Below are 53214 nucleotides of genomic sequence, written 5' to 3'. Positions count from 1 at the left end.
CCGCCGCAGCCCGCCGCGACAGGCCACTCTCAACCGCTGCGATCACTCGCGAACGCAAATCCCCCGATATGGCTCTAACCATGCCTGCTGGCCTCCATACCCAGCCGACATGATGAATCAGATATTCTCCCCGATGGGAATCCCTCGCGATTCCATCAGGTCAGATTATGCTCTAGGAAGCATGCTGCCCTACCGGGAGGCGGCGAAGTGTGGCGATTTCCTGCCCACTGGCGTTGACGGATAAAGTATCATGATAACTAGGCGCATATGATTCACCCCGTCTCTCCAGGAGCGCCGTGCTCCGGAAAGGAGGTGATGAGCATGAGCAGGAAGACGATTACGATGGCCGCAGTGCGGTTTCGGGTCGGTTCACGACTGTTACGACTGCCGTTCGCAAGCCGAACACGCATATCGTGACCCACATTAAGAAGTGATAAATGGGGCGCCCTTCCCAGGGCGCCCCTTTTATCGCGAGATTTTTTACCAGATCACAAATTTTTAGCGCTAGGGACTCTTTTAAAATACGCGCGATTGCGCATTCGAAAGCGCTTACGTTTCGTACAAGCGCCACGCGATCGAACGTATGGCCGAACGAAACATTATCATGGGTGACGTTTTGTACGTCCTCAAAAATGGCTTTGTGCATATGGAGCCCATGGAGAGTACGCGACCGGCGTACAAAAAATATGCGATGGAAGGTCTCTGTCCCAACGGCAATAGCCGCACTCTGGGTTCCCGGTCGCTTCGAAGCCGCAGACCACCGGCTTGGCCAAACGCCTGCCGAATCCGATCAGCCGGTCATGCTCTGCGCGGGTATGAGAACCGGCAGCCGGCGGCGGCGCTTATGGCCGGTGGCTTCAATCAAGACTTCATGGCGCACCTTTATCGATCGCCACCAACACCGTATCGGCGGGTATAACATTTTGGCTGGTCATGGTCGGTCTCTCCGGAATGGGTTGTGAACATTCACATTCTAGAGATCGTCGACTGGCCATGGCCACCTCGATGGTGCGCGCCTGCAGCCAAAAGCTGCTGGCCGCGCGGACCGAGGTAGCTGACAAGCTTCTGTGGCTCATCGAAGCGGGTCACGTCGCCAATCGCGGCCTTCATCGCCAACGCGACCCTCATGTGTGCACCGGGGATGGTCATCAGCCGCTTCACGCTGTCATACTCAAGATCTGAGCGGGCAAGATCGCGCTCGATTACCTAGAGATCCTCGCCCACCCGATCAAAGTCGCGCAAATGCCGATCGATAGCGAGGCGCTCGTCTTCCGGCACAACCTGTTCACTCAACCAGGTTCTACCCTTGGCCCCGCACAGGTCCGCATGCGGACAAGACGGACAGGTGGCTATGAAGGATCGACTGGATGATGTTCTTCAAACGCGATCTCTGCCGGATGACCTGATTGCGCCGAGTGACCTGCCGGCGCAGCGCCTGCGTCGGCTCGTCCGCAATCCAGACTCTGGCAAGAAGCCGCTGGCTGCGCATGAACGCCGGCTTCGATCGTGTCGTTTTGATCTTGGCATAGGCAATGATACCCACCTGTTTCGGGTTGGCGATCACCACCTTCTTCACATGCGGCGCAACCACAGCTGCAGCCGACGTCGCGTTGCCGATGGCGTCGATCACCACGACATCGTCCGACGACAGCTTTGCGGCGAAGGCGTCGAACAGATCGCGCCGCAAGCCAGCCGCCTTAGCCTGCCGTCTTCCCAAGCTACCGCCTCGGCGAAGGCGCGGTGAGTATCCAGTCCGATGATGCGCATCCCTATTCCCTTCTTCCTGGCTCGTCAAAGACGGGAGTTGGCGGGCAACACGACACCTACTGATCAGCGCTCGCAGCGCATCCGGGAAAGTTGCGAGGGGCGGCCATGTAACGGGCTCTCAGCCCCCGGTCTAAAGACGGCCTGCCCGCACTTCCGTCCTCCCGGTGCCCCACGTCCCGGGTGGGCTCACCAGGCTGGAAATGCTGCCATGATCCCGACAGAAAGCATGCCGCGCGGGCGCTTGTCCTTCGAACATGTAGCGCAGGGCGGCCAACACCTTCGCCCCTCCTGACTCCAGCGCCGCCTCGATTGCAAAAGGGCATGTAAATAAATATAAAGCACGGCTTTGTTATTTTGCAGCATTTCTTCACAAACAGCCGAAAAACTTATCGCTACGACGGTTGATTTATGAGGTACGAATACGACATAATGAGGTTTATTTATATGACAGAAACGCAATAATAGTGAGGCGAGTCAACACATAGATTATATCGATGGTAAACTGTCGTTCATTCGTGATGGAGTACTATGATGCGGATAATATCGTTGAAACCGGGCCATGATGGCGCCATTGCGGCGTTGGATACATCGGCGGCCGAGCTGATTTACTCTTACGAGGCTGAGAAGGATAGCTTTGCCAGATATTCGACTATTAACCCGACGACCATTCTAGAAGCCGCGGGGCGCCTGGATGCCATTCCGGATGTGTTTGCTGTCGGTGGGTGGCACATAGGATTCAACCACGACCCGGTAGGATACTACGGCATAGCTCAGGGATCGGATATTGCCAGCGAGAGGACCGTCTTCGGCCGCAAGGTGCATTTCTATTCCTCGACGCACGAGCGCTCCCATCTCTGGGGCTCCTACGGCATGTCGCCATTCCCCAGCGGGATGCCCTGTTACGCGCTGATCTGGGAAGGATGGTCCGGCGATTTCTATGAAATTGATGAGAACCTGCAGGTTGAACATCGGGGGAAAGCGATGGCGAATCCTGGCCACAAATATTCTTTCCTTTATGCGCTCGCCGATCCAAAATTCGCTTTGCCGAAAGGCCACCGTATTGAAGACGCCGGCAAGCTAATGGCGCTTTGCGCCTATGGGCAGATCGGATCGCCCGACCAGGACGAGCAGGCGCTGATCGATTTCGTGCTTCCAAGCGAAGTGTACCCCTTGGCCAAGGAGGATCTGCGGAATTCGCCCTACTACAACATTGGCGTAACCCATCAGAAGTTCACCAACCTCGCCAGGCGCGTTTCAGACGCCATCTTCGATTCGTTCCACACTTTCGCGAAGAAGAACCTGACAAAAGGGTACCCGCTGCTGATTTCCGGCGGATGCGGTTTGAATTGTGAGTGGAACCGCAGGTGGCTCGAAACAAACCTTTTTTCCGATGTTTTCATTCCTCCATGCGCAAACGATACTGGCTCGGCGATCGGCACCGCAGTCGACGCGATGCGGCATTTCACAGGCAATGCTAAGATCAAATGGAACGTCTATTCCGGCCAGCCTTTCGCACATGACCAGATTGACCTCACCGGCCTCGAGGTCCATCCACTCGACTACGGCCAAGTAGCCTCGGCGTTGCTCGATGACAAGGTGATCGGCTGGGTACAGGGGAATTGCGAAATAGGGCCACGGGCGCTCGGTAACCGCTCAATTCTCGCGGCGCCTTTTTCAAAGGCAACCCATGAGCGGCTAAACCGCATCAAGAACCGGGAGAGTTTCCGCCCGATCGCGCCGGTCTGTCTGGAAGACGATGTCGCGCTCCACTTCGATTTGGCACGCCCGTCGCCCTACATGCTTCTTTTCCAGAAGGTTCTCGATAGCAGGTTGGAGGCTGTCACGCATGCTGACGGCACAGCGCGGGCCCAGACAGTTTCACGGAACCATAACCGACGGCTCTTTCAATTGCTTACCTCGTTCAAGGCAAAAAGCGGAGTCGGCGTTCTCTGCAACACATCGCTGAACTTCAATGGCACCGGCTTCATCAATCGCGCAAGCGATTTGCTGACCTATGCCCGGGCCGCTGGTCTTGACGGATTCGTGATCAACGATGCCTTTTATCTCTTCAAGGCAGGCCCGTCACGGTGTCGAGCGGACAGAAAGTGACCGCATAAGGTGGGAGGAGCATTCCTCCAAGCTGTCGCGGAAAATGGGTGATGACGGTTTGAGAAGAGCAGCGTATTCGACCAGCGATGCACCGTGGATGAGACTATCAACATTGTTCGCCTTCGTCAGGCCGACGGAATCTCTGAGCTCAACGCAAGGGACGCTCAAAGTCGGGGCAGACGAGCACCCACCCGATCGCCTCTCACAAGCCAGTCTGATCTGCGCCTGCTAGCTTCGTGAGGGCGGTGTAAACCATTTAAGGAAAACACCATGAACAAAGTGGCAATTGTGACAGGATCGGCAACCGGCATGGGGGCGACTTGTGCCATCAACCTCGCTGCGCGGGGCTGGAACGTCACGATAAACTATACTCGAAGCAAGAAGGAAGCCGAGGAGACTTATGTCAAAGTCAAAGCGCAAGGTGTTGAAGCCATCGTTGTGCAGGCCGACGTGGGGCAAGATGCAGATTGCCGCAAACTGGCCGCCGAGACTCTGAGCGAATGGGGGCGTATCGACGGCCTTATTAATAACGCCGCAACCACAAAGTTCCAAAAAGCCGGCGACCTTGAAGACGTCACACCGGAGGATTTCGACCGCATATTTCGCGTGAACACAACCGGCGCTTTCATGATGAGCCGTGCTGTGTTTCCGGCCATGAAGAGACTATGGGAAGAAAGCAAAGAACGCAGCGCAATCGTAAATGTGTCCACTAATGCCACTTTTACCGGCAACGGCAGCTCACTACCCTATGTGCTGTCGAAGGGCGCCTTAAATACTCTTACTGCGATGCTTGCACGCTGGCTCAGCCCTGCCGTTCGGGTGAACACGATTTGCCCCGGCTTCATACAAACCCGTTGGATGTTAAACGGCATCGGCGAAATAGAATACAACAAAATGAAAGAAGACGAAGTACAACGTACGCCTCTCCGCCAGGCAGGCACACCGGAACAGATGTCCGAGGCTGCGCTGTTCTTCCTGACGGAAGCGTCAAACATTACTGGTCAGATCATTGTTGTTGATGCCGGCAGTCATCTTGGACTGCTACCGCGGTAGCACCGCCCTCAGCCAATAGGATGCCGATGCAGTCGGCACTGAATTGGATGCTCTGGCCAAGGACATCAGACGCGACATCTATGCAGACTTGTGCGCCGCAGGTGATTGGCTGACAACGCGCTGGGCTATGGTTCGAGACGCAGCTCTCCAAGGGTGCGATGACCGCGTCATGGTCGGCATGTACAACAAACGGAAGCAAATAGCGCATGAAGAGGGTCATCTTGCCATAGCGCCGGAATCAAAACGTTGCCACACATCCGTCAGTACTTCCCGAAAGGCACCAACCTGAGCATCCACAGCGCCGACGGGATCGCCGCCGGAGCGATGACGGATTTTGTAGTGGCGGGCTTGATCAAGCGGCGCTTTGCGGCTTCATTTCGATGACCTCGATCCCGTCCTTGAACCTGGCACCTGCGAGCAGCAACTGATTTTGTCGCTTCAATCGAAGCCGGGATTTGGCGGCGGCTATGAGGAGCTTCAAGACCATCAGCCTGGCAGTCTTCGACGACAGGGGAGCCCTTCGAGCGCACCGTGTATTTGTGAACGGTGGCAAAAGACGCTTTCGTACAGGGGCCGATGAGGGGAAGCGCGGAAAATCTATCGGGGCTCGCGGCGAAGACGTTGTCCAGCCGCATTAGGAAGCCGGATATACGGCAGCAGTTGTGACCAACGGTCCTGATCCAGCCGATCTGTTGCAATCCGGCGGGGTCCATATACGTCCACACATGAATCCCACGAACGCTTCCTGCACTTTGTCGGGTTTGTCGGTTTGTAAGGCCGCCGCACATGCTTCTATACGCAACTGTCCGAAGGCCGCGCCCGGCTGGCAAGACATCCCCGATGGACTTCCCGCTTCGTTCCAACATCATTGTTCGGCGGCTGTGAGGGCTTCTCCGCCAAGCTGACACGCGACGGAGACTGCAACGGCGTCTTCCACTTCGTCATCGACCTGCAGGCGGCAATCAACCGATTCACGATATAGTCAAACGCGTGCACCGAGCGTTGGAATTAATCCACTGAGTTGGCACGAATTTTGAGCGCTTTCTTTGCGAACGGCGAACTCGATTCAGATTTCGCCGTCAAATGTAGCGTAAGGGGAGTGAGCACGGAAGGTCCTGTCAGGTTTAGATGGTTTTGCACAAAGACGGCGGGGAACGATCTTTCAGCTCGATGCCCGTCGCCAGCGTAGCAGTAGAATTTCTGGGCGCCTCTGCAACGATGAAGGTACCTAACATAGCGAATCCATAATAATTAAATTCCGGTTGCCTAGTCATGGAAGGAAGTGATCGTGCAAAATCCGCGTGTAGAGAATGGCATCTCAATCCTGACTGACGATCTCGGCTGCGCAAGGCGAATCAATGCTCGCAACGTTACGGTCCGCGATACAGGTCACGATAGAGGGCGTGGGATTTTCGCTGCTCGTGGTTTCCTGCCCGGCGAGGTTGTGATGATCGGGCTTCTTAATCGCTTGGAAAAGGCTCGGACGACGCACTCGATTGAGATAGATTGGAATGTTCATGCTTTATTTGAGGAGCCGCCTGTCTTTGTAAACCATTCTTGTGATCCCAATCTAGCGATTGTGGCGAACCGGTTCCGAGCTTACGATTTTATTGCTGTCCGGGAAATCTCTCCTGACGTCGAGCTAACCTGGGACTATGCCACCTCGGAGTTCGAGAGCATAGCGGTACCAGTTTGTCTTTGTGCGGCAGCAAATTGCCGACAAGCAGCCGGAGGGTTTTCCACGCTGCCCCCCGATCATCCACTGCTCTTGGCCGGCTTCTATGCACCCTATCTCAAACGAAACAGTGGATAGTTCCGGGGGGCTGTTGCAGCGCTGAATGCGAGCGCCGAGAGCTTTGATATGAGACCACTCAGGCGGCAAGGATTTGGAACTGCTCGGCCAGGGACGGAGTCGAATTGAAGGCGAACCTCGCCTGTTGCTTAAGCACTCCCTGAGCATGGAGCGCCGCGATCGGTTCTAGTATTTCGACGTGATGCTCCAAGTTGTTCAAAGCGTCTCACTGTTCGAATGATCGGATGTGTCGCGCCATGCGACCAGTACCCTGTTTGCTGCCGTCAATGTTCTCGACGGCTCGGTGATCGGCCGCAACATGCAGCGACACGGCATCAGGACTTCATCCGTTTCCTGAACGTGATTGAGGCGCGCAGCTGCAAACTGTCAGTGACAAGGTGCCCTCTTCGGTTGTCAAGATATGGCACGAGCATGGTCTTGCACATGCAGTCCACTACATCGTGAGACCGACAGACCATCGCCCGTATGATGCTCGATCGCGTGGTCATTCGGGTGTTCGGACAGACCGAACGTGCCGAATAGAGTGCCACTGGGCAGGCGAGGTCGTGACGGGTGAGGAGCCGCATAGGCATCGACCTGGATCGTGCCGTTGAAGGCAAGTCCGACCTCGGCGAGGCCATGGCCTATATACTGAAAGGCCCGAGCCGGATTGCTCATGAAACTGGATGTTGAATCACACAGGCCCCTCGTCATATAGCAAACGATTTATCAATCTAAAGACGTGCTCTTGGTTCGCGGCACTATTACCCTGTCAAAAGTTTAAGCCCTTTGAGTAACCGTGCGTGAGTATGGGAATGCTTATTTCGAACATGCACAGCCGAATAAATCGGATGCGAGATTCTCGGGGCGTCGGCGACTGTTCCCGCCACGCCCTCTAGGCTTAGCGTCTTGGCCACCGCCTCGGTGACAAACGCTGTCCCGCCTTGGCTTTTCAGAAGGTAGACGACCGCGCCGCCGTGTCCCATAGAGACGGGACTATTTTCCAGCTCGGGGAGCATCTGCTTATGTGCCCGATCGAACAAAATAGAGTAATGGGCGCGGATGTAGTCTGTCGGCGTAATCCCTTTCAAGGTCACGCTGCGTGTCGAGACCATAACGAAGTGCTCCTCCGCGATCTGCTCGTAGTGCATGTCAGGGTAATGTTGGGGCGAGTACAGCACCGCGAGGTCAAGGCTTCCGGTCGTGAGGTCCTGTATCATCTGGTTCGAGTAGTCGACTTCGACATAGATCGCCAGTTTCGGCATTGTTACTCTCACCCATTCTAACCATCCTTGCAGAACACGCTGGTACACGTCGGGGTGGATGCCAATTCGGATGTGATTTTCGAACTTGCCGACACCCTGGATTTCACGTCGCGCGTCTAACCAACCGAGTCGTAGGGCTCGCGCATGTTCCACGAGTCGAAGGCCCGCCACAGTAGGCTCGGTTCCGCTTTTGCTCCGGATGAAAAGTTGTTTTCCTAGCAGACCTTCCAACGTTCGGATGCGGCTCGAAACAGTGGATTGACTGATGCCCAGCCGATCCGCAGTCCTGTTGAAATTTCGGGTCTCGATCAGGTCGAGGAATGTATCGAGCAATTCGATTTGCATGCGACCTCCGAATGGCCAGCCACCCTCACGGCCATTGCTTTCATGTTAGGTCATACAAGGCGTAATCTGATTCATCGATTAATCTTCTGCCAACGATTGCATTGCCGACAACATTTTCACGGCGCACGGTTGATGGGAAACAAAAACTCTCTCCGGCATGCATTCCATCGACGTCATGGTCGCTCGGGAGAGGGTGAGGGCCGGTAATGCAAGTATTTGCCCGAACGAGGCAAAGCGAGGAGCCTCCAGCCCTCGTCCAATGAGTGGGAACATCTACACGGCAAATCGAACTATCCAAGGGAGAAACCTACGTGTCCAACGAACTCGATTTCCTTAGCCACCGCGTTGCCGCAGGCAAACTGAGCCGCCGCGATTTTCTTGGCCGCGCTGCTGCCCTCGGTGTCACCGCTACAATTGCAAACTCGCTGCTTTCCAGCGCGCTACGTGCTGCTGGTCCGGTCAGGGGCGGCACGCTCAAGGCAGGCATTCAAGGTGGCGAGTCCACCAACAGCCTCGATCCGGCGATTAATCTCAGCCAGGTGCCGTTCGTGTTTTCCAAGTGCTGGGGTGAAACGCTTGTGGACCTCGCACCAGACGGAGGTATCGAATATCTGATCGCCGAGGAGATCGGGGGCTCCAAGGACGCCAAGACATGGACCATGAAGATCCGCAAAGGCATCCAGTTTCACGACGGCAAGGAGGTGACGCCGGACGACGTCGTTGCCACGTTGAAGCGCCACAGCGACGAAAAGTCGAAGTCCGGGGCCGTCGGCATTCTAAAAAGCATCGACACCATGAAGGTGGACGGCGGCAACGTCGTTGTGACACTGAAAGATCCTAACGCCGACTTGCCTTACCTTATGGCCGACTATCACCTTGTCATCCAGCCAAATGGCGGCATGGACAAGCCCGACGCCGGAATCGGCACTGGCCCGTATAAAGTTTCAGACAACGAGCCAGGTGTTCGCCATGGCGGCAAGCGCTTCGCGAATTACTGGCAGCCCGACAAATACGGCCATGCCGACCAGATCGAAATTATTGTAATCAATGACCCAACGGCGCGGATAGCGGCTTTGCAGGGCGGCCAGGTCAACATGATCAACCGCGTCGAACCGAAGATCGTGGATCTCGTCAAGCGACAGCCCGGCGTCACCATCCGTGCCGCCTCCGGTCGCGGTTTTTACCCGTTTAACATGTTCTGCGACACCGCGCCCTTCGACAACAATGACCTGCGCATGGCGCTGAAGCTCGCTATGGACCGCGAGGAGATGCTGCAGAAGGTTTTGCACGGCTACGGCTCGGTTGGCAACGACATGCCGGTCAACGCCGCTTATCCGCTGTTCCCCGAGGACATCGAGCAACGAAAGTTCGATCCGGAAAAGGCGGCGGCGGCTTACAAGAAGTCTGGCCACAGCGGCTCGATCTTGCTCCGCACCTCCGACGTCGCCTTCCCGGGCGCCGTGGACGCCGCCCAGCTCTATCAGCAGAGCTGCGCCAGGGCCGGCATCAAGATCGAGATCAAGCGCGAACCGGGCGATGGCTATTGGTCCGAAGTCTGGAACAAGCAACCATTCTCTCTCTCCTTCTGGGCCGGTCGTCCGACACAGGATCAGATGTACTCGACGGCCTATCTCTCTACTGCGGATTGGAACGACACCCGCTTTAAGCGCCCGGATTTCGACAAGATGGTCATTGCAGCGCGCGGCGAACTCGACCAGGCTAAACGCAAGAAGATCTATCGCGACATGGGCGAGCTCATGCGCGACGAAGGCGGCCTGATCGTACCGTTTTTCAATCAGTTCGTTGACGCGACCGGCAAGGGCGTCGAAGGCTGGGTCGTCAACCCGGCACAGGAACTGAGCAACGGCCGTGCGCTTGTAGAGTGTTGGCTGCAGTCCTAATGGAAAAGCGAAGGGCCGGTTAAACCCGGCCCTTCTTGCCCCACCCCTAGAGCGGAGTCCGCCGCGGCAGCGACTCGCTCTAATTGCCGCCGCCTGCGATGCGCCGGGAACCTACCCATCACATTCACATATCGGCTCACTATGAGTGAGCCTGCGAACAGATTTTTGGTTCAGAGGAAAATTGCTATGGATCTAGGGCTGAAGAACAAGCGTGTTCTGGTTACAGCTGGTGCTGCCGGTATCGGAAGGGCGGTAGCAGAGCGTTTTGCGGCCGAGGGAGCAAGAGTGCTCGTCTGCGATGTCGACGCAGAGGCTCTCCAGAGTGTTCTGCCAAGCTCAGGCATCGGTACGATCGCCACCGATGTTTCCAGATCCGAGCCGGTAGCCAAGCTCTTTGGAGAGATTGAGAGCCGTCTCGGCGGGCTTGATATCCTGGTGAACAATGCTGGTATTTCTGGACCTTCGAAACCGATTGAAACTGTGAGTGATGAAGATTGGAGGACCACTCTCGGCGTGAATCTGGATGGCGCGTTTTTTTGTGCGAGAGCGGCCGTACCCCTTATCAAAGCTGCCGGGGGAGGAACGGTGATTAACATGTCCTCGACGGCCGGCCTGCTGCCGTATTCATTGCGCTCTCCCTATTGCGCCGCCAAATATGCTGTGATCGGGCTTTCCGAGGTCATGGCTATGGAATTGGGGCCGCACAACATCAACGTCAATGCGATTTGCCCCGGCTCTGTCGACTCACGCAGAATGGACAGGGTCCAAGCCATGGCCGCGCAGTCGCGTGGTGTGTCTATTGAGGAAATCAAAGAGCGTGAGCTCAAGCTGTACTCGATGCGCAGGCTTGTGAACGTTGAGGAAATTGCGAGTATGATCCTTTATCTTTGCAGTCCTCAGGGCCGCATTATTTCTGGCCAGTCGATCGCCATCGACGGCCAAACCATTGCGACTGAATACTAAGCAGCTTTGCAATGGCTCCAGCGCCGATGATCCTGCCACCCATGTTCTCAGGACATTACATCGTTCTCAAGCAGCTAGCAATTATGTGCGAGCTGGCAGACTCCTGCTGGGCTTTCCACTCGCTAAGCCATGTTCTCTTTTAGGTCAGTAACTTGCGGGTGTGCTGTCCTCGTCAAACTCTGGATAAACTTGGAAGCGGTGGCCCGATGGCTGAGACCGATGCCTTTAAACGTCAAGTCAACCCAGGTCCGGAGCCCATGAAGCTGCTGGAATTGGAGGTTCCTGCTGATTGGATCGACTACAATGGCCACATGACTGAATATCGCTACACGCAGTGCTATTCCGACGCCTGCGACGTGTTCCTTCACCAGATCGGCGCCGGAGCCGAATATGTGAAGGCAGGCTACAGCTACTACACCGTCGAAAGCCATGTTCGGCTGCTAGCTGAGGCGAAACTCGGGGATGCGATTTACGTGACGGCGCAAGTGTTGCCGTCTGACGGCAAAAAGCTCCATAACTTTATGCGGCTGTATCGGGCTTCCGACGACACCTTGCTGGCGACCTACGAAAGCATAATGCTCCATGTTTCGACGAAGAAAAATCGGTCTGTTTCTCCGCTGCCTGAGGTGATGGATAAACTCAAGCCTATAGTGGATGCCCATGCTGTCTTCCCAGTACCCGAGGCGTCGGGACGATCGATTGGGCAGAGGAAGTGATGACACCCTTTGCGCCGTGGTCCCCATATGGCCATATCTTCCAGCGTCGGTCTTCGGCCGACAGAGATAAGACCCTTTGCTCGGCATGCCGAGATGTCGATCCATTCTCACGGGTAACAACGTGTCCTTTGGAAATCGGGGAAACGATGTCAAACGCCATTGTAGCGCTTCGTGAACAAGATCTATATGGAAGCCCCTTCTGCGCTGGTCTTTTATTTGACGGGATGTTGATTGCTGCGGGCGGATTTGGCTTTGCGGGCATACCGGAGATTGTGACCCGCGCGATCCGGGACGCTGGGACCACGGAGCGGACGATTGCATCGAACGATTGGGGCGTCGATGGTTTCGGGCTCGGAATGCTGCTGAAGCAGAGCAAGAAGATGATCTCCTCCTGTCGGTGAGCACGCCGATTTCATATGCCAATACCTAAGCGGGCAACTGGAACTGATGACCAATTACTCAAGGCAACCGAAGCAACGATCGTTAACTGACTTGGCGGCGCGCCACAGAAAGCCAGGGCGCTGCTTACGAGAAGAGGAGCCATCATGAGCAAGACTTCCATGGTCGTTGCCAGCGCCGCACGCACGGCTGTCGGCTCCTTCAACGGCGCCTTCGCCGCCACCCCGGCACATGAACTTGGCGCCGTCGCCATCAGGGAGCTTTTGGCGCGCGCCGGCGTCGAGCCGGGTGAAGTCGACGAGGTCATTCTCGGCCAGGTGCTGACCGCCGCGCAGGGCCAGAACCCCGCCCGCCAGGCGTCGATCAATGCCGGCCTGCCCAAGTTGACGACCGCCTGGGGCCTCAACCAGGTTTGCGGCTCGGGCCTGCGCGCCATTGCGCTCGGCATGCAGCAGATCGCCACCGGCGACGCCAAGGTGATCATTGCCGGCGGCCAGGAATCGATGTCGCTGTCGCCGCACGCCGAGCACCTTCGCGCCGGCGTCAAAATGGGCGACTACAAGATGATCGACACCATGATCAAGGACGGGTTGTGGGACGCCTTCAATGGCTACCACATGGGCAACACCGCCGAGAACGTCGCCCGCCAGTTCCAGATCACCCGCGACGACCAGGACCAGTTCGCATTGGCCTCGCAGAACAAGGCCGAGGCCGCGCAGAAGGCGGGCAAGTTCAAGGACGAGATCGTCGCCTTCACCATCAAGGGCAAGAAGGGCGACACGGTTGTCGATCAGGACGAATACATCCGCCACGGCGCCACGATCGGCGCCATGACAAAGCTGAAGCCGGCCTTCGACAAGGATGGCACGGTGACGGCCGCCAATGCCTCCGGCATCAATGACGGTGCCGCCGGCGCGCTGCTGATGAGCGAGGCTGAAGCCGTCAATGGTGGCGCCATCGCCATCGGTCACCCGATCGGCGCTTCGGGCGCCCGCCAACACGCTGGTCTACGAGATGCGCCTCGTGGCGCCAAGAAGGGCTGGCCACGCTCTGCATCGGCGGCGGCACGGGGCGTCGCCATATGCGTGGAAGCGATGTGAGAGAGCTTAGTTGATGGTAACAGCCAAGTCCGCATTTGCGATGGACCACTCGTGATCAAGAACGTCTTCGGCACAAGCGTATCAGCGCTCTGAGAAGGAAATAGAATGTCTCTCATCCAGCTCTCCGAACACCTTTGGGCGTATCACGATACCTGTACCGTTTACGTTCTGAAAAGTGGCTCGGAGTGCCTGCTGATCGATACAGGATCGGGCGCTGTTTTGCAGCATCTTCATTCAATCGGCATCGAACAGGTCGACTGGGTTCTACATACCCATCACCACAGGGATCAGTGCTGGGGAACGCCTATCGTTCAAAAAGCTGGGGCGAAAATCGCGGTGCCGGAATACGAACGCCACCTATTCGACGATGTCGAGGCGTACTGGCAGGCACGACGCATCTACGACAACTACAATGACAGCAGCACGTTCTTCTCACTAGGAGAAAATCTTGCGATCGACGCTGTTCTGGAAGACTACGGTACCTTCGTCTGGAAGGAGTACGAATTTCGAGTGCTTCCGGCGAAGGGTCACACCTGCGGCATGGTTAGCCTGATTGTAGATGTAGATGGTACGAAAGTGGCCTTTATTGGCGACCTGATGACTGCCGGCGGGAAACTCTATCAATTGCATGCAATGGAGTATGGCTACGGTGACCTTCTCGGTGCCGAATTCACAATGCAGTCGATACTCGCCTTAAAAAAGGAGAACGTCGAGAGCGCCTATCCATCTCACGGGGCATCAATTAACGACGTGAAGGGGGACATCGAAAGGCTCGAATCGAGACTCGAAACACTTTCTTCTATCGGCAGGCTTTTTACATCGGGCCGAGACGTTAATTTCAACGAGACGCAGACCATCCGCGAGAGTAGGCTGGAGCGGATCAGTGAACATCTGCTGTGGGCCGGGCCTTACACCTGCTCCAATTTTTACGTTGTGCTGAGTGGAAGCGGTCACGCAATGTTGATTGATTATGGGCTAGCCTCGCAGGGGCATCTCCATAGCGGCGCCGATTCCGACGGGCTGCAGGCCCTGCGTTTCGTCGAGCATCATATCGATCAGCTTCGCGATGATCATGGAGTGCGGCATATTGAACTCGTCGTGCCGACGCACATTCACGATGACCATGTCTGTGGCATACCATACCTCCAGCGACATTTCGGCACAAAGTGCTGGGCCCTCGATTGTGTCGCCGAGGTCATTGCCGATCCAGCTGCGTGGGCAAGTACGCCGTGCTGCTTCCACAAACCCATTGAAGTGCAACGGATTCTGAGTGACGGTGAGGCTTTTCACTGGCGAGGATTTGACTTAGAGGTGCATTACGCCCCGGGTCAGACCGAATATCACGCGATGATTCTGGCTAGGATCGACGGAAAACGAGTCGTTTTTGGCGGCGACAATCTGTTCCTTTTTAATCCTCGCGCCGGAGGGATTGATCGCGAGATTGCTATCCAGGCGACGGTCATGCGCAACAGCTTTCAATTGGAGATGCATCATCGCTGCGCTAATGTAATACGGGTACTTAACCCCGATCTTGTCTGCCCTGGGCACGGAAAGCTAATTGACATGGATCAGGCGAGGATCGCCGAGTACACGAGTTACATCGAACGTAAAGAAGAAGCTTTCCGAGGTATCGTAGATGAACCCGCCAATCATTTTATCGATCTATTCTGGGCGCGGATGCTCCCTTATATTTCGCATGTTCAGCCGAACAGCAAGCTCATATATACAGTGAAGCTCCGCAACAACTTGGAGCGCCCTGCTGTGTACAGCGCTCGCCTCCAACCGGCATTTGGTTGGGCCTCGGATGGAGAGGCTCAGAGCATTGAGCTTCAACCGCGGCAGCTAGGCGAGGTAATGCTTCAGGCCACTGCCCCGTCTCATGTTGATCAGCGGCGAAGGCTCATCACCGTCGAAATTTTGATCAACGGTGTATCGCAGGGACCTATCTGTGAAGCCCTCGTTTCAACGAGATTAGCTTCTGTCCCCCAGGGAAAAACGATTGAGTTCGCATTGTCAACCGACTCCGGGAGTTGATCCCTCCTATCGCCTCACGGAGGCATGTTGCGGAGCGCGATGAGGCCGACATGGCCGCTAACTCCTCTGTCGCGGCGGGGGGAGATAGCGGCCAGCTCGTCATCCATCGGTGGCAGTTGGAGTTCCGGTTTCCTATTTCCGCAGGGTCGGGTCGTAACGAACAGACCGATTTCTAATCCCGGGGCGTGAGGTGCACTCCGGCGATGGTGCATCGCACGGAACCGCCAGCTAGCTCGATCGTTGGAATTGCTAGGGGCAGGATGCGCGCGCTCTCGCCGATGATGCTGATCTGTTCCGCTGTCAATGCCAAAAGTGCGGTCGTCGACAGGGCCAAGATGCGCCCGTTCCCGCCCAGGAGCTCAATGGCATTGCCTGCAAACTTCTCGATCTGTGCGTTGGTGAGCCCGATTACTCGACGGCCCGCCCGTTCGAAACGGTTGACGATTTCGCGTCGTCGCCCTGAGTCCGTAATCATGTCGAGGCCGATCATGGCGAAATCGGTTGCGACGCACATCAGCACGTTCGTATGATAAATGTCGAACCCGCTGGGGTCCTTCGCCGAGAACAAAATCGGCTCAAAACTAAACTGGGTGCAGAACCTTTCAACTGCGATAGGATCCGTGCGCTCAGATATTACCGCATAGGCGACACGATCGATGTGATCGAGCACCATCGAACCGGTACCTTCCAAGAAGAGCCCGTCCAGCTCAAGGCCAGAATAGTCGATAACCTCCTGCACTCTATATCGGCTTTTCAGCATGTCTATTATATCGCTCCGGCGCTCACGCCGGCGACTCAAGGCCTTCATCGGGTAGATCGCCACGTAACCGCCAGAGTGGGTTGAAAACCAGTTATTCGGAAACACTGAATCGGGAGTGTTGCTGCCCTCGCTCTCGAACAAATACACCACTATACCCTGCTCTCGAAGCAGCGCGGCGGCGCGGGTGATCTCCGCATATGCGAGCGGCGAGAGATCACCAGCATTCTCATTCGATAGTTGAAAGCGATTATCGGCAGCAGTCTCGGTATTGACCGTGAAATGATGGGGGCGAACCATAACCACCGAGGAAGGTGCCTGAGTGGAGAATTCTGAACTTGGTACCATGGGAAAGACGCCGATCGGGTTAGTAAGCAGGTTAAAGCATGCCACAGGGGCCGCTGATGTAGGTCATCGACCATGTGGAGACGCTGGCAACATCCATTCCAAAGCCGCTCTCGTACTGCGTATCGCCCGAAGAGTCCTGGGTTTCGAAGCCGACGCTGTCGAACAGAGGAGTGTTGAACGTCGCCGACCTGGTGCCGTGCCACTCACGGGGCTAAGACCTAAAGGAAACGACGGTGAAGCCGAAATCATCGAGATTGCGTACAGTCTTTGGTGCCTTGCGGGTCGATGTCATAGTGCCTTTGCTCAGATTGGATCGCGCACTATGGGACAAGTCATGCAGTGTGCGCCCCCACGTCCCCGGCTGAGTTCCGCACCGTCGACAGCGATCACTTCCACGCCGGCGCGTCTCAACATCGTGTTCGTGTATACGTTTCGTTCGTAAGCAATCACGACGCCGGGCTCGACGGCGACCACATTATTAGCGGCATCCCATTGCTCCCGCTCGGCCGCGGAGTTATCGCCACCGGTCGCGACAGTGCGGAGAGCGTTCAATCCTAACGCCTCGGCCACCACCGACAAGAACGGTCGAGTCTCCTTGGTGACGTCGAGCACACCCTCAGCGTTGGTCGGTCGTAGCGAAAACGTGTGCAGCAACTCAACAACCTGTGGGTAGATCGTCACGAGGTCGCGGTCACAGAAGGTGAATATTGTGTCCAGATGCACACAGTTGCGTTTCCGCGGCATCAGCGCTGCGACGACTCGGGTTACCTCCTTCGTCGTGAACAAGCGGCGCGCCAGAGCCTCGACTGCCTGTGGTGTGGTTCGTTCGCCCATTCCAATTAGCACAACGCCGCCGCCAATCGGCATCACATCTCCGCCTTCGAGGCTGGAAATGGGGTCTGTCCCATCGGGCAACAGGAAAGTGAAGCTGGCCTCGCGAAACCGCGGATGGAAGCGGTAGACGGCCTCGACATTCGCAGCTTCCGGCTGTCTTGGGGGCCAATACATAGCGTTGACCGTGACGCCCCCATAGATCCAACAGGAACTGTCACGTGTAAAAAGCTGGTTCGGCAAGGGCGGCAGGACGAAATCTTCCGGCATTAGCGTTTGCCCCGTCAGGCTGCGCGGTTTGAACGGCATTTCCGCAACAAGAATCCCGCCAACCAGATATGTCGCGAGCTGACCAGCAGGAATCTCCTCAAGCCAGCCCCGCAATTCATCGACCATGTCTTGCCCAACAGCGGAAGCATTGACGCGACGGTCGAGTAGCCAACGGCGCGCTTCGGGCAAGGCCACCGTTGCAGAAAGCAGGCCGTCCAAGGAGTGCACCAACACGCCACGGTCGCGCAGGGCCTCCACGAACGTATCGTGCTCCCGTCCGGCGCGCTCCACCCAAAGCACGTCATCGAAAAGAAGGCCGTTGCAGTTCCGCGGGGTGAGACGGTGGAGGTTAAGGCCTGGCCGGTGCACCAGCACTTCTCGCAGCCGGGCGACCTCGGAATGCACACCTAAGCTCATCATGGCAGTTGCCTTGTCCTCAGAGCGGGCCAATGGCGGAGATTCTGTCTCGTTGGCGGTAAGGCCATCGCGCCATGAGGGCGGTCATGGAGGGATCGGCCGGAACGAAGGCGCTCCCTCCGCTCATGCCTCCGCCCAAAGTTGGAAGAGGATGCGGCGTAGATTGAGGACATCGCTATAGAGACATCATCCAAAATGCACGGCGCGCGGTGTAGCTGACGAGCCGGAGCATAAAGACGCGCGAATACCGGATTTGGCGGTTGCATCCACCTGTTCGAAGCATCTCGTGCCGGTGATGCCCTCAAGTAAATCATCCGTACACACATCGAACGGCCCTGCTCCTACGTGAACGTCAGAGTATAAACAGCAAGAGCAATGCCAAGCGAAAAAGCGATGAAATTTCAATGTGGTGCTCGCTTTTCGTGTTTCTGCGTGTCCGGTAAGGCCAAGCTTTGTCATGCTTTAGACAATCCAATTGGGTTGCGAAAGGCACAGTGTCCTACGCACAGAGCGCGAAGGGGAGTAAGAGACCTGTGAGCGGGTATCTGGACTGGTATGTTGATCGGTGATTCTTTCAATCAGACAACGGATTGGGGCCTGACTCGAAACTCGGTTACGTGCGAGGTGGAGCTGCGCGGTGGCGAAGCATGAGGCGAATGGAGGCGATGAAGACCCACGCTTCGGCGCTTGCGATAGTCTCGAAAAAGCTTGGCGAGCCGGTCAACGCCCGAGCCAGGCGAGGGTTCGCTCGATGTCTCATCGTCGCGGCAGCACCTCGAGACCTTGGCCGTGTCGGAGCGCTTGATGGTCCACGTGCCCAGGTCGGCGAGAGGTCGAGTTGGTCGTGTCCGACGATCATGCCGGCCTGGTGGCAGCGATCGGCGAGGTGATCCCCGAAGCCGCCCGGCAACGCTGCTACATGCCGTCGTAGCCACGCAAACCGGCAACGTCCGCGGCCTTTGCCGATTGGCTGTCGCTGATGCCGGCGGTCGGGCTCGCCTGGCGACCAAGCGTCAGGTGGGCCGCAGCCACGCAGGTGGAAGTACAGCCTATCGTCTCGCCAGGTACTAGAAAATAGCGTTGAACCATCAAAACGGCGGGAAGCAGTCCTGCAACGCCCGCCGCTGGCAGCCGGTCCAAGCAATATATGGTTGTGTGCGTCAAGTTCTGCAAAAAGGGGGCGGCCATGACGCTGGTCATGCGGCTTGGCGCAGAGCGAGCTTCTTGTGCTCGCGCAGGTCGTCCATGTTGATGTATCGGTTGGCCTCCATCCCAGTTTTCATTGGTCTCGACGGCCAAAGCCCTGACCAGGCGCAGGCAGCTTTCGGTTGGGAAACATGTGCACGCCATAGGTTCTGCGCCTTATTTCGCAGAGGCCAGGGCTGATCTGCCAAGGATGAGGTAAGGAAACGGCTCTTGAAGGCGCGCCTGGCAAAGGCAGCGAGGCTCTCGTCCAGCCGCTTGTTGATGGCCGAGATCGACGAGGCCGAGAAGGCATGGCCGCACAGTTCTTCCGTGATCGCCCTGACCTTGCGGGTCGACACGCCCTGCACATACATCTCTGCAAGCGTTGCCACCAAGGCCCGCTCGGAACGCTGGTAGCGCTCGAACAGCTCGGTGGAGAAGCGCCCGGCCCGGTCCTGCGGAACCCGCAGCTCGAGCTTGCCGACCCGCGTCACAAGGGTACGGCCGTAATAGCCCGAGCGATAGCCAAGCCGTTCGGGCGTGCGCTCGCTCTTCGAGGCACCCAGCGCCTCGTCCATCTCGGCCTCAAGCACCTCCTGCATCACCGCACGGAGCACTTCGTGCAATCCATCCGGGTTCGAAAGCAAAATGTCTTTGACGGCGGCGCTGGCGGCCTTAACTTCAGTCTTGGTCCGTGGTCGTCCTGTCGCCTTCGCTCCAGGCATGGACGGCCCGATCAACGCCCATTCCATGTCCGTCAACGCGGTTGCATCCCGCTGCCCCGCACGTAATATTGCCGGCGGGTGGCCCCCGTCCAACCCTCTCGTGATCCCGCTCAAGTCTAAACAACTCAAGCGGATCACAACGGACGCCACTCAACCGCTTCCAAGCCCAATCCCGAGTTTCGGGTCAGGCTCTGAGAGATGCGATGTACAACCATGGCAAAACCGGTGCGGACGCTGCGTGATGCGGGGCCACCAGATTCTCGAACGCTGACCCCTGCGGACCTGCTCGACATGATCCTGGAGTTGGGGCCGTTCCCTCTACTCGCGCGCACCGGACCGACCGCAAAAGCTTCACGCATTCCGTCCACGCCAACGGCTAGCAGAACGATATCCGCAGCGCACCCGGCACGCTTAATGACCGAGGATCCGCGATCTCGTGCGGCCCAACTATGATGCGCTTGCGTCGAACTTCGTCCGATGCCGCAGCCGCCGCATGCGGCACGGCCCTGGTCGCTTGGGTTCCGCCGCTAATCTTGCTGCCTTCGCAGAGCACGTTCGGAAAGCAGAAAAGATGTGGGCCGACTGGTTTTGCTGCCCTGTCATCGTTGCAGTGCCTGCTGTCAGGAATCCTGTCCGTGAGGCCGGTTTCGTCATAGGCCGACGAAGCGCTCGCCGAAGACGACGGCGAACTGTGTCTTGGCCTCGAACCACTCGCGCGGCGGGTCGGCCGCGCGACCGCCAAGTACCATACCGAGACCGCCTCGCCGCCCCAACATGTTCCGGTCTCTGGATCAGCCTATAGCGGTCTTGAGGATCGCTATCCGACGCGCTGTGTCGCCATTGTCGGGTCCGCTACACGGCTTCGTCCACAATCACTGTTTGGCCACAAGCTAAATCGCTGAAAAGCAACCACGAAATTTTTCTGCGGCACGACGGCCAAATTGGCACGAGTCTTGAAATCCATAGGTGCGAGGCGGCTACAGCTGCCCGACCACATTCATGTCGCGGCAGCCGCGATGAATGGAACGAAGGAAGGAAAGCTACATGTCAGGTTTGCGTCAGATCGCCTTTTACGGCAAGGGCGGCATCGGCAAGTCCACCACCTCCCAAAATACGCTCGCCGCCCTTGTCGACCTCGGGCAGAGAATCCTCATCGTCGGCTGCGACCCCAAAGCCGACTCCACCCGCCTGATCCTGAACGCGAAGGCACAGGATACGGTCCTGCACCTCGCGGCAGAGGAAGGTTCGGTGGAAGACCTGGAACTCGCGGACGTGCTCAAGGTCGGGTACAAAGGCATCAAATGCGTGGAGTCGGGCGGACCCGAGCCGGGTGTCGGCTGCGCCGGCCGCGGGGTGATCACCTCAATCAACTTCCTCGAGGAGAACGGCGCCTACGACGACGTCGACTATGTCTCCTACGACGTGCTCGGGGATGTGGTGTGTGGCGGTTTCGCGATGCCGATCCGCGAGAACAAGGCCCAGGAAATCTATATCGTCATGTCCGGCGAGATGATGGCGCTCTATGCCGCCAACAACATCGCCAAGGGTATCCTGAAATACGCCCATTCGGGCGGCGTGCGGCTCGGCGGCCTGATCTGCAACGAGCGCCAAACCGACCGCGAGCTCGACCTCGCCGAGGCGCTTGCTTCCAGGCTCAATTCCAAACTTATCCACTTCGTGCCGCGCGACAACATCGTCCAGCACGCCGAGCTCAGGAAGATGTCTGTGATCCAGTATGCGCCGGACTCCAAGCAGGCCGGGGAATACAGGGCGCTGGCCGAGAAGATCCATGGGAATTCGGGCCAGGGCACCATCCCGACCCCGATCACCATGGAGGAGCTCGAGGACATGCTGCTCGACTTCGGCATCATGAAGACGGACGAGCAGATGCTTGCCGAGCTTCAGGTCAAGGAAGCGGCTAAGACGGCCGCACAGTAGCGACCGCTGCCTTCATGAGGCGCCGCCTGACCTGGTGCGTCTTTCAAAGAACGGCGCCTCGTCGGTGAGGCGTCACCCTGAACCTTGAAAGGGGTCCCATGAGCCTGGAATACGAGAATGACGGTGGCCTCCATGCGAGGCTTATCGAGGAAGTGCTGTCGCAATATCCTGACAAGTCAGCGAAGCGCCGCAAAAAGCACCTCAGCGTCGCAAAAAGCGGCGACGAGGCTGGCGAGGAAAGCGAGGTCCTTTCCGAATGCGAGGTCAAATCGAACATCAAGTCCATCCCCGGCGTGATGACAATTCGCGGCTGCGCCTACGCCGGCTCGAAAGGGGTGGTGTGGGGTCCAGTCAAGGATATGGTCCACATCTCGCACGGCCCGGTCGGTTGCGGGCAATATTCCTGGTCTCAGCGCCGCAACTACTACGTCGGCACGACTGGCATCGACACGTTCGTCACCATGCAGTTCACCTCCGATTTCCAGGAAAAGGATATTGTTTTCGGCGGCGACAAGAAGCTCGAACGGATCATCGACGAGATCGAGGAACTGTTTCCGCTGAACAAGGGCATGACTGTGCAATCCGAATGCCCAATTGGCCTGATTGGCGACGACACCGAAGCTGTGTCCCGCAACAAGGCCAAGGAGCACGAAAAGACAATCGTGCCGGTGCGCTGCGAGGGCTTCCGCGGCGTCTCGCAATCCCTCGGCCACCACATCGCCAACGACGCGATCCGCGACTGGGTGTTCGAGAAGAAGGACCTCGAGTTCGAGGCCGGCCAGTACGATGTCAATGTGGTCGGCGACTATAATATCGGCGGCGACGCCTGGGCTTCGCGCATCCTGCTCGAGGAGATGGGTCTGCGCGTGGTCGGCAACTGGTCGGGCGACGCTACGCTGGCCGAAATAGAGCGAGCGCCAAAGGCGAAACTCAATCTCATCCATTGCTACAGGTCGATGAACTACATCTGCCGGCACATGGAGGAAAAGTATGGCATCGCCTGGATGGAGTACAATTTCTTCGGCCCCTCCCAGACTGAAGCCTCTCTGCGCAAGATAGCCAAGCACTTCGGGCCGGAAATCGAGGCCAAGGCCGAGGCTGTCATCGCCAAATACCGGCCCCTGGTCGATGCTGTCATCGCCAAATACCGGCCGCGCCTCGAAGGCAGGACGGTGATGCTCTATGTCGGCGGGCTGCGCCCCCGTCACGTCGTCACGGCATATGAGGACCTGGGCATGGTGATCGTCGGCACTGGCTACGAATTTGGCCATAACGACGACTATCAGCGCACCGGCCACTACGTGAAGAAGGGCACGCTAATCTACGACGACGTGACTGGTTACGAGCTGGAGAAGTTCATCGAGGGGATCCGTCCTGATCTCGTTGGCTCCGGCATCAAAGAAAAGTACCCGGTCCAGAAGATGGGCATACCGTTCCGTCAAATGCATTCCTGGGATTATTCCGGCCCGTATCACGGCTACGACGGCTTCGCGATCTTCGCCCGCGACATGGATCTGGCCATCAACAACCCGGTCTGGAACCTCTACGACGCTCCCTGGAAGAAAAAAGCCGAGCCGTCGGCGGCTATCGCAGCCGAATGAAACCCTGGCCTCCCGGAAGCCGGGAGGCAGTGAACGCCTGTGGCCGCTTGTCCGCGGGAGACTTGAAACGTTTCGACGTCCCTGTGCCGCCGTATGGCGGGCCAGATGGAAAGAGGTAACCACCCATGCCGCAGTCGGCTGAAAAAGTTCTCGACCACGCGCCCCTGTTCCGCGAGCCGGAATACAGGCAGATGCTCGCCGAGAAGAGGCTGAATTTCGAATGTCCTCACCCGGACCAGATCGTTACCGACCAAGGCGAATTCACCAAGACGTGGGAATACCGCGAAAAGAACCTTGCTCGCGAAGCGCTTGTCGTGAACCCCGCCAAGGCCTGCCAGCCGCTCGGTGCGGTGTTCGCGGCCGCAGGTTTCGAGCGAACCATGTCCTTCGTCCACGGCAGCCAGGGCTGCGTGGCCTATTACCGCTCGCACCTGTCACGCCATTTCAAGGAGCCTGCTTCGGCGGTTTCCTCCTCGATGACCGAGGACGCGGCAGTGTTCGGCGGCCTGAAGAACATGGTCGACGGGCTCGCCAACACGTACCAACTTTACGACCCGAAGATGATCGCCGTCTCGACCACTTGTATGGCGGAGGTCATTGGCGATGACCTGCACAGCTTCATCGAGAACGCCAAGGACGAAGGCTCGGTCCCGCGCGACTTCGACGTCCCATTCGCCCATACGCCGGCCTTCGTCGGCAGTCATGTCGATGGCTACGACGTCACGCTCAAGGGGATTTTGGAGCATTTCTGGAAAGGCGAGGAGCGCACGGAAGCCGAGGGAACCATTAACATCATTCCGGGTTTCGACGGCTTCTGTGTTGGCAACAACCGGGAACTCAAGCGCCTGCTCGATCTGATGGGCGTTTCTTATTCCTTCATCCAAGACGCCTCTGATCAGTTCGACACGCCGTCCGACGGCGAATACCGGATGTATGACGGCGGCACGAAGATCGAAGACGTGAGGAAGGCACTCAACGCCGAGGCTACATTTTCGCTACAGCATTACAACACCCGAAAAACACTCGAGTATTGCCAGGGGGTAGGGCAGGCGACGGCCTCGTTCCATTACCCGCTCGGCGTCCAGGCGACCGACGACTTCCTGATGGAGGTCTCCGCGATTTCCGGCAAGCAAATCCCCGAGGCAATCCGCCTGGAGCGCGGCCGACTTGTTGACGCCATGGCGGACAGCCAATCCTGGCTGCACGGCAAGAAATACGCCATCTACGGCGATCCGGACTTTGTCTACGGCATGGCCCGCTTCATCATGGAGACGGGCGGCGAGCCGACCCATTGCCTCGCCACCAACGGCACCTCGGCGTGGGAAGCGGAGTTGAAGGAGCTGCTTGCATCATCGCCCTTCGGCAAGGGTGCTCAAGTCTGGGCGGGCAAGGACCTCTGGGCGTTGCGCTCGCTGCTCTTCACCGAGCCGGTGGACCTGCTGATCGGCAACTCCTATGGCAAGTATCTGGAGCGCGACACGGGCACGCCGCTGATCCGGCTGACGTTTCCGATCTTCGATCGCCACCATCACCATCGGTTTGCGCTGATGGGCTACCAAGGCGGGCTGCGCGTACTGACGACGATCCTGGACAAGATCTTCGACAAGCTCGATCGCGAGACAAGCGAGACGGGCGTGACGGACTATTCGTATGACCTCACCCGTTAAGCGTGGCGGCCGGCTCTTCGGTGAGGCCGGTCGTCTTCCCGACTTTGGAGACCGACGCAATGTCCTCGCTGAGAGCCAAAATCCAGGATGCCTTCAATGAGCCCGCCTGCGAGCAGAACCGCGACAAGGATGCCAAGGCGCGCAAGGTGGGCTGTTCGAAGCCACTAACCCCCGGGGCTGCGGCCGGCGGCTGCGCCTTCGACGGCGCCAAGATCGTGCTGCAGCCGATCACCGACGTTGCGCATTTGATCCATGCGCCGCTCGCCTGCGAGGGCAATTCCTGGGACAACCGCGGTGCGGCTTCGTCCGGGCCAACCCTGTGGCGCACAAGCTTCACGACCGACCTCACCGAACTCGACGTGGTGATGGGGCAGGGCGAGCGCAAGCTTTTCAAAGCGATCCGCGAAATCAAGGAAGCGTATGGGCCGCCGGCGATCTTCGTCTATCCGACCTGCGTGACGGCGCTGATCGGCGACGACATCGAGGCCGTCTGCAAGCGCGCGGCGGAAAAGTTCGGCTTGGCCGTTGTACCGGTCAATGCGCCGGGCTTCGTCGGCTCCAAGAATCTCGGCAATAAGCTTGCCGGCGAGGCGTTGCTCGAGCATGTCATCGGCACGGTCGAGCCCGACGATGCCGGCCCTTACGACATCAACATTCTTGGCGAATTCAACCTCTCGGGCGAATTCTGGCTGGTGAAGCCGCTGCTGGATCGGCTCGGCATCCGGGTGCGCGCCTGCATTTCGGGCGACGCGCGTTACTTCGACATTGCCTGCGCCCACCGCGCCCGGGCGGCTATGATGGTGTGCTCGACCGCGCTCATCAATCTAGCCCGCAAGATGGAGCAGCGCTGGGGCATCCCGTTTTTCGAGGGCTCCTTCTACGGCATCACCGACACCTCGGAAGCGCTCCGACAGATCTCTCAGCTGCTCGTGAAGAAAGGTGCCGATCCGGAGATCCTCGGCCGCACCGAGACGTTGATTGCAGAGGAGGAGGCGATCGCTTGGAAGAAGCTCGCCGCCTACCGCCCGAGGCTCGAAGGCAAGCGCGTGCTGCTCAACACCGGCGGCGTGAAGTCCTGGTCGGTCGTCCATGCGCTGATGGAGATAGGCATCGAGATCGTCGGCACCTCTGTCAAGAAGTCGACCGTCGAAGACAAGCAGCGCATCAAGCAGATCCTCAAGGACGACAACCACATGTTCGACCAGATGGCGCCGCGCGAGCTTTACGCCATGCTCTCAGAACACAAGGCCGATATCATGCTGTCGGGCGGGCGCACGCAATTCATCGCGCTGAAGGCCAAGACACCCTGGCTCGATATCAACCAGGAGCGCCAACACCCTTACGCCGGCTATGACGGCATGGTGGAACTCGTACGCCAGATCGACCTGGCCATTCATAACCCCATCTGGTGCCAGGTACGGGAGCCGGCACCATGGGATTGCCAGCCTGCGGTGAGGCAGGAACTGCCGCGCACGAAAAGCGAGACCGCGGCCTTGCATGTTGTCCAGGAATTCGCCGGCACGACGGCCGGTGATTTCGGCGAGTGTTGAGGAAAGCCGATGGTCCGCATCCTTCCCCCGACCAAAGCGGCGGCAGTCAATCCGCTGAAGTCATCGCAGCCGCTGGGTGCCGCCTTGGCCTTTCTTGGCGTCGACGGCGCGATGCCGTTGTTCCACGGCAGCCAGGGGTGCACCAGCTTTGCGCTCGTGCTCTTCGTGCGACATTTCAAGGAAGCCATCCCCTTGCAGACAACGGCGATGGACGAGGTGGCGACGATCCTCGGCGGGGCAGACCATCTGGAAGAGGCGATCCTCAACCTCAAGGCCCGCACAAAGCCAACGCTGATCGGGGTCTGCACGACGGCGCTGGTGGAAACCCGGGGCGAAGACTGCGCAGGGGATGTCGCCAATATCAGGCTGAAGCGCAGGGAAGAACTCGCAGGTACGGAGGTGGTGCTGGCCAACACACCGGATTTCGACGGCGCGATCGAAGAGGGCTGGGCCAAGGCTGTCACAGCGATGATCGAAAGGATTACGCGGCCCGGCGAGCAGGCGCGGCAATCGAAGAAGATCGTGATCCTGCCTGGCTGCAACCTTACTGTGGCTGATATCGAGCATTTGCGTGAGATGGTTGAAAGCTTTGGACTGAAGCCGGTAATTCTGCCGGACGTCTCCGGCTCGCTCGACGGTACGGTGCCCGACCGCTGGGTCACGACCACCTATGGCGGCACCAGTGTCGAGGATATCCGTGAGCTTGGCACGGCCGAGCAATGCGTCGCCATCGGTGAGCATATGCGCCGCCCGGCCGAGCTGCTGCAGAGGTTGACCGGCGTGCCTTACGTGCTGTTCCGGTCGCTTGTTGGATTGAGGGACGCCGACCGGTTCGTCTCGCTGCTGTCCGCGGTTTCGGGCGCGGGGGCGCCGGCTGGGGTGCGCCGTCGCCGGGCGCAGTTGCAGGACGCTTTGCTCGACGGACATTTCCACTTTGGAGGCAAGAAAATTGCGATCGCTGCTGAACCAGACCAACTCTACCAACTCGCGAGCTTCTTCATCGGCATGGGCTCCGAAATTGCGGCGGCGGTCACAACGGCCGCTATGTCGAAAATTCTGGAGGAAGTGCCGGCGCAGTCGGTTCAAATCGGCGATCTCGGCGATTTGGAAGCTCTTGGCGCCGGCGCTGATCTTCTCGTCACCCATTCCCACGGCCGCCAGGCGGCGCAGCGCCTCGGCATTCCGCTCATGCGGGTCGGCTTCCCGATCTTCGACCGGCTCGGGGCCCAGCACAAGCTCACAATCCTCTACCAGGGGACCCGCGACCTGATCTTCGAGGTTGCGAATATTTTCGAAGCCAACGGGCACGCGCCGACGCCTGACGCGCTTGATCCACTCCGTACGCGAGAAATGCCAGATGAGCTCCGTCCGTCGCCTCTCGCTCGTCACTGACGAGGTTCACGCACCGACGCCGGAACGCCAAGCCGGCGCATTGCGCGTGGCGATCGCCACGCAGGACATGAAGAACCTCAACGCCCATTTCGGGTCGGCCAAGCGCTTTGCTGTCTACGACGTGACGCGCGAGGAGTGGCACCTCGTCGAAGCCGTGGCCTTCGATGACGTTTCCGACGAAACCGGGAAGCACCGAACTGAGGGCGATGACCGCATCACCCCGAAGGTGGAGGCACTGAAGGGCTGTCATCTGCTGTTTTGTCTGGCGATCGGCGGACCTTCGGCAGCCAAACTTGTTTCCGCAAAAATCCATCCGATCAAAGTGCCGCAGCCCCAAACCATCCAAGAGGTGCTGTTGCGCACGCAGATGATGCTCAGGACGTGTCCTCCCCCTTGGCTGCGCAAGGTGCTGGCGCAGGCAGGTGTCGCTGAACAGAAACCCTCCTTCGAGGACGAAAGCTGAAATGAGGAGTGGGCGAAATGTTTGAATCCGCTGCTAGCCCTGCCGCCACGGAGGATGAGGCGGCCCTTGCCGCCCCGTTCGTCAAATGCCTCGTGCGGCTGATCCGTGCCAATGATTCCCATGGGTCATGGGAAGGCAAATCGGACGCCGAGCTGCTGGGCGACTTTATCATCACCAGGGAACAGCGCCGTGCAATTCCCATCATCGGCGATCCCGATCCGGACGTGCTGTGGAGGCTCGATAAGTTCTACACCGCCGTCGGGCTTGCGATCGAGGAGCGCTCCGGCCTGATGGCATCGCCGATGATGGAGATAAGCCACGAGGGCTTCGGGCGCGTGCTCTTCACGGCCGGGCGACTGGTCGTTCTGTCCAAGACCCTGCGCGACGTCCATCGGTTCGGCTTCGAGACGTTCTGGAAACTCGCTGCGGCCGGTACCCAACTGGCCGGCGATGCCACCGCAGCCATTGAGGCTTATCCCGAGGTGGCGCGGGCGTGATGGAACCGATTTTGGATCAAGGGGATCATGTCAGGCCTTGAGGACATGCCATGGCCAGCCCACTCAACCGAGGCGGTCGATGCCGATGTGGTTCTTGGGGTAGCGCTGATGAAGCCACTGGTCCTGATCTGTTCGCAAGATGCTGAGTTGTATCTCTTCCTCAGCCACATTCTGGGGGTGGACGGCTTTACGAGTGAGCCGGCAGGGGGCGTGAAAGAAGCACTTGCATTGGCCGATCAACGGGAGCTCCAGGCCGTAGTGCTGGACTGCGGGCCAGCAAGCGCGACAGGCTCTACAATCTGCGCCCGGCTCAAGGGGGAACCCCGGACCGGCCGCCTGCCCGTTATTGCCCTGATCGCGCCTGGCGCCGAGAACCAGCACCTCGATCTCTGGAAGGCAGGTATTGACGAGAGCTTTGTGCGGCCCTTCGCGCCGGCCAAGCTGCTTGACTGTCTACGGATGAAGCTGGCGCTGCCAAAGCTGGGTTCAAACGGGATCGAAAACGGCAGCTGGCTCTGTTGCGGCAGCCTTGAGATGAAGCTCGATGCTCACCGGGTTCGAGGTAATGGCCACGACATCCATCTCGGACCTCTCGAATTCAACCTGCTGCGGCAATTTCTTGAGGCTCCCGGCAAGGTATTCAGCCGAGACGAGCTGATCGACGCGGCCTGGCCGGACAATATCCATATCGGTGAACGCACTGTCGACGTCCATATCAGCCGGATCAGAAAGGCGCTGAAGGCGGCCTCGCCAGGGAGCGTCATTCGTACTGTCAGGTCTGCCGGCTACTCGCTCGAGAAGCCGGACGACTGAATAGCGAACGGATAGGGTGCCACTCTCCATCTTCGTTCTGCTGAAGGGAATTCTTGCGGCTTCGAAGCGCGCTACGGGCGCGACATACTCAGGGGGAGCAGTCAGATGGCCTTCAAAAGCCTACTCAGTGTAGCGGGAGCTGACCACTCCGATCGGGACATCAGAACAGCTGCAAGCTTGTGCGCCGAACTCGGCGCACATTTGTCCGTCCTGATTTTGTCGCCTCTGCCTCTCGTTATGTCACCTCCGCCGCTAAGCGATGGCATCTCCAGTGGCCTGAACAACGCGCGCACGCCATTGCCGCACTGGAAAAACGGTACAGGCAAATCGAGAGATTTTCACAGGACACGGCCAGTTGGGAAAAAGCATCCAGGGAAATTCACAAACTGCTGAGAGCCACGTGGCGGTGCTATGATGTCGATATTGCCAACTGCGATCAGGCCAACATCGGTGACGCGGTGCGACAGCGGGCCATCTGCAATGACCTGACAATCGTCGGCCCCGCACTTCTCAACGACATTAACGTCGGTCCCCTTGTTATCAACGGCAGCCTGTTCGACACCGGAAAGCCGGTTCTTGTCGTGCCAGAGGGCGCTGAGGCGACTCTGTCTCCACGGCGCGTTCTGGTCGGCTGGGATTCGCGAGTCGAGGCGTCCCGTTCGGTTCGCGAAGCGCTGGACCTGCTATCCGGTGCTGAGGAAGTTCGCGTCGCACTCGTCGATCCGGAGGCGACCTGCACCGGAAACGGCGCCGAGCCGGGAGCCGACATCGCTGCCTATCTCACTCGACACGGTGCTCGGGTGTCGGTCGACCGGCTGGCGAGCCGCGGCAAACCGGTGGCCACGGTGCTAGCGCAGCACGCAATCGACACGTCTGCCGACCTGATCGTCATGGGCGCTTATGGCAGCCGCCGGCTGCGCGAGCGGCTCTTCGGAAGCGTGACGAGATGGATAGTTGGCAAGCCGTCTTTGCCGCTGTTTTTGGCCCGCTGACCGGTTCTGAAGTAGCACCGATGCTGTTCCAAGCTCTACTCCGCTGATCACCTACCCTGATACCAAGTCGGAGCAAGGTCGCCGCAAACGAGCAGGTTTCGCGAAGCTCATGAGCAACTTGCAAGCGCCGTCGCGAAGAACATTCCCGGACGCCTCTAACGCGCTCGGTGTCTGCTCGCCGAGACAACCCGTAACGCGCAGACAAACGGCCGGGCAGAAGCCCAGGCGTCCTCAATAACACCAATACTCGAGCCGGCGTCAGGTCGAGAAAAGAGTCGTTTCAGCGCGGCAGGCCGCGTTCGGACCGTAGCCTCATCGTATTGGCGTTATCACGATTTCCTTCACCATTGGCCGGGAACGGAACACGGCAACGACCGTGCAGCGGCCAAGGCACCGACCTTCGAGTCCGACGGTCGGGCTCTTGCCGGCCCTCGGCGCGAACGGTGGCATCAATCACGTGTCAGCGCCTGGGATGGTAGCCGGGTCAGCGGCGGGGGCGGCCGCAACTTCGGCCTTTTCATACTGCCCGGCCCACCGCGGGGCGACCGAGCGGCCTTGAGGCCGGTCAATTCCCACAACGCTCACATTCGCACCAGGCGGTCCCTGTAGGACGTGCACAGGGATACAGAACAACAAAAGCAGAAATCCGGGAGAGTTCACCGGCCCGGCACATGGCCGGGACACATCCCCGCTCTCTTCGCAACGATCATCATCGTCAATCTGGCGTTGTTCGCAACCCGCAGCCGGACATGCCCGGCTTCGTCGTGAAACTCTGGCGTTGCGAGCCAGGAATTCAAGCGCAAAGCGGAAGAGGTAGGGCAGAGGCGATGTTCTGAGGGAGCGGCCCTGCAATCGCAATGACGTTCCGCTGAGCGACCGGAAGGGCAAGAAGCTCAAGCAGCTTGAGGCGGACGATGATAACGTGGCTGCGCTAGCCAACGCAGTCATGATGTCCATCTGTTCGTCCCTATATGTCGAGACGTCCATGGCCACGGTTCTGTCTCGACGGGAAGCGGGTGATGCGTGTCCAAGACCTGACAATGGCAGAAAACTGTCGCGTCCAATACAACCGGATCTTGCGCACCCCACAAGCTTTTAAAGTATAATCAAGCGTTTACCGCACGATGAGCCCGTTGGCACGGCCTTTGCGAATTGAGTTCAGCAACACTGAGTGAAGGCTGACTGCACGCAGATGCGCAAGACGAGCGATGGTCTCTCTTCGTTGAACCCTCGTGCCCCGTCGCAAAGGGGAACAAGCTTGCGCATAAGGTCACGCAACCTTTGGCAAGAGCTTTGGAGGGCAAGATGATGTTGCGGATGGGGTCACCGGCTCCTTCGATCAAAGTGGAGGACTGGCTGCGTGGCGAGCCCGTTTCGGACTTTCAGCCCGGCAAAGTCTATATCGTCGAATTTTGGGCAACTTGGTGAGAACTATGTGCGGCGGAGATGCTCGAGCTGATGCGGCTACAGGAGAAATACAAGGACAGCGGACTTGAGGTCGTCGGGATCGCGGCTGATGAAGATGCTCCAAAGGCCGTCGAGGCACGGACCAAGTTGGACGCGTGGTTGGCCGAAGAGTGCTCGAAACTGAACTATCGGATCGCGTTCGACTACACAGGCGAAATGAAAAAGCTTTGGAGGGAACCCAGCTTTTGCGTCGGGATTCCGACCTCGTTCGTAGTCGGCCGAGACGGCTGCATCGCCTTTATCGGTGATCCGAGCCAACTCGGTGAGGTTTTGCCGAAAGTGCTCAGCGGCAGCTGGCGTACCAGCAAGAAAGCGAAAGCCGCCGATCAGGAGCGGATCGCCACAAGCGAACCCCTGGCGCGCGAACAACCGTTGAAGAAGCCGATCGATGACAGGTTCTGGGCGGCGGTGAAGTTGGAAGATTGGCAAACGGCGCTCTGGGCGATCGAAGAGGGCATTGCCTTGATGCCGTACGACCTCAATTTCCGCCTGGCTCATGCACATCTGCTGCTTCACAAACCTCAAGACATCGTGCTTCGAGGAAGAGGACTGAAATGAGGAGAAGGCGAAATGTCTGACACCGCAATCAGCCCTTCCGTCAACGAGGACGAGGCGCTTGCCACACCGTTCGTCAGATGTCTCGTGCGACGATCTTGCTCAAAACTCCTATGCTTCGTGGGAAAGCAAATCGGATGCCGAACTGCTGGACGAGTTCATTGTCACCAGAAAACAGTGCCGTGCGGTTCCTATCATCGGCGATCCCGAGCCGGACGTGCTGTGGAGGCTCGACATGTTCTACGCCGCCGTCGCGCTCGCGATCAAGGAGCGTTCCAGCCTGATGACATCGCCAATGACAAAGATGAAATCTATGGGGACTTCGGACGATTGCTTTTACGGGCCGGGCGGTTGGTCGTTCTGTCGAAACGTCCACCGGTTCGGCCTCGAGACGTTCCGGAAACTCGCGGATGCCGGTACGAAACTGGTCGACGATGCCACCGCGGCCATCGAAGCCTATGCCGACGTTGCACGGGCGTGAAGAAACCGATTTCGAGGAAGGATCTATGTCAAAGCTGGATGAGATGGGGATGAAAGTCCGGAAGCTCCAGCTGCGCGAGGCAATTGCAAGAGGAAATTGCACGACTTTGCAGAGGATCTCCCGGGAAAATCGACCGAGATAGAGGAAGTTGCCGAGCAAGCGTCGGCCGTTTTTGCCGAGCTGGATGATGCTAGGAGAGAGCTCGCTGCCATGAAGAAGTTACTATGAGGAGCACATTCACCACCCGGGACGGCTCCGGATGGATGCCGGAATATGTCACTGCCATAGACGGCACGACCTGCATCGGCTGCGGCCGCTGTTTCAAAGTCTGCTCGCGCGAAGTCATGCATCTTTACGGCGTCGACGACGCGGGTGAAGTCCTCGGCGCCTACGCCGGCGAAGACGACGATTTCGATGGCGAGCTCAATCGCATGATCATGGCCGTCGATCATCCTGGCCGCTGCATTGGCTGCGGAGCCTGCGCCCGCGTCTGCCCGAAGAACTGCCAGACCCATGTTGCGGCCGACAATGTCGCTGCATGATCTGGTGGACAATCCAGGAGAACGGCATTGGCCTTAAGAATCTTTTGTCGCGTCTTGGGAGTAGTCCTTTGCAGCACCGCTCTGGCCGTCTACTTCGCTTCACATTCCATCGGCACAGTGGTCGTCACGACGCTGGCTTGTTCTCTGCTCCTTCAACTGGCTTATTTCGCAAGCGTGCTCTTTCTGATCTGGCGGTCTGGCTGCGTTAGCCGAGCTGGCCAAAGGGCCGAGCATTTCGGCAGTTGCAAGGACGTCGCGTCCGAGCCGCCGGACCTTGATGAGGCAACGAATGAATCCGCAGATTTGCTCCAGCGCGATCAAATGCTGGCCATATCGCTGCTGCTGCCTTGAGGCGCTGACAAGGTCAGTGCTCAAGTTGGCGCCACTTTGGACCAACCTAAATATCGACCAGAGATTAGAGGAATACTGTGCTTGAGAAGTCCATGGTGACTGCAATCCGGTCATTCTAGTTACCTCTGGCCGCCCTAGGAAGGTCGTCTGCGGAACGGCAGTTTTCTGGCTATTTGTTTCAGAACCGGACAATCTGCTGATGATGCGGTGGACGGCTCTCCTCCCGCCCTGCGGTATGATGGTTGGGCCAGAAGCTGGAGGAGATCTATGATGGGCAACGTTACGACGATTGGTCTGGATATTGCGAAGTCAGCGTTTCAAATCCACGGGGTGGATGCGGCGAGTGAGGTTGTCGTTCGCAGGAAGCTGACGCGTGGGCGCGTGATGGCATTCTTCGAGAGCCTGCCACGNGTGTTTCAAATCCACGGGGTGGATGCGGCGAGTGAGGTTGTCGTTCGCAGGAAGCTGACGCGTGGGCGCGTGCTGGCATTCTTCGAGAGCCTGCCACGTTGCCTGGTCGGTATCGAAGCCTGCAGCTCGTCGCATTATTGGGCGAGAGAACTGACTGCACGTGGCCATGATGTCCGGCTGCTGCCGGCACGAACCTGCGCGAGGTCGTGAATGCGCTTTTGTACATGGCCTCCTCGGGCGGCGCTTGGCAACTTTTGTCGAAGGACCTTCCGCCGTTCTCGACGGTGCAGAAATACTTCTATCGTTGGCGCGACGACGGCCTGCTGCGCACGATCAACAATGAACTGGTGATGGCGGCGCGCGAGCGGGAAGGCCGAGAGGCAAGCCCCACAGCCGGTGTCATCGACAGCCAGTCGCTCAAGACCACCGAAAGCGGCGGAATACGTGGGTTTGACGCCGGCAAGAAGCTCAAGAGTCGCAAGCGCCATATCGTCGCCGACACGCTCGGCCTCGTCATCCATGCCGCCGATGTCCAGGACCGCGACGGCGCACCGGCCGTTCTGAAATCGATCCTCAAGCGCTGGCCATGGCTGCGCCATGTCTTCGCCGACGGCGGCTATGGCGGGCCGAAGCTGAAGGGAGCATTGCAAAAGGTCGGGAAGTTCACGCTGGAAATCATCAAGCGCTCGGACAGCGCCAAAGGCTTCGAGATCCTGCCGCGCCGGTGGGTCGTGGAGCGCACCTTCGCATGGCTCGGACGGTGCCGAAGGTTGGCCAAGGACTTCGAGCGCACCATCGCTTCCGCCGAAGCATGGGTCTTCATCGCCAATATCCGCCTGCTCACCCGTAGGCTCGCAAGACCTTGAAAACACAGCGCTCATTATGATTCAGACACTAAGGTAATCTGCAGGTTTTGCGATACCGATTTTGTTGGTATGGACGGCGCCGGCGGTGGACGCTTTGCGACCGCGCGGGAGCTTGCATCTACCGTTGAGCAGGCCTGGCGTGGGGCCGGGGCTGGGGAGCGTCTTGTCGTCCTTACTGGAGGGGAACCGCTTCTGCAGGTAGATGAAGAACTCATAAAAGCCCTGCACAACTCGGTATTTGAAATTGCTGTGGAGACCAACGGTACCATTCATCCGCCGACTGGCATCGCCTGGCTCTGTGTCAGTCCGAAGGCCGGCGCACCGGCGTAGTCACGGCCGGTGACGAACTCAAGCTTGTCTATCCTCAGCTTGGTGCGGAGCCCGAACTTTTTGAAGGCCTCGCATTCAAGCACTTTTTGCTCCAGCCGATGGACGGGCCTAAACGCGAGGCAAATACGGCGGCCGCCGTCGCCTATTGCCTTGCCAACCCACGCTGGCGGCTGACTCTTCAAACCCACAAGTTTCTTGGGATCCCATGAAAATTACACAGGCTTTCACGTTCGAGGCAGCGCACCGCCTTCCCCGGGTCCCCGAAACCCACCGCTGCCATCGAATGCATGGCCACTCATACAACCTCCTTGCTTCCCGTAAAAACGTTCCAAGGCCAGGTGCTGTCCAAGGCGCGGATGGCTTGACGCTCCAAACGTACCTGGATGAAACACTCATCAATCCCCCAAGTGACTCCGGAACGAGTAAGGCGACATAGTGAGAAATAAGCCCACTGTCCTCCAGCTCACGAAGCCGTGCGAGCGAGGGGAAGGCGACAGACCGACGATCTTGGAAAGCTCAACATTCGTAAGCTTTCCATTTGTCTGCAGTGTATCCAGAATCCGCACATCAAGTGCTTCGAGCTTTGGCACGAGAACCGATCCTTACAGCGTCGTCCGATAGATCGAAGGTGTACTTGAGGATCGCCAGCCCGCCAGCACCCGTGTTGGCAGAAGTGTAGACTGCAAAGGGCGAGTACTCTCGAAGCGTACGAACGGGTTTATCAAGGAGAAACTCGCGCGTTTAGATGACGTCGCCTCGGTCGAAACGAGCTTCGCCCTTGATTAGGTCAAGCTATCCGAAGTGCTGCCCTTAGAGTAAGGATCGGAGGTGCCGCAGTCGATGATTCCGTCTGGCTAGAGACTCTGACGAGGGAGCGTGAGGCACATTGATGCACTTGCGGCAGCAAGATCAAATCAGGCGATTTGATAAGGTAGAACTCCCCGCCGTTGATGATCGATTGTCAGCCTGCTCTTCAAGGGAGGCACGGCCCGTTGGGGGCAGCTTGCGCGTTCGCAGATCCTGCATGAAATTCCGATCGGGTCGAATGCCAACCGATTGTTTAGGTCGAGGCCGCCAGCATAGACGAAATCTTGCGCATAAGCTACCTCGCAGCCCAGAGCGATGGCGTATCGTCGTTGCGGAGCGTTGAATCCGCCGCTGCCTTTGGTAATTTCGGTGGCTATGCTGAGATAGCGCGCGCCATCGGGCGTCTCAGCTAGTTGGCGGATGATGTGCCCCGGCGTTTCAAAGGCCTGATGTACATTCCAGAGCGGGCATGCTGCCCCGAAGCGAGCGAATTGCAGTTTCGCCGCGCTATGACGCTTGGTGATGTTTCCCGCGCAATCGATGCGGGCGAAGAACACTGGTACACCCCTGACGCCCGGCCGCTGCAAGGTGGAAAGACGATGTGCGACCTGTTCAAGGCTCGCACCGAAACGCGTCTCCATCAATTCGAGGTCGTGACGAAGTTCCTTCGCCACCGCCAGAAAATGCTGGTAGGGCAGCGTCAGCGCTCCGGCGAAATAATTGCGCAAACCGATCTTGCAAATGTCACCAGATTCTTGCGTGCGGAAGTTTGCCCGGTGGACAATCGCATCGATTTCTCTGTCCAGTTCCAAGGCGGCCACCTGGAACGCCATCTGAAAAGTCCGCGTCGACGTCGGCGAATAGGGATTGAGGAAGAGTGCGCGGGAAGTGCCGTCATATCGGCGCAGGATATCCTCGCCGGGTTCCGCGCGCAGTATCCGAACACCGTGCCGGCTCTCGAGATAGGTCGGCAAGACAAGCCCGGCATCACGGTCTGGAATGCCAAGGCTCATCGCCAGCCGTTCGGCTGCCAGATCAAGGTCGGAAATGTAGTTGTCGACGAAGTGGAAGAAATCGCGGACCTCTTCGTAAGGCGTCGGATCACCGTAGGCGTTGGTGCGGACCATATGATCATCGAAGCTCGCAAGCTGTTCGCTGTTGCGGCGATAGGCTTGGTGGCTGGCAATCAAAGCATGCGCAAAGCCGGGCGCGTTTTGAGTGACGAGTTTCAACTCCTGCAAACTGGGCGAGTAGCCACTGAAAACAGGATCGGCAAGAGCCTCGCTGAGCGCGGAGAGCAGACGGTCGCTATCGCTTCCAGATATCGATCCGATATCGATCTTGAAGTTCTCGGCAAGCGATAGGAGCACTGAGGCCGAAACCGGCCGTTGATTGTTTTCGATCTGATTGAGGTAGCTGGTCGAGATGCCAATGCGCTCGGCGAAGGCGGCCTGAGTCGCCTTGCTGCTTTCGCGCAGCTCTCGGACTTTTCTGCCGATAAAGAGTTTGCCTGTGGCCATGTTCGCAATTTCGCAAAAGCAGATTGCAACTTTCTATATTACACCGTCCCACCTGTTCAAACGTTTTCTCATTCAATCGCCCGGCCTAAAGGCTGCTGGCGCGGGTTGGGCGTCCAGACAGGAGAAGCGAAAATGACAATCTACAGCGTCATTGCCAGGCGGTGGGGCACGAGCCGCCTTGCCATCGATGGAACGGCCGTCTTCGCAGCCTCGCTGCTGCTCGCCCTTTCGGCCAAGATTGCGGTGCCCTTCTATCCGGTACCAATCACCATGCAGACCTTCGTCGTCATTGGCCTGGGATTGGCGCTGGGACCTGTACGCGGCCTCGCCGCCGTTCCTCTTTATCTGGCTGAGGGAGCGGCCGGTTTCGCCGTTTTTGCCGGCACGCCGGAGAAGGGTATCGGCCTTGCCTACATGATGGGGCCGACGGGAGGTTACCTCCTGGGCTATTTGCCGGCTGTGCTCCTTGCCGGTTGGCTCGCCGTGCGCGGCTGGGCTCGCAATCCGCTCTCTGCGATGGCTGCAGCCCTGCTTGCCGGTGCTGTCATTTATGTACCGGGGCTGCTGTGGCTAGGTGCCGTGCTCGGCTTCGACAAGCCCGTTCTTCAGTTCGGCCTCTACCCCTTCATCTTCGGTGACATCGTCAAGGCGCTGTTGGCAGTCCTTGTTTTCCCGACGGCATGGAAATGGATTGACGCGCGAGCCGGCCGCTGATGCGCGCGGTTCTCGAACAACTGGAATCCCGTCGCGCCGAGGCGCGGCTCGGCGGCGGCCAAAAGCGTATCGATGCCCAGCATGCCAAGGGCAAGCTGACGGCGCGCGAACGCCTCGACGTGCTCCTCGACGAAGGTTCCTTCGAGGAATACGACATGTATGTCACTCACCGCGCCGTCGACTTCGGCATGGCCGGCCAAAAGATAGCCGGTGACGGCGTCGTCACCGGCTGGGGCACGATCAACGGCCGTCTGGTCTATGTCTTCTCTCAGGACTTTACCGTGCTTGGCGGCTCGCTGTCGGAGACCCACGCCCAGAAGATCTGCAAGATCATGGACATGGCGATACGCAACGGAGCGCCGGTGATCGGATTGAACGACTCCGGCGGCGCGCGTATCCAGGAGGGTGTCGCTTCGCTTGCTGGCTATGCCGACGTGTTCAAGCGCAATGTCGATGCGTCCGGTGTCGTGCCGCAGATCTCGGTCATCATGGGCCCTTGCGCCGGTGGCGCGGTCTATTCGCCGGCCATGACCGATTTCATCTTCATGGTCCGTGATTCGTCCTACATGTTCGTCACCGGCCCGGACGTGGTGAAGACTGTCACCAACGAGGTTGTTACCGCCGAGGAATTGGGCGGCGCTCGTACGCACACAACCAGATCGTCCGTCGCCGACGGCGCCTACGACAACGACATCGACACGCTGGAGCGGGTTCGCGCCCTGTTCGATTTTCTGCCGCTGAACAATCGCGAGAAGCCCCCGGTCCGTCCGTTCCACGACGATCCGTCACGGCTCGAAATGCGGCTCGACACGCTGGTGCCGGACAGCGCCAGCAAACCCTACGACATGCGTGAGCTGATCCTGGCGATCGCCGACGAGGGGGACTTCTTCGAAATCCAGGAGGCCTTTGCCAGGAACATTCTCACCGGCTTCCTGCGCATCGAAGGCCGGACGGTCGGTGTCGTTGCTAACCAACCCATGGTGCTGGCGGGCTGCCTCGACATCGACTCATCGCGCAAGGCGGCGCGCTTCGTCCGCTTCTGCGATGCTTTCTCGATCCCGATCCTGACCCTGGTCGACGTTCCCGGGTTCCTGCCCGGCACGGCGCAGGAATATGGCGGCGTCATCAAGCACGGGGCGAAGCTGTTGTTCGCCTACAGCCAGGCGACAGTGCCGATGGTGACGCTGATTACCCGCAAGGCCTATGGCGGGGCCTATGACGTCATGGCCTCCAAGCACATCGGCGCCGATGTCAACTATGCCTGGCCGACCGCCGAGATCGCGGTGATGGGCGCCAAAGGGGCGACCGAAATCCTCTATCGCTCGGAACTTGGCGACCGGGACAAGATCGCCCAGCGCGCCAGGGACTACGAGGAGCGTTTCGCCAACCCATTCGTTGCGGCCGAGCGCGGCTTCATCGACGAGGTGATCATGCCGCATTCCTCGCGCCGGCGCATTGCTCGTGCCTTCGCGGCGCTGCGCGGCAAGAGCGTCGATCCGCGCTGGAAGAAACACGACACGATGCCGCTATAGGGCGAAATGATGTGCACCCATGTATTCCGCGCGCAAACGTCTTGCGCCACGCCGAGACAACTCGCCGATTTCATCGGCGGCGCCCAGGAACTGGTCTGGCTGGCGCATGAGATCGAAATGGATTGGTGCCTTTGCGTGATCGATGTCCCCGAAAACCCTGAGCCGCGCCCGGTTGAGGTGGAAGCGTGATCGCGATCCCATGATTTTTCGTGTCGAAGGATAGGCTGTCCATGTTCAAGAAAATTCTCATCGCCAATCGCGGCGAGATCGCCTGTCGCGTCATCAAGACGGCGCGGAAACTCGGCATCGCCACGGTCGCGGTCTATTCGGATGCCGACCGTGAGGCCCTGCATGTGAGAATGGCGGACGAGGCCGTGCATATTGGCCCATCGCCATCGAGCCAGTCCTACATCGTCATCGGCAAGATACTCGACGCAGTGAAGCAGAGCGGCGCTGACGCCGTGCATCCCGGCTATGGCTTCTTGTCGGAGAATTCCAATTTCGCCGAGGCGCTGAGGGCGGCCGGCGTCGCCTTCATCGGCCCGCCGCCAGTGGCGATCGAGGCGATGGGCGACAAGATCACCTCCAAGAAGATTGCGGCGTCGGCTGGCGTCTCCATCGTTCCAGGTCATATGGGGCTGATCGAGGATGCCGAAGAGGGTGCCAAGATCGCGGGTCAGATCGGTTATCCAGTAATGATCAAGGCTTCGGCGGGTGGCGGCGGCAAGGGTATGCGCATTGCCTGGAACGACCAAGAAGCGAGAGAGGGGTTTCAGTCTTCAAAGAACGAGGCGAAATCTTCCTTCGGCGACGACCGCATCTTCGTCGAAAAATTCGTTACGCAGCCGCGCCATATCGAAATCCAGGTGCTGGGCGACCAGCACGGCAACCTGATCTATCTCGGCGAGCGCGAATGTTCGATTCAGCGCCGCAACCAGAAGGTCATCGAGGAGGCGCCGTCTCCCTTCCTCAATGCTGCAACACGCAAGGCAATGGGTGAGCAGGCCGTGGCGCTCGGCAAAGCAGTCGGTTACTTCTCGGCCGGTACAGTCGAGTTCATCGTCGACAGCCAGCGCAACTTCTATTTTCTCGAGATGAACACGCGTCTCCAGGTCGAGCACCCGGTGACAGAACTCGCCACTGGCATCGATCTTGTGGAGGAGATGATCCGTGTCGCGGCCGGCGAAAAACTGCGCATTGCTCAGGATGACGTTAGGCTAAATGGCTGGTCGATCGAAAGCCGGCTGTATGCGGAAGATCCTTATCGCAATTTCCTGCCCTCCATTGGGAGGCTGACGCGCTATCGCCCTCCTGTCGAGGAACGTCGCGAAGATGGCACCATCATGCGCAATGACACCGGCGTCTTCGAGGGCGGCGAGATCTCTATGTATTACGACCCGATGATCGCCAAACTTTGCAGCTGGGCGCCAGATCGGCAGGCCGCGATCGAAGCGATGGCGCGCGCGCTCGACGATTTCGAGGTCGAGGGCATCGGCCACAATCTGCCGTTCCTTTCAGCAGTGATGGATCATCCGCGCTTTCGCCAGGGACGGCTGACGACGGCCTTCATCGCCGAGGAATATCCGGACGGGTTTTCGGGCGTTGAGCCATCGGCGCAAGATGCCCGCAAGCTTGCCGCGATTGCCGCCTTCATCAATCTAAGGACACAACAGCGCGATGTGCTGATTTCCGGCGCGATGGACAATCACCGCCGAGTGGTAGGCAGCGACTGGGGCGTGACGCTTGCCGGCGAAAACTTTGTTGTGACGGCCAAACATGAAGGCGGCAGGATCGTCGTCAGCTTCGCCGATGGTCCGCCGATCGCGGTTGCCAGCGACTGGCTGCCCGGCCGCTCCCATGCGCAGTTTACACTCAACATCGAGACGATTGGTGGCGAGACGATCGGCGTTAAGACCACGTTCGTCGCGGCGGGTATCCGCCTGCGCTGGCGCGGCATGGATGTGGTGGCTTGTGTGCGCGCACCTCGGGTCGCTGAACTTGCCAGGCTGATGCCGCAAAAGGCGCCGCCGGACACATCGAGGATGCTACTCTGCCCGATGCCCGGCGTCGTCACCGTCATTGCCGTGGAGGAGGGGGACACGGTCGAGGCAGGGCAGGCGCTCGCGACAGTTGAAGCGATGAAGATGGAGAACGTGCTGCGTGCCGAACGCCGCGCCACGGTGCGTCGCATCGTGGTGAAAGCAGGCGCCAGCCTCGCCGTGGACGAACTCATCATGGAATTTGCGTGAGGGCAGGGCAATGACTGAGCGGGTGCGGTATGAGGATTGGCGCAAACTCGCCGAGCGGGAACTGAAGGCCTCGCCGGACGATCTTGTCTGGCAGACGCCGGAAGGCATCGCCGTCAAGCCGCTCTATACCGCCGCCGACCTCGACGGCATCGGGCAGCTCGATTCCCTGCCGGGCCTGAAGCCATTCCTGCGCGGGCCGCGCGCCACCATGTATGCGGGCCGGCCTTGGACGATCCGTCAGTATGCCGGCTTCTCGACGGCGGAAGAATCGAACGCCTTCTATCGCAAGGCGCTCGCCGCAGGCCAACAGGGCGTATCCGTCGCTTTCGACCTGGCAACCCACCGCGGCTACGACAGTGACCACCCGCGCGTCGAGGGTGACGTTGGCAAAGCAGGCGTTGCGATAGACAGCGTCGAGGACATGAAGATCTTGTTCGACGGCATCCCGCTCGACAAGGTTTCGGTCTCGATGACCATGAATGGTGCGGTCATTCCCATTCTGGCGAACTTCATCGTCGCCGGTGAGGAGCAGGGCGTTTCGCGCGCCCTTCTGTCGGGAACCATCCAGAACGATATCCTCAAAGAGTTCATGGTCCGCAACACGTACATCTATCCGCCGGAACCCTCGATGCGGATCATCGCCGACATCATCGAATACACGGCGAGCGAGATGCCGAAGTTCAATTCGATCTCGATTTCGGGCTATCATATGCAGGAAGCGGGCGCGACGCTGGTGCAGGAGCTCGCCTTCACCCTAGCCGACGGCCGCGAATATGTCCGGGCGGCACTGGCCAAGGGGCTGAGTGTCGATGATTTCGCTGGTCGGCTTTCGTTCTTCTTCGCCATCGGCATGAACTTCTTCATGGAGGCTGCCAAGCTGCGTGCCGCTCGGCTGCTGTGGTCGCGCATCATGGAGGAATTCAAGCCGGGCAAGCCGTCATCGCTGATGCTGCGCACCCATTGCCAGACCTCCGGCGTGTCGTTGCAAGAACAGGATCCTTACAACAATATCGTGCGCACCGCTTATGAGGCGCTGGCAGCGGTGCTTGGCGGCACGCAGTCGCTGCACACCAACTCTTTCGATGAGGCGATCGCGCTACCGACCGAGTTTTCCGCGCGCATAGCCCGCAACACGCAGCTTATCCTCCAGCACGAGGCCGGAGTGTCCAAGGTGGTCGATCCGCTCGCCGGTTCCTACTATGTCGAGAGCCTGACGCATGAGCTGGCCGAGAAGGCCTGGACGCTGATCGAGGAGGTCGAGGCCATGGGCGGCATGACCAAAGCCGTCGCCGCTGGCTTGCCCAAGCGCATGATCGAGGAAGCGGCGACACGCCGCCAGGCAGCCGTCGACAAGAGCGAGGAGATCATCGTTGGCGTCAACAGGTTCAGGCTTGAGACCGAGGACCAGATCGACATTCTCGACATCGACAATGCCGCCGTGCGCCAGTCGCAGATCGCCCGCATTGAAACAACAAAGCGTCAGCGCGACCCTAAGCGCGTTGCCGCTGCCCTTGCCGAACTTGGCGAGACCGCGGCCAGCGGCAAGGGCAATGTTCTGGAAGCCGCCGTGGAAGCGGCGCGTGCGCGTGCAACGGTAGGTGAGATTTCCGATGCCCTGCGCAGGGCCTTTGGTGACCACGCGGCAGTTCCCGAAGTCGTCAGCAAGATCTACGGCAAGGCCTTTGAGCGCGAACCGGAATTCACCGCGCTGGTTGCGCGCCTGGAAGAAGTCTCGGCCTCGCTCGGCGCAAGGCCGAGAATCATGGTAGCCAAGCTCGGGCAGGACGGTCACGACCGCGGCGCGAAAATCATCGCGTCGGCTTTCGGTGATATCGGCTTCGAGGTCGTCACCGGCCCGTTGTTCCAGACGCCGGGCGAGGCGGCCGACCTGGCTATAGCGTCAAAAGTGCATTTCATCGGCGTGTCTTCGCTGGCGGCCAGCCACAAGACGCTGCTGCCGCAGCTTGTCGAGGTGCTGAAGCAAAAGGGCGCGAGCAACATCATCGTCGCCTGTGGCGGCGTCGTGCCGCGTCAGGATTACCAATTTCTGTTCGAGCGCGGCGTGGCGGCGGTCTTCGGCCCAGGCACAAATGTAGTAGATGCCGCGCGTGTCGTGCTCGATCTGATACAGGGCAAGCGGCGCAATACTAATAGCTCGTATAGTTGAATAAAAAGGCCCGTTGTGCGTCGCTGCAGCTGGAAAGGCCGCGCGTTCCTTTCGGATGGCAGATGCGAAGGGCGTCAAGGATCGCGCGAGAGATCTGCAGGCCCAGCGCGAGGAAGTCTATTGGCCAAGCCTTCGATGTGCTGGTCGCGAGCAATCGAAACTACAGCGGAAAACTCCAATTCTGAACGGTCCAGTTTCTGGGGATCAGATCAATATGACGGCGCTCGCATTATTGCCACTAAAACCGATGGCGCGACTCCAGTGGGGCTATTCGCGGAGTTGTGGCAACGACGCATTCGAGGCTGTTTCGCGCAGAATAGGCCGCCATTGATGCGCCAGCGTTTCCGATTGAAGCGATTGCGATCGTCTTTATTCGAATGTTAACGGCCCTCTGAACAATCCACGGATTCACGACCTGCGCCACCGTTTTGCCGTCCAGACACTGATCAACTGGTATCGTGCGGACGAAGGTTGTCAGGCGCGAACTGCCGGTGCTATCGACCTTTCTCGGCCACATCAATGTTCGCGACACCTACTGGTATCTATCCGCTGATGACCCATGCCGCGCGACAATTGGATAAGCGGTGGGAGGTTCGCTCATGAGCGGTGCGAACGACCTAGCCGTGCTAATCGAGCGGTGGTTCACCGATCGATTCATGCAGCATCGAGGTGTGAGCTCCAACACCAATGCCTCCTATCGCGACACCTTCCGGCTCTTGTTTGCGTTCGCGCAGACGCACCTTGGTAGGTCCCCGTCGCAGTTGACATTGCGGGATTTGGACGCTCTTTCATCGGCGCATTTCTGAACGCGCACCGCGGGCTCTTCTCCACCCGCTCCGATACGTCATCAGATGGTTCTGGGCGTGGGCGGTAAGGGAAATAAAATACAATCGGTTGAGATAGGGAGGCGCAGGCAATCGGTTTGTTTGCCGTCCTTATCAAAATCTATGGAAGACCAGATGCGTGTGGAATTTGACATTGCAGGCTCTTCTGATGGGTGGACTATCTGATGACCGGCACGGTCTCGGGCGAGAGATCGCTGAGGAATTCAACTCCGCTGTCGGTGACGAACACGACTTCCTCGAATTGGAAGACAGCACCGTCGCGTTCCAGCTTAGGTTCGATATGAAAGATCATCCCCGGTTGGATGACAGTGGAATCGGTCTTGGAAAGGGACGGAGGCTCGGTCAGATCCAGTCCGCCGCCGTGTCCGATTCGGGAAACGTGGCTGTACAGTTTCCCCAACGCCGCTTCACTCCACATCTTTTCGAAGATGGCGTAGACGTTTGAGCAAGCCATTCCAGGGCGGATCTGTTGCGCAAGTGCAATCGTGAGGGATCGCAACGACGTGTAGGTCTTGACTTCCCATTCACGTGGATCCCCGGCTCGTGCGATGCGGTTACGGTCCGCTGGATAGCCGCCGTATGTTGCGCGGAAATCGGTCCATACGTAGTGACCTTCCTCGAGCTTGCGCTCCTTTGCGGTCCGACCATAGGAGAAGTCGCCATTGGAGAAGAGCATGGCGATCGGATCTGTGCTCTCCGCGCCATTGAGGTATGTTTGCGCCTGCATCAGGTAAAAGAGTTCGTACTCTGTCATGCCGATGCGCGCATTGGCGATGGTTTGATCAAAGGCCGTGTTGACGATCTCAAATGCTGTGCGCTTGAGGTCAGCCTCAAATCTGGATGCGATAAGACGAACCCTCCAGATGGCATCCGCGGCGCTCTGCACCTTTCCGTGTGCCGAGAACGAGTTAAGAGCGTCAATCAAAGCCAGCGAGCCGCGGCCAAACATGTCCTGTCCGTAATCTACTGCCGTGTGACGGACGCCGGTTGTGTTTTCCCGGATCCAGTTCGAGATTGTGTCGACAGCCTCAGCCATGTAGCCGTCGTAATAAAGAGGCTCAAAAATTCGAGGCTTCATGTCGATGGTCGGTGCCTCGCCGAGACTCCCCACCACTACAAAATCCTGCCCAGTCACGATCGCGAACAGAGGGCGTGTTTTGCTGTCCCAGGATAGTTCTTGATAGTCGGTGAAATAGTCGACGTTCTTCTTGTCGGTCAGGACGATTACGTCGATCTCAGCATTCCCCATTTCCCGCCGAATCTTCTCCAGACGCTGGCGAAGCTCGGCTTCGGGGACGGCTGGGGCCGGAAGGCGGAAGGTAGAAGGGATTTGAAGGAGAGGCGAGTTCACTTTGCAGGCTCCACAATTGTGTTTTTAGAATTGCCGGGAAGACTTATTGAACAAGAGAGCATATCGAACGGTGCCTGCACGATACCAAAAATAGTAATGTTCGGATCGCTGGTCTGGATCTTGTAGAGGCGACGCAGCATTGGGTAACCGGTTGGTATCCCGAATATTTCCTCCACCATTCCTGCGGCGGGTGCCGCTTCAATAATAAGATCGGTAGTGATGACATGGATATCGTGCCGGTCCAGCGCATCTGTCACATAGCTCTGGCCAAACTCATCAATGATTTCGCCATCTACTTCCGACGAGAGAAAAGTGGCGTCGTAGAGGAAGGGTTCATCATCGGCAAAGATGATTTTCCGGACGCAAAGCATGACGTCCTCGGGGGGATTGAAAGCCCGCAGCGTGGAGTCGGAAATCTTCTCTCGGGTGATGGAAATCAGCTGGATCGCCGCATCGTCCATCGAGGACATCCATACGTCGAGCTCGCGCCACACACGACGCTGTTTCTTCACGTACGTGCCCTTTCCTGCGACCGAGACCAAGGCGCCGCCCGAATGGAGATCTCGTAAGGCCCGCTTAACAGTGATGGGGCTGACGCCAAATTCCTCACTGAGCATCGCTGCCGACGGAATGGGCTCTTCCGGCTGATAAACTCCACTTTCTATTCGATTGAGGATTTCCTCACGCACAGACTCGTGCAGGGACAAAGTCGTTCGTAACTGTGTTTTAGCCACGGATGCGCTCCATTCGTTTTTCCCTATGGAACGATCCATAACCCGTTAGTGCTGCAATGAAGGATGCGATTGTCCAATTGGCTTGACATAGTTGGTATACCTAGTATAGATCGTCGGTGTCGTCAACCGTAGGGGAACGAAAATGAAAGGAAATGAAATGCTGAGACGAGCAGTGTTGATTGGCAGCGCAGCGTTGGCACTTGTGGGCACCTGCCTTTCCGCCGCATATTCTCAGTCGATCAAGGATCGTGTTCTAAGCGAAGGCAAGATCACAATCGGCATTGAAAACCAAGCGCCGTGGGGATTCAAGGCAGAGGACGGCACTGTTGCCGGTGTGCATCCAGACATGCTCAAGGCCGTCCTTGAGCCTCTGGGCGTCAAGCAGGTCGACTACGTCATCATGGATTGGGGCGCGCTTATCCCGAACCTGATCTCGAGGCGGATCGACGCTATTGCGGCCGGCATGGCGATCACGCCAGTCCGGTGTGAGCAAGTCATTTTCTCCGATCCCGATCTCGCGATCGGCGATGGTGTGATGGTGCTGACAGGTAACCCCCACAATATCCATAGCTACGAGGATATTGCCAAAAATCCGGATCTAATCATCGGGGGCGCGCGAGGCAGCGTTAACCCAGAAAACGCTGTCAAGGCAGGTATTCCGAAAGAGCGCGTCCTACTTTTCGATACCGTGCAGGGTTCCGTTGCAGCACTTCTGGCCGGCCGAATTCACGCAGATACAGAGTCCACCGCCACGGTCATCAATACCCTTAAGGATCCTGCGTTGAAAGGAAAGCTTGAGCGCGCAACGCCGTTTAAGGGGCTCGTAGAAAATGGCCAAGAAGTCAAGAATTACGCAGCAATCGTATTTCGGCCGGAAGACGCCGAACTGCGCAACCTGTATAATGAGAGCCTAGCAAAACAAAAGGCCGAAGGTACCGTAAAAAAAATCTTTGCAAAATACGGCTTTACCGATGCCGAGATTGCACCGGCAGACGTGACGGCGAAGAGCATCTGCCCCGACAATTACCGGTGAGGCAAGCATAAAGGAGGAGAGCAGAGCGAATGAGTTTTCTTGATATCATGGCGGGTATCTTCCAAGGTTTTGGTGTTACTGCCGAGGTCACAATTTGCGGACTGCTTTACGCGATACCATTCGCTCTGCTTGCCGGGGTTCTGCAGCACTTTTCGACCGGCATCGTCCGCTGGTGTGTCACCGCGGTTATCGAGTTCTGGCGAAGTTCACCGGTGATCGTGCTCCTTTACGCCTTCTATTACTCTTTACCTGCGTTTGGCATTTATCTATCGGCGGTTGCCGTTGGTGCAATGGCCCTGGGACTAAACGCCGGCGGTTATGCCAGTCAATCGGTTCGCGCAGCACTGCAAGCTCTCGATCGCGGGCAGTGTGAAGCCGGTTTGGCCTTAGGATTAAGCCGCTTCGCCGTGCTTAGGTTAATCGAGTTGCCGCAAGCGATCAGGGCTATGATACCAACCTTCATCAATGAGGCTATCCAACTGATCAAGGGTACAGCGCTCGTGTCGCTGATTACGCTCACGGATATGACCTTTCGTGCAAAGGAAATCGCTCAGTTGAGCTACAATCCCGTGGGAATTTATTCGGGACTGCTTCTGGCCTATCTAATCGTTTGCTACCCAGTAACAATCTTCGGGCGTCATCTAGAGGCGTCGAATGGAAAAATGGGAGGGCGTCTCAATGAGCTTTGATTTCGCCTTCGCTCTTAAGATCGTTCCAGTCGTACTGGAGGGAGTTGGCAATACAATTCTGGTCGCAAGTTTAAGCTTCGCCGGGGCTACGATGCTGGGTTTTTTCTGGGAGATGCTCAGGCGGTCTCATTGGCTGGTGCGTCCCATAGTTCAATTTGTCATCGATGCAATCCGCTCCACACCGGCGCTGGTTCAGATATACTTCCTTTTTTTCGTGCTGCCCTACTACGGGGTGGTCTTGCCGGCGATGTTCGTTGGCGTGTTCGGGATTAGTTTCTACTATTCGGGCTATATATCGGAAGTCTTTAAAGCCGGGATTGACGCGGTTCCCTTGGGGCAGAGCGAAGCCGCCCAAAGTCTCGGGCTTGGATGGGTTGACACGGTTATCTTTGTCATCGCGCCGCAGATGTTGCGCAACATCGCCGCTCCGCTCGGAGCGTATTCCATCTCTATCCTGAAGACCACGCCGTTGCTCGCCGTCATCGCAGTTCCCGAGATGTTGGGCAGTGCATTCGATGTCGCTTCGGAGACCTACCGTTATGCTGAACCCATGTTGGTGGTCGGTGTTCTTTTCCTGATCCTGGCACTGATCGCTGTAGCGCTTGTCACCCGTCTCGAGCGGCGCCTCGGTCTCGTCGCCCCGTCGCATTAAAGCTGGCTACAAACGTAGCCGTGGAGGCAGAAATGGCATCTGTAATGGCGGAAAAAGGCACCTCAACGCAGTCGCTTAGCGTATTCAAGACTGCGGCAGTGCGGATCGAGGACGTCTCGAAATGTTTTGGAGCATTCCAGGCTTTGCGTGACGTCAACCTCAAAGTGGCAGTCGGAGAGCGTGTGGTAGTGTGTGGCCCGTCTGGCTCGGGTAAATCCACCTTGATCCGGTGCATAAATCAGCTGGAAACACATCAGAAGGGGCGGATAGTAGTAAATGGCACGGAATTGCGCCCTGGGATGAAAGGACTCGCGGAGGTGCGGCGCGAAGCCGGGATGGTTTTCCAGCAATTTAATCTCTTCCCGCATCTCACCGTGCTCGAGAACTGTACCCTAGCACTGATCCGCGCAAGAAAAATGGCTCTAGCAATGGCCGAAGCCGTCGCAATGGAAAACCTTGAACGTGTCCGTATCCCCGAGCAGGCCAGAAAATACCCACGTCAGCTTTCCGGGGGCCAACAGCAGCGGGTGGCAATAGCTCGTGCCCTTTGCATGAAGCCGAAAATTATGTTGTTCGACGAGCCAACGTCAGCACTGGATCCGGAAATGGTCAAAGAAGTGCTTGATGTGATGACGGGTCTCGCAAAGGACGGCATGACGATGATTTGCGTCACGCACGAAATGGGATTTGCGCGAGAAGTCGCGGATAGGGTCGTGTTTATGGATGGTGGTGAAATCGTTGAGCAGGCTGAGCCCGCGCAATTTTTCAGTCGTCCGGAGCATGCCCGCACGAAGAAGTTCCTGAGTCAGATCTTGCATTAACAGAGTAATAGGAGGACGGTAAAGGGGCGCGCGCACCCGACTGGTCGCGAGCCGATAAGACATGGATGTCATGAATAACAGTGAACCGAACAAGGGCGGCCAGCAGCAGAGTCGTATAGCTCTTCTGACCTGCTCTGGCTCTCATGCTGGATGACCGGCCATACGGTCTTACTCAGGAAGGTGTCGAAGCCGGAGTAATCCGCAAAAATATTCGGAACGGCGCGTAGCGTTCGTGGACGGCGAAGCGCGGAATCGCGCCCGCTGACAGGCCCACAGCCTCAGCGCTGAAATGCTGCATCTGCATTGTCCGGAGCACTGTTTTCTCCGCTCGTTCCAGCGCATTGGGACCATCGGCAGATGCCCAAGCTCTGAGATCTTAGCAGACACCTTTAGCTTTTATCGTCGGACTGAACCGCGCCGGGTTTGCCGGAGGCCGTTTCGTTTGAGTCACGCTGCCATGGCCGGCTCTTCGAGCATGGCGTAGTAGCGTGCCTCGGCTTCCGCCGGCGGGATGTTGCCGATGGGCTCCAGCAGCCGGCGATTGTTGAACCAGTCGACCCACTCCAGGGTCGCGAACTCGACGGCCTCGAAGGAGCGCCACGGCCCGCGCCGATGGATCACTTCAGCCTTGTATAGGCCGTTGATCGTCTCGGCGAGCGCATTGTCGTAGGAATCGCCGACACTGCCAACCGACGGCTCGACGCCGGCCTCGGCCAGGCGCTCGGTGTATTTGATCGACACGTATTGGGCGGATTCAAACGGTCGTCGCAACAGGGTCGGTTTCTCTTTTCATGAGCCATTGGTCAAGCGCTTCAGCTGGCGTCTTCCAGCCGAGCGCTTTTCGAGGTCTCGCGTTGAGCGTCGCTGCGACGGCAGCGATCGTTGCGGCGCTATGCGCGCTCAGGTCCGTGCCTTTCGGAAAATACTGGCGCAGCAGCCCATTGGTGTTCTCGTTGGTGCCGCGCTGCCAAGGACTCTGGGGATCGCAGAAGTAGACCTGGATCCCTGAGTCGATTTTGAGGGCAGCGTGTTGGGCCATCTCGGCGCCCTGATCCCATGTCAACGAGCGACGAAGTTCCGTGGGCAGGGTTGCGATGGTGCGCGTGATGGCGTCACGGACAGCCTCCGCACCATGCCCGGCGAGGGCCGGTCCATTCCTGGAGCGTGGTGCTTCGCCGTGGCCGTCCAGTCGCGGTAGGTGCAGCAGCATCGTGAACCGTGTCGTGCGCTCCACGAGCGTACCGATCGCCGAACTGCCAAGCCCGAGGATAAGATCGCCTTCCCAATGTCCGGGGACTGCACGGTCATCCGCTTCAGCCGGGCGCTGACTGATCATGATCTCGGATGACACGAAGCCCTTGCCACGCAGGCCGACGCGCGCCCGTGGCGTCCGCAGGGCTCGCCCAGTCCGCAGGCATGCCGTCAACTCTCGCCGCAGCGCTCCTCGACCTTGGATGAAGAGGGCTTGATAGATGGCTTCGTGGCTGATCCGCATCGTCTCGTCATCCGGGAAATCTATCGCCAGACGCTGGGCGATCTGCTCTGGGCTCCATGCCTTGCCCCATCTTCTATCCTTTCGTTGCCCATGCCGGCGTCCGATCCAGGGGACCGTAGGACCAGGAGCGACTATTCCGTCAGGTGCCGCGGCTGTTCCGGCAAGCCTTTCCTCGACATAGAGGCGCAGGGCCTGGTTCAGCGCAAGCTTGGCAATCTTCGGGCGCCGGCGATCGCTCGGCGTGCCATTGGGCAGTCGACGCACGATACTCCAGGCCACCGCTGCGCGTGGCAGCATTGCGGCGCAACTCGCGGGAAATCGTTGAGGCGGATCGACCAAGGCGGCGACCGATGTTGCGCATCGAAAGGCCCTGGACGCGAAGAATTGCGATCTCTTCACGTTCCGCGAAAGAGAGATACCGGCCGCAGGGCAGCTTGGCCGAAGATCTGAACATCGATGGGGGCATACCGCCTGCCTTTCGGAACAATCTTGCTCCGACAGGCTGCGATATGCCGGCCTCCAACGCAGCATTCTCGCTGGGCATCCCTCGGGCAATCCCCAACCAAAATCGCCGAAGTTCGGATCGCCCCGCTTCTGGCGGCCGTCCAGGTGATGGCAACGGCGCTCGTCCAGATTGGTGTGATCGCCGCTTTTGAATAGTCATCGCAACCTCCAATGTCAGAGTGTTGCGACGACCGTTTGAATCCGCCTT

The 53214-nt window shown here is 58.4% G+C and carries 38 protein-coding genes and 17 pseudogenes; 40 read left to right on the top strand and 15 right to left on the bottom strand.

Annotated features, from left to right (window positions below; translation table 11 throughout):
* Nucleotides 1-731: 731 nt before the first annotated feature.
* From X739_RS1000000169655 to X739_RS1000000167350, 3 genes and pseudogenes are all read right to left on the bottom strand, one after another.
* Nucleotides 732-935 (bottom strand): annotated as a pseudogene (locus X739_RS1000000169655) (IS110 family transposase); the annotation flags it as partial.
* A gap of 31 nt (nt 936-966) precedes the next feature.
* Nucleotides 967-1161 (bottom strand): transposase, encoded by a 195-nt coding sequence (locus X739_RS1000000168740; RefSeq protein WP_156940017.1) that lies wholly within the window; start codon nt 1159-1161, stop codon nt 967-969.
* A gap of 139 nt (nt 1162-1300) precedes the next feature.
* The gene (locus tag X739_RS1000000167350) at nt 1301-1687 is read right to left on the bottom strand and encodes a hypothetical protein (RefSeq protein ID WP_023796238.1); all 387 of its coding nucleotides are present in this window, start codon (nt 1685-1687) and stop codon (nt 1301-1303) included.
* Between the two features lie 626 nt (nt 1688-2313).
* Between X739_RS1000000167350 and X739_RS138780 the strand changes: the two genes are divergently transcribed.
* The 4 genes and pseudogenes from X739_RS138780 (at nt 2314) to X739_RS1000000168735 (ending at nt 6742) form a co-directional block, all read left to right on the top strand.
* Complete coding sequence (locus tag X739_RS138780) at nt 2314-3876, top strand: carbamoyltransferase C-terminal domain-containing protein (RefSeq protein WP_023796237.1); 1563 nt, start codon at nt 2314-2316, stop codon at nt 3874-3876.
* Nucleotides 3877-4146: 270 nt separating this feature from the next.
* On the top strand, nt 4147-4929 hold the full coding sequence (locus X739_RS138785; RefSeq protein WP_023796236.1) for an SDR family oxidoreductase: 783 nt from the start codon (nt 4147-4149) through the stop codon (nt 4927-4929).
* Between the two features lie 808 nt (nt 4930-5737).
* A pseudogene (locus tag X739_RS1000000170905) lies at nt 5738-5902 on the top strand (IS630 family transposase); the annotation flags it as partial.
* 315 nt (nt 5903-6217) lie between these two features.
* Nucleotides 6218-6742, top strand: a complete 525-nt coding sequence (locus X739_RS1000000168735; RefSeq protein WP_156940015.1) for an SET domain-containing protein-lysine N-methyltransferase — start codon at nt 6218-6220, stop codon at nt 6740-6742.
* 58 nt (nt 6743-6800) lie between these two features.
* On the opposite strand, the pseudogene X739_RS1000000170900 reads toward X739_RS1000000168735, so the two are convergent.
* Nucleotides 6801-6914: pseudogene (locus tag X739_RS1000000170900) on the bottom strand (IS6 family transposase); the annotation flags it as partial.
* Nucleotides 6915-6974: 60 nt separating this feature from the next.
* Here X739_RS1000000170900 and X739_RS1000000169650 point away from each other — a divergent pair.
* Nucleotides 6975-7093, top strand: a pseudogene (locus X739_RS1000000169650) (IS630 family transposase); the annotation flags it as partial.
* 392 nt (nt 7094-7485) lie between these two features.
* Here X739_RS1000000169650 and X739_RS138795 read toward each other — a convergent pair.
* The gene (locus tag X739_RS138795) at nt 7486-8331 is read right to left on the bottom strand and encodes a LysR family transcriptional regulator (RefSeq protein WP_023796232.1); all 846 of its coding nucleotides are present in this window, start codon (nt 8329-8331) and stop codon (nt 7486-7488) included.
* Nucleotides 8332-8642: 311 nt separating this feature from the next.
* Here X739_RS138795 and X739_RS138800 point away from each other — a divergent pair, with 311 nt between their 5' ends.
* From X739_RS138800 to X739_RS138825, 6 genes and pseudogenes are all read left to right on the top strand, one after another.
* A complete protein-coding gene (locus X739_RS138800; protein ID WP_023796231.1) occupies nt 8643-10232 on the top strand; it encodes an ABC transporter substrate-binding protein in 1590 nt (529 codons plus the stop codon).
* Nucleotides 10233-10418: 186 nt separating this feature from the next.
* The gene (locus tag X739_RS138805) at nt 10419-11195 is read left to right on the top strand and encodes an SDR family oxidoreductase (protein ID WP_023796230.1); all 777 of its coding nucleotides are present in this window, start codon (nt 10419-10421) and stop codon (nt 11193-11195) included.
* Between the two features lie 206 nt (nt 11196-11401).
* Entirely contained in the window at nt 11402-11911 is a 510-nt protein-coding gene (locus X739_RS138810; protein ID WP_023796229.1) for a thioesterase family protein, read from the top strand.
* A gap of 146 nt (nt 11912-12057) precedes the next feature.
* Nucleotides 12058-12358, top strand: a pseudogene (locus X739_RS1000000168730) (CoA-transferase); the annotation flags it as partial.
* Between the two features lie 95 nt (nt 12359-12453).
* A complete protein-coding gene (locus X739_RS138820; protein WP_031252528.1) occupies nt 12454-13410 on the top strand; it encodes an acetyl-CoA C-acyltransferase in 957 nt (318 codons plus the stop codon).
* Nucleotides 13411-13515: 105 nt separating this feature from the next.
* Nucleotides 13516-15444, top strand: coding sequence for an MBL fold metallo-hydrolase (locus X739_RS138825; protein WP_023796226.1), 1929 nt, complete (start codon nt 13516-13518; stop codon nt 15442-15444).
* A 172-nt stretch (nt 15445-15616) separates the two neighbouring features.
* On the opposite strand, the gene X739_RS138830 is transcribed toward X739_RS138825, so the two are convergent.
* The 3 genes and pseudogenes from X739_RS138830 to X739_RS1000000170895 form a co-directional block, all read right to left on the bottom strand.
* Nucleotides 15617-16549: an arginine deiminase-related protein gene (locus X739_RS138830; protein WP_031252525.1), complete on the bottom strand. Its 933-nt coding sequence runs from the start codon at nt 16547-16549 to the stop codon at nt 15617-15619.
* 303 nt (nt 16550-16852) lie between these two features.
* A complete protein-coding gene (locus X739_RS138835; RefSeq protein WP_023796224.1) occupies nt 16853-18070 on the bottom strand; it encodes an arginine deiminase in 1218 nt (405 codons plus the stop codon).
* Between the two features lie 610 nt (nt 18071-18680).
* Nucleotides 18681-18888 (bottom strand): annotated as a pseudogene (locus X739_RS1000000170895) (IS5/IS1182 family transposase); the annotation flags it as partial.
* Here X739_RS1000000170895 and X739_RS1000000168725 point away from each other — a divergent pair.
* Nucleotides 18888-18986 (top strand): annotated as a pseudogene (locus tag X739_RS1000000168725) (transposase); the annotation flags it as partial. The pseudogenes X739_RS1000000170895 and X739_RS1000000168725 sit on opposite strands and share 1 nt — an antisense overlap.
* Here X739_RS1000000168725 and X739_RS1000000169645 read toward each other — a convergent pair.
* Nucleotides 18983-19267, bottom strand: coding sequence for a hypothetical protein (locus tag X739_RS1000000169645; RefSeq protein WP_023796222.1), 285 nt, complete (start codon nt 19265-19267; stop codon nt 18983-18985). The pseudogene X739_RS1000000168725 and the gene X739_RS1000000169645 sit on opposite strands and share 4 nt — an antisense overlap.
* Nucleotides 19264-19977 (bottom strand): annotated as a pseudogene (locus X739_RS01000000166730) (transposase). The gene X739_RS1000000169645 and the pseudogene X739_RS01000000166730 overlap by 4 nt, the downstream one beginning before the upstream one ends.
* A 1044-nt stretch (nt 19978-21021) precedes the next feature.
* Here X739_RS01000000166730 and nifH point away from each other — a divergent pair.
* From nifH to X739_RS1000000168715, 18 genes and pseudogenes are all read left to right on the top strand, one after another.
* On the top strand, nt 21022-21915 hold the full coding sequence (gene nifH, locus X739_RS138840; RefSeq protein WP_023763052.1) for a nitrogenase iron protein: 894 nt from the start codon (nt 21022-21024) through the stop codon (nt 21913-21915).
* A gap of 98 nt (nt 21916-22013) precedes the next feature.
* On the top strand, nt 22014-23516 hold the full coding sequence (gene nifD / locus X739_RS138845; RefSeq protein WP_023796219.1) for a nitrogenase molybdenum-iron protein alpha chain: 1503 nt from the start codon (nt 22014-22016) through the stop codon (nt 23514-23516).
* A 125-nt stretch (nt 23517-23641) separates the two neighbouring features.
* Entirely contained in the window at nt 23642-25183 is a 1542-nt protein-coding gene (nifK, locus tag X739_RS138850; RefSeq protein WP_023796218.1) for a nitrogenase molybdenum-iron protein subunit beta, read from the top strand.
* Between the two features lie 59 nt (nt 25184-25242).
* A complete protein-coding gene (gene nifE, locus X739_RS138855; RefSeq protein ID WP_023796217.1) occupies nt 25243-26733 on the top strand; it encodes a nitrogenase iron-molybdenum cofactor biosynthesis protein NifE in 1491 nt (496 codons plus the stop codon).
* 9 nt (nt 26734-26742) lie between these two features.
* A complete protein-coding gene (gene nifN, locus X739_RS138860; protein WP_023796216.1) occupies nt 26743-28125 on the top strand; it encodes a nitrogenase iron-molybdenum cofactor biosynthesis protein NifN in 1383 nt (460 codons plus the stop codon).
* Nucleotides 28091-28588 carry a nitrogen fixation protein NifX gene (gene nifX, locus X739_RS138865; protein WP_023796215.1) on the top strand — a complete coding sequence of 166 codons (498 nt, stop codon included), beginning with the start codon at nt 28091-28093 and terminating at the stop codon, nt 28586-28588. Before nifN ends, nifX begins: the two co-directional genes overlap by 35 nt.
* A gap of 17 nt (nt 28589-28605) precedes the next feature.
* Nucleotides 28606-29085, top strand: coding sequence for a NifX-associated nitrogen fixation protein (locus tag X739_RS138870; RefSeq protein WP_023796214.1), 480 nt, complete (start codon nt 28606-28608; stop codon nt 29083-29085).
* A 27-nt stretch (nt 29086-29112) separates the two neighbouring features.
* Nucleotides 29113-29898 (top strand): response regulator transcription factor, encoded by a 786-nt coding sequence (locus X739_RS138875; protein ID WP_023796213.1) that lies wholly within the window; start codon nt 29113-29115, stop codon nt 29896-29898.
* A 179-nt stretch (nt 29899-30077) separates the two neighbouring features.
* Nucleotides 30078-30890, top strand: a complete 813-nt coding sequence (locus X739_RS01000000166725) for a universal stress protein (RefSeq protein WP_245273965.1) — start codon at nt 30078-30080, stop codon at nt 30888-30890.
* Between the two features lie 1443 nt (nt 30891-32333).
* A pseudogene (locus X739_RS138880) lies at nt 32334-32915 on the top strand (TlpA disulfide reductase family protein); the annotation flags it as partial.
* Between the two features lie 58 nt (nt 32916-32973).
* Nucleotides 32974-33393 (top strand): DUF269 domain-containing protein, encoded by a 420-nt coding sequence (locus tag X739_RS02385; RefSeq protein ID WP_023796209.1) that lies wholly within the window; start codon nt 32974-32976, stop codon nt 33391-33393.
* 25 nt (nt 33394-33418) lie between these two features.
* Nucleotides 33419-33621 (top strand): annotated as a pseudogene (locus tag X739_RS01000000166720) (CCE_0567 family metalloprotein).
* On the top strand, nt 33618-33935 hold the full coding sequence (fdxB, locus tag X739_RS138885) for a ferredoxin III, nif-specific (RefSeq protein ID WP_023796207.1): 318 nt from the start codon (nt 33618-33620) through the stop codon (nt 33933-33935). Before X739_RS01000000166720 ends, fdxB begins: the two are co-directional and overlap by 4 nt.
* A gap of 27 nt (nt 33936-33962) precedes the next feature.
* On the top strand, nt 33963-34286 hold the full coding sequence (locus X739_RS138890) for an exopolysaccharide production repressor protein (RefSeq protein ID WP_031252523.1): 324 nt from the start codon (nt 33963-33965) through the stop codon (nt 34284-34286).
* A 267-nt stretch (nt 34287-34553) separates the two neighbouring features.
* Nucleotides 34554-34883 (top strand): annotated as a pseudogene (locus X739_RS1000000170890) (hypothetical protein); the annotation flags it as partial.
* Between the two features lie 2 nt (nt 34884-34885).
* Nucleotides 34886-35563 (top strand): annotated as a pseudogene (locus X739_RS138895) (IS5 family transposase); the annotation flags it as partial.
* 39 nt (nt 35564-35602) lie between these two features.
* A pseudogene (gene queE, locus X739_RS1000000168720) lies at nt 35603-36102 on the top strand (7-carboxy-7-deazaguanine synthase); the annotation flags it as partial.
* A pseudogene (locus X739_RS1000000168715) lies at nt 36099-36194 on the top strand (6-carboxytetrahydropterin synthase); the annotation flags it as partial. The pseudogenes queE and X739_RS1000000168715, both read left to right, overlap by 4 nt.
* 613 nt (nt 36195-36807) lie before the next feature.
* On the opposite strand, the gene X739_RS138905 reads toward X739_RS1000000168715, so the two are convergent.
* Nucleotides 36808-38220, bottom strand: coding sequence for a short-chain fatty acyl-CoA regulator family protein (locus X739_RS138905; protein WP_023796201.1), 1413 nt, complete (start codon nt 38218-38220; stop codon nt 36808-36810).
* A gap of 132 nt (nt 38221-38352) precedes the next feature.
* On the opposite strand from X739_RS138905, the gene X739_RS138910 reads away from it, so the two are divergent.
* The 6 genes and pseudogenes from X739_RS138910 to X739_RS1000000171435 all read left to right on the top strand — a co-directional run.
* Nucleotides 38353-38934 (top strand): biotin transporter BioY, encoded by a 582-nt coding sequence (locus X739_RS138910; protein ID WP_023796200.1) that lies wholly within the window; start codon nt 38353-38355, stop codon nt 38932-38934.
* A complete protein-coding gene (locus tag X739_RS138915) occupies nt 38934-40466 on the top strand; it encodes an acyl-CoA carboxylase subunit beta (RefSeq protein ID WP_023796199.1) in 1533 nt (510 codons plus the stop codon). The genes X739_RS138910 and X739_RS138915 overlap by 1 nt, the downstream gene beginning before the upstream one ends.
* A 9-nt stretch (nt 40467-40475) precedes the next feature.
* Nucleotides 40476-40655, top strand: coding sequence for a hypothetical protein (locus X739_RS02425; RefSeq protein WP_051410649.1), 180 nt, complete (start codon nt 40476-40478; stop codon nt 40653-40655).
* 41 nt (nt 40656-40696) lie between these two features.
* Nucleotides 40697-42715: an acetyl/propionyl/methylcrotonyl-CoA carboxylase subunit alpha gene (locus X739_RS138920; protein WP_023796197.1), complete on the top strand. Its 2019-nt coding sequence runs from the start codon at nt 40697-40699 to the stop codon at nt 42713-42715.
* A 10-nt stretch (nt 42716-42725) separates the two neighbouring features.
* On the top strand, nt 42726-44882 hold the full coding sequence (scpA, locus tag X739_RS138925; RefSeq protein ID WP_023796196.1) for a methylmalonyl-CoA mutase: 2157 nt from the start codon (nt 42726-42728) through the stop codon (nt 44880-44882).
* Nucleotides 44883-45282: 400 nt separating this feature from the next.
* Nucleotides 45283-45485, top strand: a pseudogene (locus X739_RS1000000171435) (integrase); the annotation flags it as partial.
* A gap of 399 nt (nt 45486-45884) precedes the next feature.
* On the opposite strand, the gene X739_RS138935 reads toward X739_RS1000000171435, so the two are convergent.
* Nucleotides 45885-47078: a Xaa-Pro peptidase family protein gene (locus tag X739_RS138935; RefSeq protein ID WP_031252520.1), complete on the bottom strand. Its 1194-nt coding sequence runs from the start codon at nt 47076-47078 to the stop codon at nt 45885-45887.
* A complete protein-coding gene (locus X739_RS138940; RefSeq protein WP_198026182.1) occupies nt 47075-47812 on the bottom strand; it encodes a GntR family transcriptional regulator in 738 nt (245 codons plus the stop codon). The genes X739_RS138935 and X739_RS138940 overlap by 4 nt, the downstream gene beginning before the upstream one ends.
* 142 nt (nt 47813-47954) lie before the next feature.
* Here X739_RS138940 and ehuB point away from each other — a divergent pair, with 142 nt between their 5' ends.
* Genes ehuB through X739_RS138960 form a run of 4 tightly spaced genes read left to right on the top strand, consistent with a single transcriptional unit; the run spans nt 47955 to nt 51007 of the window.
* The gene (ehuB, locus tag X739_RS138945) at nt 47955-48845 is read left to right on the top strand and encodes an ectoine/hydroxyectoine ABC transporter substrate-binding protein EhuB (protein ID WP_031252518.1); all 891 of its coding nucleotides are present in this window, start codon (nt 47955-47957) and stop codon (nt 48843-48845) included.
* Nucleotides 48846-48874: 29 nt separating this feature from the next.
* Nucleotides 48875-49534: an amino acid ABC transporter permease gene (locus tag X739_RS138950; RefSeq protein WP_023796191.1), complete on the top strand. Its 660-nt coding sequence runs from the start codon at nt 48875-48877 to the stop codon at nt 49532-49534.
* The gene (gene ehuD / locus X739_RS138955; protein WP_023796190.1) at nt 49524-50186 is read left to right on the top strand and encodes an ectoine/hydroxyectoine ABC transporter permease subunit EhuD; all 663 of its coding nucleotides are present in this window, start codon (nt 49524-49526) and stop codon (nt 50184-50186) included. Before X739_RS138950 ends, ehuD begins: the two co-directional genes overlap by 11 nt.
* A gap of 44 nt (nt 50187-50230) precedes the next feature.
* Nucleotides 50231-51007: an amino acid ABC transporter ATP-binding protein gene (locus X739_RS138960; RefSeq protein WP_031252517.1), complete on the top strand. Its 777-nt coding sequence runs from the start codon at nt 50231-50233 to the stop codon at nt 51005-51007.
* Between the two features lie 447 nt (nt 51008-51454).
* On the opposite strand, the pseudogene X739_RS138965 reads toward X739_RS138960, so the two are convergent.
* Together X739_RS138965 and X739_RS02480 are read right to left on the bottom strand one after the other, a co-directional pair.
* Nucleotides 51455-51757 (bottom strand): annotated as a pseudogene (locus X739_RS138965) (integrase core domain-containing protein); the annotation flags it as partial.
* 4 nt (nt 51758-51761) lie between these two features.
* A pseudogene (locus X739_RS02480) lies at nt 51762-53166 on the bottom strand (IS30 family transposase).
* Between the last annotated feature and the right edge of the window lie 48 nt (nt 53167-53214).

The sequence above is a fragment of the Mesorhizobium sp. LNHC209A00 genome (assembly GCF_000502915.1).
In the GTDB taxonomy this organism is placed as follows: Bacteria; Pseudomonadota; Alphaproteobacteria; order Rhizobiales; family Rhizobiaceae; genus Mesorhizobium.
Note: the sequence above shows the minus strand (reverse complement) of the source record. Positions and strands in the feature narration are given on the sequence as shown.

Coding starts and splice junctions, on each gene's coding strand:
- X739_RS138910 (WP_023796200.1), top strand. CDS start 38,353: ATGACAATCTACAGCGTCATTGCCAGGCGGTGGGGCACGAGCCGCCTT.
- X739_RS138920 (WP_023796197.1), top strand. CDS start 40,697: ATGTTCAAGAAAATTCTCATCGCCAATCGCGGCGAGATCGCCTGTCGC.
- X739_RS138915 (WP_023796199.1), top strand. CDS start 38,934: ATGCGCGCGGTTCTCGAACAACTGGAATCCCGTCGCGCCGAGGCGCGG.
- nifE (WP_023796217.1), top strand. CDS start 25,243: ATGTCCTCGCTGAGAGCCAAAATCCAGGATGCCTTCAATGAGCCCGCC.
- ehuD (WP_023796190.1), top strand. CDS start 49,524: ATGAGCTTTGATTTCGCCTTCGCTCTTAAGATCGTTCCAGTCGTACTG.
- nifH (WP_023763052.1), top strand. CDS start 21,022: ATGTCAGGTTTGCGTCAGATCGCCTTTTACGGCAAGGGCGGCATCGGC.
- nifD (WP_023796219.1), top strand. CDS start 22,014: ATGAGCCTGGAATACGAGAATGACGGTGGCCTCCATGCGAGGCTTATC.
- fdxB (WP_023796207.1), top strand. CDS start 33,618: ATGAGGAGCACATTCACCACCCGGGACGGCTCCGGATGGATGCCGGAA.
- X739_RS138950 (WP_023796191.1), top strand. CDS start 48,875: ATGAGTTTTCTTGATATCATGGCGGGTATCTTCCAAGGTTTTGGTGTT.
- X739_RS138810 (WP_023796229.1), top strand. CDS start 11,402: ATGGCTGAGACCGATGCCTTTAAACGTCAAGTCAACCCAGGTCCGGAG.
- X739_RS138960 (WP_031252517.1), top strand. CDS start 50,231: ATGGCGGAAAAAGGCACCTCAACGCAGTCGCTTAGCGTATTCAAGACT.
- X739_RS02425 (WP_051410649.1), top strand. CDS start 40,476: ATGTGCACCCATGTATTCCGCGCGCAAACGTCTTGCGCCACGCCGAGA.
- X739_RS1000000169645 (WP_023796222.1), bottom strand. CDS start 19,267: ATGACCAGCGTCATGGCCGCCCCCTTTTTGCAGAACTTGACGCACACA.
- X739_RS138905 (WP_023796201.1), bottom strand. CDS start 38,220: ATGGCCACAGGCAAACTCTTTATCGGCAGAAAAGTCCGAGAGCTGCGC.
- ehuB (WP_031252518.1), top strand. CDS start 47,955: ATGAAAGGAAATGAAATGCTGAGACGAGCAGTGTTGATTGGCAGCGCA.
- nifK (WP_023796218.1), top strand. CDS start 23,642: ATGCCGCAGTCGGCTGAAAAAGTTCTCGACCACGCGCCCCTGTTCCGC.
- X739_RS138870 (WP_023796214.1), top strand. CDS start 28,606: ATGTTTGAATCCGCTGCTAGCCCTGCCGCCACGGAGGATGAGGCGGCC.
- X739_RS138805 (WP_023796230.1), top strand. CDS start 10,419: ATGGATCTAGGGCTGAAGAACAAGCGTGTTCTGGTTACAGCTGGTGCT.
- X739_RS138795 (WP_023796232.1), bottom strand. CDS start 8,331: ATGCAAATCGAATTGCTCGATACATTCCTCGACCTGATCGAGACCCGA.
- X739_RS138785 (WP_023796236.1), top strand. CDS start 4,147: ATGAACAAAGTGGCAATTGTGACAGGATCGGCAACCGGCATGGGGGCG.
- scpA (WP_023796196.1), top strand. CDS start 42,726: ATGACTGAGCGGGTGCGGTATGAGGATTGGCGCAAACTCGCCGAGCGG.
- nifX (WP_023796215.1), top strand. CDS start 28,091: ATGAGCTCCGTCCGTCGCCTCTCGCTCGTCACTGACGAGGTTCACGCA.
- X739_RS138875 (WP_023796213.1), top strand. CDS start 29,113: ATGTCAGGCCTTGAGGACATGCCATGGCCAGCCCACTCAACCGAGGCG.
- X739_RS138830 (WP_031252525.1), bottom strand. CDS start 16,549: ATGGTACCAAGTTCAGAATTCTCCACTCAGGCACCTTCCTCGGTGGTT.
- X739_RS138835 (WP_023796224.1), bottom strand. CDS start 18,070: ATGATGAGCTTAGGTGTGCATTCCGAGGTCGCCCGGCTGCGAGAAGTG.
- X739_RS138825 (WP_023796226.1), top strand. CDS start 13,516: ATGTCTCTCATCCAGCTCTCCGAACACCTTTGGGCGTATCACGATACC.
- nifN (WP_023796216.1), top strand. CDS start 26,743: ATGGTCCGCATCCTTCCCCCGACCAAAGCGGCGGCAGTCAATCCGCTG.